Here is a 57,671-nt window from a genome sequence, read left to right on the forward strand (position 1 = left end):
GCAGCAGCGCGTCTTCGCCGTTATTGCGCACGACAAAGGTGGCCGGATCTTCGTAACCGCGTTCAACCGTCGCGACATCAGAGAGCTTGAGTGTGCGCCCCTGAACAGAGACCGGTGTGTCGCGAATTTTCTGCACCTTGTCGAAAGCACCGTCGAGACGCAGAAACACCTGCGGCCCATTGGTTTCGATGGACCCGGCGGGCGTCAGCACGTTCTGACTGTTCAGCGCGGCGAAGATGTCTTGTGGTGACAAGCCGAGAGTCGCCAAGCGGTCATGGGAAAACGAGACGTAGATACGCTCGGCTTGCTCACCGATGATATTGACCTTCTTCACCCCCGGCACATGCAGCAGACGCTGGCGCATGGCTTCGGCATCACGCACCAGCAAGCGCTGCGGCTCGCCTTTGGCTTTCAAGGCGAACAGCGCGAAGGTCACGTCGGAAAACTCATCGTTGACCATCGGCCCGATCACACCGGCCGGCAGCCTGATGGCTTCATCGTCGAGTTTCTTGCGTGCTTGATAGAACTCTTCCTGCACTTGCGAGGGCGGCGTGCTATCGAGCAACGACACCATCGTGAACGCCAGTCCCGGACGGGTGTAGGTTTCCGAGCGGTCGTACCACTTGAGTTCTTGCAGGCGCTTTTCAAGGGGTTCAGCGACCTGATCCTGCATCTCCTGCGCCGTCGCGCCCGGCCACGCGGTAATCACGGTCAACTGCTTGACCGTAAACGGTGGATCCTCCGCACGCCCCAATTGAAAGAACGACAACGTCCCGGCAACGGCAATCAGGAAAATCAGGAACACCGTGATCGCCCGCTCGCGAACGGCGATGGCGGACAGGTTGAATCGCCCCTGGCTCATGGGCGACTCCCGGCAACGCTGGCTTCGCTCTGTTGCGGTAATCGCACCTCTTCGCCATCGCGCAGCAGATGGGCGCCCAACGCCACCACCTGCTCACCGGCAGTGAGGTCGCCGGCGATGCGCGCCGAATCATCGCTCAATCCCAACACCTGAACCGCGCGCCAGGTCACTGTTGCCGGTGTTCCGGCGATGACCCACACCCCGGGGCCTTTGCCCGGATCGTAAATCGCTGCGATGGGGACTTGTAATGCCTGTGTCTGGGTGGCGCCTTCGGCAATGCTGAGGGTCACGGTCGCACCGATCGGCGCATTGGCCAATGGCCCCTCGAGCACATACCGCGCTTCGAATGTGCGCGTCGTGCGGTCTGCGGAGTCCGAAAGCAGCCGCAGCTTTGCCGTAACCGCCGCTGAATTGACCCCGTAGAGGCTGGCTTGCGCGGAGGAGCCGGCGGTCGGACGTAGCGTTTCGGGCAAATGCACGATGGCTTCGCGTTGCCCTGCGCGGGCCAATCGCACCACCGGTTGTCCCGGACTGACGACTTGTCCGGGTTCGGCGAGTGTTTCCACCACCACGCCGTCTGCATCAGCGACCAGCAGCGCATAACCTGAAGCATTACGCGCCACGTCCGCTTGCGCTTGCGCGGCGTTGAGCTGCGCTTTTGCCGTCTCCGCGGCGGCTCTGAACTGATCGTAGGCTGATGCCGAAATGGCGCCAACGCCGACCAGTTTGCGATAGCGAGCCTCATCGTCGGCTGTCTGTTTGGCGCTGGCGCGAGCAGCGATGACCGCCGCCTGCTGCGCCCGCGCTTGCAGTCCGAGATCGATCGGGTCGAGACGCATCAGCGGCTGACCCCGCTTGACGGCCTGCCCCGTATCAACCAGACGTTCGAGCACTTTGCCCGATACGCGAAAACCCAGGTCGCCCTGAATGCGCGCCGCGACCACTCCGGTGAAAGAGCGAGCGACATCGGGTGACGCTTGAACCGCAGCGGATCTGACCAGCGGCGCCTGCGTACGGGGATCTGCAACGCTGGAAGATTCGCCACAGGCGCTCAGGGCGAGAGGCAACAAGCATGCGGCAATGGGGAAAGGTCGAAGCCGGCGCATAGATTCCCTTACTGAGGAATAGGATGATCATCATATTCTCAGTCCTGTGACTAATATCGTCAATAGTCACTATTTGAGAAATGACTGCATCCCGACCATCAGCAATATCGGCCTACGAATCGACTCACATGCCCGACTAAAAACGGTAGCTCACCGAAGTCCCCAGCCCGCTCGCACTGTTCTTGTATCTGGCACTGTAGGCACCTCTCGATGCCGAGGTGTCGTTGACCTCGACGCTCTCCTCCCAAAGGTAGGAATAAGCCAGGTCGATCGTGACATTTTCCATGGGCGTCCAGCCTGCCCCGAAGCTGAGCACCTTGCGGTCGCCCGTCGGAATGCGCGGCCCCCGGTTGGTGTTGTTGGCCGGTGACTGATCAACCGAGAAACCGGCACGAAGCACCCATTGGTTATTCAATTGATAGGCCGCACCGATCGCGTGAGCCCAGGTGTCGTGCCAGTTCTGCTCTTCGCTGATCGTCCCCAACTGGCCACTCAGCAACGGCGGCAAGCCACTGTTCTCGATCGTCAGCTCCTTGAAGCGGCTCCAGCGCGTCCAGGTACTGCCCAGATAAAGCGTCCAGTCGTTATTGAATTGATGCGTGACCGAAAAATCCACCGACTCCGGCGTGTCCACGTCCAGCGATGCGTCATAGCTGCGGCCGCTGACGCCCAGCACGCTGAAGATGCCATCGGTGACCTTGGTTTTCGCATCCAGGTGGTAACTGACTTTGGAGTGATAGGTCAGCCCCAGGCGGGTCCGGTCTGTTGCCTGCACCAGCACGCCGGCGTTGAAGCCTAGCGCGGTGTCATCGCCGGTGCTTTTCAGCTTGCCGTCATTACGCCCTGGGCTGAGTGGATTGGGGACCATGCCCGATATCTCGCCGCTGATACGGTTGATGGTCGGACCAAAGCCGATCGAGACTTTTTCGTTAAAGGCGTAGCTGATGGTCGGCTGGAAAGTCAGCGTGGTGACTTCACTCTTGTTGGCGTAATAGCGCCCGGCAAAACCACTGCCGTAGTCGGTGATCAGCCCGAATGGTACATAAAATCCGACGCCGAATGCCCAGTGGTCATCGATGGGTTTGACGTAATACCCCATCGGTACGGTGGTCGTCGGCACCATGTCGCCGTCTTCATTGCCGCCGAACGTACTGCGCGTGCGGCTGATATCAGACTTGGCGAACAGCGTCGCCGCGCCCACGCTCACCTGCTCCCGTTTAAGCCGCGCCATGCCCGCCGGGTTGCCGTAGATCGTACTGGCGTCTTCGGCTGAAGAAGAGCGCCCGGCAAAACCGGAGCCCATCCCGCTGATGCTTTGTTCGTTGAGTGCAAAGCCACCGGCAAACACATTAGAAGACGCAAGCACGAAGGCCAGGCCCACGGGGCTCTTGAGCATTGTTTTTTTCATTATTGGACTCTATGGAGATCACTGGAATAGAACATCGAGCACTACAGCGAAGCCATACTATCCATGTGACCAATTCAGTCAATGGTCACGACAAGCTAAATTCAACGCCCTCCCGGCACTGATGTGCCGGTGGGCAGGAAACGTAATGAGGGGGGATGTCGTCTGACTGGAATCGCCTGAAAACCTTGCTCAGCGATGGGTCAAGGCATGAGGCTGCGCAGGATGAGGTTGGTCGTCAGCGTGGGCGCTTGTTCGATCAGATCCAGATTGTGTTGCAACAGCAGCGGATTGACGAAAGGCCGCAACGCCAGATTGATCGCGTCGACGGTCTCGTCCAGCGGCGTCTTGCGCTCGAACTCCCCCGCTTCTCGCCCTTGACGCACGATATCGAGGATAAAGGCCTTGATCTGCGCTTCATACACCTGGGCACTGTTCCAGCGCTCCGATGCGGAAAACGCCGCGATGTCGTAGAGCTTGCGATCGTTGAAGAACAGGTCCACGCCCGTTGCGATCACGGTTTTCACCAACCTGCGCAAACGCTCGGTGGCTGAAACCTCTTCGGTATTAACCGCTTGTTCGACTGCTGCAGCGATTTGGCCCAGACAGTTGGCGCAAATGGCCTCGCCAATCGCCTGCTTGGAATCGAAGAATTTATAGATGTAGGCCTTGGAAAAACCGATGGCCTTGGCCAGGTCGGAAACCGTGGTTTTACCGTAGCCGTATTGGCTGAAATGCTCGTTGGCCGCGGCGACAATCTGGTCACGAATGTCGTGTTCGGCGGGACCGCGAGTGTTCGGCGAGGAGGTAGAGAGGGATGGCTGATTCATGGGGGCAGCTTACTCACCCTATCAATGGCTGACAACTCGCCGAGCATTGTTGAGCGTGTTACACCACGGCGGCTTCAATCGTTCTCGAGCGCCACGCAACCCCCAACACCATCAGCAACCCCAGGCCCGCCATCGCCGCTCCGGCCAGGGAGATCGCCGGATAACCCAGCCCACTGCTGATCACCGCGCCGCCCAGCGCCGCGCCAATCGCATTGCCGAAGTTGAAGGCGCCGATGTTCACTGCTGAGGCCAGATTGGGCGCGTCCTTGGCCGCTTCCATCACACGCATCTGTAGCGGCGGTACCAGGGCGAAGCTGGCAATACCCCAGATCAGGATGGCCACGGCGGCCGGCAGCGGCCAGCGCATCAGTACGGTGAACGCCAACAAGACGACAATCAGAACGCTCAGCGAGACGATCAGGGTGCGATCGATCGAGCGGTCAGCGGCCTTGCCGCCCCACATGTTGCCCAGCGTCAACCCGACACCGTAAAGCATCAGCATGGCGGTGATGAAGGCGGTGGACGCATGGGTCTCGCTGCTGAGAATCGGCGCGATGTAGGTGAAAACGGTGAACATGGCACTCGAGCCGACGACGGTCAGGGCCAGCGCGGCCAGCACCGGGCCACGCCCCAACACTCGAATTTCTGCCATGACACCGACGCTTTGCGGCGCCCGCACGTTGGGCAAGGCGAACCACAACGCGGCCATCGTCACTACGCCGAGGCCGGTAATCCCCCAGAAAGCCGTGCGCCAGCCGAACAGTTCACCAAACCAGGCGGCCAGCGGTACACCACCGATGGTCGCCAGCGTCAGGCCCATGAACATTGCCGCCACTGCCCCGGCACGTTTTTCCGGGGCGACCAGGGTGGCGGCGACGACGGAGCCAACGCCAAAAAAGGCACCGTGGTTCAGTGAAGTCACCACCCTGGCGACCATGAGACTGTAGTAATCGGTGGCCAGAGCTGACATCAGATTACCCAAGGTGAAAATCGCCATAAGCCCAATCAGCAGATAGCGCCGGGGAATCTTGCCGGTGGTCAGGGTCATCAGCGGTGCGCCGAGCAATACGCCCAGCGCATAAGCACTGACCAGCAAACCGGCAGCGGGAATGGAAACGCCCAGATCCGCAGCGATACCCGGCAACATGCCCATGGGGGCGAATTCTGTAACGCCGATGCCGAAGGCACCGATGGCGAGTGCAACAAGTGGTGGATTGATACGCATGGAAAGCTCCTCATCTATGCTGCCAATGCTACGATCCTGTCTTTTCAGGCGGTAGATAGCATTTTTGGCAATCACCTTTGCGTAGGAGGCACAAGTGGATTTCAACGGCAGGTCAGGTGAAATGAGCGTGTTCACCACCGTGGCGCAGGAAGGCAGCCTGTCGGCCGCCGCGCGTGCATTGGGCCTGACGCCCTCGGCCGTCAGCCGGATCATTGCGCGCACCGAGCAACGGCTTGGCACTCGCCTGCTGTTGCGCACCACCCGCGCGATCACCTTCACGGCCGAGGGCGAAGCGTTCCTGCGCGGCGCCCGGCGGATCCTCGCCGACATGGATGAGGTCGAAGAAGCCATCGCCGATCAAGGCGTGCCCAGAGGGCGATTGCGGGTCAGTGCCGCTCTTGGCCATGGGAGGCTGGCCATCGTGCCATTGGTCGCAGCCTTCAGCGCCCGTTACCCGAACATCGTCGTCGACCTCACCCTCGGCGACGAAGTGGTCGACATCCTTGGCGGACAGGCCGACGTCGCGGTGCGCTTCGGCCATCTGCCCGACAGCCCGCTGACCGCACGCAGGATCGGCACCACCGGCCAGGTCGTGGTGGCATCGCCCGGGTATCTGCAACGTCACGGCATCCCGCAGGAACCGGAAGACTTGCTCCAACACAACTGTCTGCGCTTCAACTTCCGGCGTGCCGAACCCAACTGGCCGTTTATCCGCGATGGCAAAGTGTTTTCCCTGAAGGTCACCGGCAATATCGAATGCAGCAGTGGCGAAGCGTTGGCACAACTCGCGCGAATGGGCGCCGGCATTGCGCGTATCGGTGCGTTCAGCGTGAGTGAGGATCTGCAGCGTGGCGACCTGATTGCGCTGCTGGAAGCGTGGAATCCCGGGGACCAGGAACCGATTCATGCGGTGTTCATCGGCGGCGCAACAATGCCGGCGCGAGTGCGATTGTTTGTGGACTTCCTGGTGGAACATCACCGGATGTCAGCCGAGACCTAAGGTGATATTTGCCGATACCGGTGATGTTGAAGTGGCCATGGCCTTTTTGGACGTTTTACCAATAGGTGTTTGCCCTACAGGAGCAATCGTGAGCACCGACATGGTTGACCGAAAAATTTTAACAAAGTCTTGTGTTATTCACGCAGAACCTTCCGCTCTCTGCATGTGCACGAAACTTTTCTTACATGCCCAATTTTGATGCTCAATTAGTTAACCCTCCAAAAACAAAGCTTCTACGCAGCATTGTTTATTTACCAAAATGGTGCACGAAAAAATAGTTTGACAGCGTGTTTTGAGTTGATCTTAATTGTCCCGTCACTCAACTGCATTGCAAAGCAAGTCCGTTGCTTTGGACGGTAAAAAGCTTTTTATATTGCGCAGTTTAATAAGCCTTTCTGCCCCTCTGCCTTGTTGAGTTGACAAGGCGGTTCTCGCCAACTACTGTGATTTCGAGTTCGTTTTACATGCGACGTCTACAATGGTCTGCGCCGAGAGCTCCCATGTTGAGCCAGTCCGTTTTATGGACTGGAAGCTTCTGAAAGTAAACGTGTTAATCACCCATAAATACGTAGAGGCAAGAATGGAATCTCAAACATACGAAGTTGTCTTTGGCAAAGAACGTCAACTTGATATGCCAATTATTGCGCCGACCAACTGCGAAGTGGTTTTTTCAAGTAAGGACGAGCTGGATAAGTGTATTGTTGCAGTGATGGAGTCTGACGAACGACTGGGAGCTCGACCGGTTGAGGCCGTTTTCTACGACTGGCAACTGGCTACGGTGATAAGGGGGCTGACCATGTTCTTCGGCGTAAGATGGTATGATCGAGAGTATTTTGATAAAAACCGAGATATTTATAAGAATAAAATGCACAACCACCTCTTTTCGAAGTTTGGCGTGAGTGCAGAAAGCTTCAAAGTTAATCATTTTGTAGCCGGCTGATTCGTATAAAGGGTTCGCAATGGCGTGGAGCTGTTGCGAACTTCATACGAAGCAAGGAAATTATCAATTGAGTATATTTCGAAAGTATCTTTGCCTGGACTTGTTACTTTGGATCTACCTCGGCTGTTGGAATACGACGCTACCTCTGATTATCGTGCAGCGAGGAAGCCTGCTGGAGCTGGCTGCCTACGAATCAGCGCTCGCGCTCGCGGCGATCATTTCAATGTTGTGTCTGGCGCCGCGTGTTGAGTCAATGCGCCGCAGCACGGCGCTCAAGGTAGGCTGCTTTGCGATCTTGATGGCCAGCGTATTGCGCTACTTTTTTGCCGCAAACTGGTATTCCCTTGATGCGCTGATAGTGATCGATGTGATCGCGGCATCAGCATTTGGAATGATCCAGCCTCTCTTGAGTATCTATCCTGCGGAAACCGTTGATAAACATCGGACGGACGCTGCATTTCGCCTCCGGCGCATCGTTGTTACTGTCGGCCGGGTTGCTGGGCCTTTACTGGCGGGTATGGTGATTACGGTTTCCTCACTGGAAGTCTCGCTGCTATTTGTGTCGATAGTGGGATTTCTCATTGTGGTTTTAGCCATGGCGTTACCGGTGAGTGCAGCCCCTGCCCTGCAACCCAGAAAATCATCAGCCGATCTTATTAATGACATGCTTTTGGGGCTTAAACTCAAATGCGTTCTACCGCCAGAACAATTTTTGACTTTTTCAGGGTTGCTACTGGGTTTGGCCGTAACCGCCACCGTACCGATGCTGGTTCCAGCGCTTATACACGCGCGCGGCCTCGTTGAAGGTAGCGTTGGCCTGTTCAATGCGTTGTTCGCGGGTGGAACCGTTGCAGGTTTGTTCTTCTTAAGCCCGCTGATTAGCAAAAAGGAAAATCAGCGCAACAAGTATCTTGGATCTTGGGCCCTATTAACGTTTGCACTCTGTGCAGCGACACAAGCCGGCGAAATCTGGCAGTTGAGTACTTGCCTGTTTTTCGCCGGGGCGGCGAGTGCTTGCATTACGATGGTCGGAATGGACAAGAGGGTCATGTCGATCCCCTCCGGCGTACGCGTGCGACTGATGGCATCGACATTAGTGATCAGTCAGCTAGGCGGCTCGGTGTCATTCATGATGACGGGCGCCATCATGTCCAGATCCGGTGCAACCAGTTTGATGTGGCTTTATCTCGGGGTATTTCTGGTTCTCGTCATATATTCCATGCGATCAAAAAAGATATGGCACTTCCTGGAGGATGACGCTGAGTCAGAGCTGTATTACGCAAAAAACCATCCGAAACTGGCGGCAGTCATGACTCCATGAAATGTCTCCTGAAAATGTGCCCGACATGCCGGGACGACGCGATCATCCATGTTCCGCTGCCAACACTGACCTGAACTGAGAAATGCTCTCCGGAGATAACCCGGCACCTTCAAACACTGCGCAGGTGAAGCTAACGGGGGCGTTGCCTGGAGCAGTAATGATGCGGTCTGCTATCACCGCTATCGAGCTGCTTCGGTAGTTACAGCCAATCCACCCTGCGAACGAAACTGCCCCGTAGTGGGAGCAAAAAACCTGACGTCGATCCCATAAAACGGGGACGCCGTACCAGCAATGAAAGCATATCCCCAGTCCGCAAAACCGGGGGGCAGTATCAAACCCACGCGTGCCATCAGTCAGATCCTCCATGAGTGCCCGTAACCTATGACGACAACAAACAGACATCAAGGGCAGCTTCGGGGTCCAAAGCAGTCAAAAACAGACGTCTGAATAACCGTGCTTGTATATTCCCGGCAGGCTGATCTTCACTCCCCCTGCGCGGAATCAGAGAGGTACATTCATGGATCAGAAAAATGGCCAACGTGCCAACGCCGACTGGGTCATCCGCAGTGTTCAACCCGGAGGCATCGAGCGTATCGAAGCGTGGTTCGGCAGCCACGGCTACGATCCTCATCGACACGACACCTACTCGATCGGCCGTACGTTGGCGGGCGTTCAGAGCTTTCACTACGCAGGCTCGCTGCGCCACGGTGTTCCCGGCAACACGCTCGTGCTTCACCCCGACGAACTCCACGATGGTATGGCCGGCACCGACGCAGGCTTTCGTTATCGAATGGCCTACGTTGATCCGTCATTGATTCAGAACGTCCTGGGTGGGGAACCCTTGCCCTTTATCGCAGGGGGACTGTCGAGCGATCCGCGTCTGTTCCATGCCAGTGAAGCATTCGTGCAAGCGGTGGATTATCCACTGGAAACACTGGAGGAACAGGACGCGCTGTATGACCTGGCGATGGCGTTGCGTGCCGTCGCGGGCAAGCCGCGTGGGCGCAAGCGTCTGGATTACCGCGCAGCCGAGCGCGCCAGAGCATTCATCCTGGAACATCTGCACACCTGCATTTCGCTGGAGATGCTGGAACATGCCAGTGGGCGCGAACGCTGGAGCCTGTCACGCGACTTCAGAACACTTTACGGTACGAGCCCTTACCGATTTGTCACCCTGCGCCGTCTGGATCGGTTCCGCGCATTGGTGCTTGAAGGTTTCACCTTGGTGGATGCGGCCCTTGTCGCGGGTTTTCACGATCAAAGTCATATGACGCGACACTTCACCCGCTGCTACGGAGTTCCGCCCATGCGCTGGCTGGAACGATTGCGGGCCGCACGCTGACTTGCAGGATCGTACAAGAGCGCCCTGCTCCATGCTCTATAGGATGACGACTTCGACCACAGAGGATCTGTCATGTCAAAGCTCCGTCATCAACAATCATCAGTTCCTGTAAACCTGGCACGTAAAGCTTCGCTCATCGAACAGCAATGGAGCCCCAGGGTTGTTGCAGAGATGAATGACTACCAGTTCAAGGTTGTGCGAATCGAAGGCGAATTCATCTGGCACTCACATCCTGAGACCGACGAAGCATTTCTTGTCCTGGAAGGCACCTTGCGCATCGACCTGCCGGATAGCTGCGTCTATGTGAATCCGGGTGAACTGTATGTAGTTCCCCGTGGTGTTGAACATCGGACGGCTGCTGAAGGTGAAACAAAACTGATGATGATCGAGCCACGAGGTATTTTGAATACCGGGCATGAAGATGGCGAAAGAACGGCTTTGAACGACGTCTGGATATAATCCAGCGTCATCCTGTGTAATGTCTGAGCTGAGTTGGAAATAGTTGACCTTGACCGGTAGCTATCGGCCAATAGCAGACGTTCGTGAACGACCAGTTTCGACCCAAAACGGACATTCATTGCAGGCAACTATCGGCCGATGATTGTCTATCACGAAGTATTTACTTATGGCGTCATGAGCCAACTAAGGTTTAGATTTAACAGTTGCATTTTAAACTTATTGAGGTGCGACAATCTCACATCCCCGCAGAGAACTCAGGTGGATATTTGATTGCAGTTCGTATCGTACGCAAGGCGTCATCGTATTGGCAAAGAACATGCAAAGCCCAATCGGCACGTGCGCGGATGCGAACATCATTTTCATCTGAAGGGCATTCACTGTTAAGCATTGATTCAACGTTTCTTATAATCAGTTGCTCAGGCAAATACAGGATCCGGCTATTTTTATAGCTCGAAGCACGTAACTCTGTAATTGGATAGGCTCCCCCAAGTCCAGCCGAAACGCCAACCAGAAGCGCGGGCTTATGTCCTAGTTCGCTGAGCCCTGCGTACAAAAAGAAGTTCTTCAGGGCCGGGCAAGCCATGCCATTCCACTCAGGGCTAATCACGATCAATGCTGTTGCTTTTTTGAGGATGGATTGCTGGACACTCCAGGCTTTCTGAGTGTCTTCTTCTGGCCACAGCGGTAGCGGGCTCGACGCCAGATCTATTAGTTCGCTTGAGTCACAAAGCTCAAGTGCTTCTAACCGCTCGCGCAGATAATGGGCAACTTTGATTGATTGACTGTTGAATCTATTCGATCCAGACAGCAGAACGATATGACGACTCATTGTGCGATCTTCTGTTTAGCTTTACTTACCTTGGGTGCGGTGCGATGGGAGCGAACGATTGGCCAGAACAATTCTTCTTTCCAGGTTATCGGTGACAAGTGTTCGATACCGTATGCTGGCGGACGTCTACGGGTAATTTTGGCTGTTCCGAACAACACATCCCATAAGAACAACAGGTTACCGAAATTACCTTTGTAGTGAGTCACGCCGTCCTCTGCAGTCAAACCGTGATGCGCAGAATGAGTGGATGGAGTGGAGATGGTTCGCTCCAGAACCCAAATGATCGGCCGTAAAGCACGAATGCGATAAAGTTTTTCGTCCCATGCAACATTGCTGTGCGCCGCGAAAATCACAGTCATTTTTATAACCAAATAAACATAATAAACGGGTGCGAGCCCCAGATAAATCAACACGCCAGATAGCCAGATACCTGGCATCAAGAGATAGTAGAAACTATTGTTGCGATAGACGATGCGAATACTCATATAGGGCGCGGAATGATGTGCGCGATGCAATGCATAAAGAGCGGGAATCCGATGAGTCAGACGATGCCACCAATATTGGGTCATGTCATCCAGCAGTAGAAACAACGCAAATCCTGCGATCCATGGAATAGAGGACAGCGCGCCCTTCATTTCCGGGATGGCATGATTCAATATCATGCCACTTAGCCACATGACTAAAGGGAATGTGACCATCACTAATATTCCGGAACCGATGACTTCAATGAGTACGTCACGTTTACTACCTGACGACTGACGAAGCGACGAACAAGCGAGTTCCAGTAAAATGAAGGAGAGGAAAATCCCGGCTACTATCACAGCGGGGTTATTGACGAGCATTGTTGTATTCATGGCACTCTCGATTTAGGCCCTTCCGGGCAATGCCCTTTCATTAGAAACCTGCGAGCAAGTCCTCCCAATGCGCGAAATGGACAAAATTGAGCTAGAACCGGCCAACCGCCCGCCCCAACGCTTTCATCGCGGCAGGTTGGGCCAGGTATTGGAGCGCTTCCTTGATAGCCAGGTTGCCCGGAAAAGTACGGATTACAACCTGATCGAACTGGATCAACTGTGGCGCGAAGCGGCACGTATCGATCCGGCGATCGGATTAAAATTGTTCGCGCTATTCACACCCCAGGACTGGCATGTCCTGGCTTATCTTTGCCTGTACAGTCCAGATATTTTGTCAGCCATGCACCTTTGGGCCCGGTACGCACCTCTTGCCTCGGACACAGACAATGTAAGGTTGGTTAATGACGAAAACGGCGTCGGAGTCGAATTGAACGTTGATGCGCCAGGAGAGTTGGCGCGGTATGTCGTCGAACACTACGGGGTGATGTCCATAGCGCAGTTACGACGAGGTACAGGACACAATGTGCAGCCGATTTTGGCAAAGTTCACTCATTCGCGTCCGTCGTATTACAAGCAGTACACCCAATGGTTTGGTGATCGAGTCGAGTTTGATTGCTCGATCAACTGCTTCTATTTTCATCCTCGAAGCTTAAGCCTGCCAATGCAAACCCGTCATCACGGGATGTTGGAGTTATTAACGCAGGAGCTGGATCGACGGATTGCCGCGCATCGGAATTTCAGTGGTTGGTCAGCCAAGGTTGCTGAAGGAGCGCGACGATCTCTAGCGAGACGTGAAATTCCCAATCTGGACAATCTGGCGAAGTCGCTCCACCAGACACCAAGGACCTTGCGCAGACGGCTGGAAGAGCAAGGTACAACCTTCAGACAATTGCTCGATCAGATTCGCGCAGAATTGGAAATGCATCTTGAATTGCAAGGAGAGTCATCAACGGAGATTGCAGCGCAACTAGGTTACAGCGATTTGACGGCGTATCTCCACGCCCGAAGCCGATGGCGTGACATGAAATAAGGTGGCGGCCCGATTTTTTCGTAACCGCAGCGCCATCTCAAAAATTCGCCTCATCCGCGCGGTTGATTGCGCTCGTGCAGTTTCAACCCCCTTCACCTCTCAACATCGCCATGATTCAAACCAGAGATTCCAGTTTGTCGTCACAGACGGCAGAACGCCTGAGCTCCAGGATCGTGCGTTCATGCACTGCGCCCCACTCTCGCATCGCACTCACCAATGGCGCGAGTGAGTTACCTAACGCTGTAAGCGAATACTCCACTTTGGGTGGCACCTCGCGATAGATTTCGCGATGAATCACCCCGTCAGTCTCCAGTTCTCTCAGCTGGAGTGTCAGCATCCTCTGCGTGATATCTGGAATCAGCCGACGTAGCTCGTTAAAGCGCTTCGTGCCTGACATCAGGTGAAAAAGTATGAGCGATTTCCACTTTCCACCAATGACATCGACAGTGAACGCGACGGGACACGCGAAAGCCTCAATCTCATCCTGAGGGTTACATTTTTTCACTGTTATCACCTTGGTATAAAAAGTGTGCCTACCGCACAAAATTGTGCGTACTTACGTCAATGTGCTGCAAAAGTTAGCATGGATTCCATATTCACAACTATGGAATCGGACAGATGAGTTTGTTGTTATCACCCTATGAAATTAAGGGCCTCACCCTGAAAAACCGCGTCGTCATGTCCCCTATGTGTATGCATATGGCAGCGGATGATGGATTCGTCACTGACTGGCACCGCGTTCATTACGGCGCTCGTGCTCTGGGTCAGGCAGCGCTGATTTTTCCCGAAACGCTGGCCATTCAGGCTGACGGTCGTATTGGAGCCGGTGACCTTGGCATCTGGAGCGATGAGCACGTTGTCGGCTTGAAGGCGCTAACAGAATTGCTTCACGGTTTTGGTGCAAAAGCGGGCGCTCAAATCGGCCATGCCGGGCGCAATGCTGACCTGCCCGGTCTGATTCACATCGCGCCATCGGCGATTCCATTTACGGAAACCAGCCCTGTTCCTCGCGAACTTGCGGCTGATGAGATTCCGGGTCTGGTTAAACTTTTTGGCGATGCCGCACGGCGTGCCAGCGACGCTGGGTTCGATGTGCTGGAAATCCATGCCGCGCACGGCTACTTATTGAGTGAGTTCCTTTCGCCGCTGGCCAACAACCGTGACGATGAATATGGCGGTGATGCCAAGCGTCGCTATCGCTTCCTGCGCGAGGTGCTGGAAGAGGTCAAAACTCATTGGGGAGATCGCCCTCTGTTCGTGCGCATCTCCAGTTCTGATTACGCCGAAGGCGGAAACACGCCCGAGTCGTTTCTCGAATATGGTCGCTGGATGAAAGAACAGGGGGTTGACTTGATCGACTGCAGCTCCGGTGGGATCAAAATGGTCAAGGTCGAGACCTACCCGGGTTACCAAGTACCGGCCGCTGAATTACTCCGTAAGGAGTTGCATATAGCAACAGGCGCTGTGGGTGTGATTCAGAGTGGACGTCAGGCTGAAGAAATCTTGCAGAACGGCCGAGCTGATCTGGTGTTTGTCGGGCGGCAAATGCTCCGAGATCCATTCTGGGTTCGCAGCGCTGCAGATGATCTTAAAGAAATCATTGAGATTCCTGCCGCCTACACACGTTATGGATCTGTCTGGCTTGACACCAGAGCCTGATGCCTTTTTTGCACTAATCCTATGAAGCAGGAGCAAGCACATGAGCAAACCGACTTACGTGGAAGAATACCAAGCCATCACCGAGGTGCTTAACCAGTACATTGAGGGCTGCAAGCAGGCCAAAAGCAGCATCATGAAGCCGGCTTTCAGTGAACAAGCGACCATGTTCAGCGTCGATGGCGACGGTAAGCTGGCGGGCGGCGCAATTTCAATCCTGTTCGACGGGATCGACAAGGGTTTCCGCCCTTCTCCTGATGCACCGGCGGCTATCGTTCGCGTCGAAGTCGTCGGTACGGCGGCGAGCGCTCGCATCGACGCCAACGACATGTCAGGCATCTCTTTCACTGACTTTTTTCATCTGCTGAAAGTTGATGGAAAGTGGATTGTGATCAGCAAGATTTTTCAAACGCATGCAGCACCTTGATGACTAGTGCCGTCCGGCGGCTTGGTGTTCGATTCTCTCTGCTCACGCGTTGACATTAGAATCTGCGGGCAAATCTGCTGCGATGGGCGAGAAAAAAGGCGCCGAAATTGGCTAATGCCAGTCAGTTAAGCTGACTGGCATTTTTATTTTTGATCGGATACTTCGGTGATTTCAGCCGAATCGCCCGAGGATAAACGCGCTCCTCGCGTCGATGCGGCAGCACGTAGTGCAGCGCTGAAGCATGCAGTTCGGCCAAATACTTGGGGATGTTCCCGGAACGGTCGGCCGAGACGCTGTTGATAAACCCGAGAATCGCCCAGGTACACGCGGTGAAGCTCATTTCGCTCGGGTAAATACCAGGACAGTGGCGACTCATTTCCACCATCTGATAGCGCAACAAGTTGTAGCCCAACAACACCCCCCACAACTCTTGTTCGATCATCTCGGGCGTCTTGCTACGCAACGTATAACTGCTGTTGAGCAGTGTCTGTTTCATTTCCCTGAACCCTAATTCGATTTCCCAGCGATGGCTGTACAGGTCGACGATTTCATCGGATGGGAAACGCAGCGGATCGGCCATCGAGGTCAAAATCTGACAGACCTTGCCCTTGACGGTTTTGCTCAGGAGTCTTGCGGTCAGGTGCTCCGGCAACCCAGGCCATTGCTTGCGGGCCTGCGGCGAAGTGCTCAGCAAAACAATCGCATCCTGGCGCCCCAAACGCTGAATGACTTCGTACTGCGCCCCTTTGCGTATCGGCATCAGCCAATGCCGCTCGGTGCCGGCCTGCTGCCATTGGTGCAACAGCCCCAACGAGTAGAAACCGCGATCGAATAGCGTCAGCGAGTGATCCGGCGTGGTGTCGATCAGTTGTTCTGCCAGCTTCATTTCGTTGCTGCGATAACCATCAAATGCGCTACCGATCAACATGTGGCTCGTCAATTCCATCTGGCAGACCATGCGTACCTGAGGAAAACCGGTGTCGCCGTGCTGGTTGCTGGCCGAGTCGTAGCGCGCTCGATTTTCGGGTGTGTCAGGTGTTCGCCAGACGACACCGTCGACGCCCAGCAAGCGCAAACCGGCCCAGGTCGGATGCCCCGCCGCTTCATGCCAGCTTTTCTGAGTCAGATCGAAGACTTGTCGTACAGCTTCGCTACCCAATCTCTGACGGGCTTGAACTACAGCGCTGGGCGCGACCAGAGGACGTGGCCCTGGCAGCATGATGTTCATGCGGCTGACTACGTCCCACGCCGACATACGCCGAAAGAACGCCATGGAAATCACGCACCACAGCATCATTTCCAAGGGCAGGCGCCGCTTGCGCAGGGTCGCTACGCCGGCCTGTTCCAGTGCCTGCTCGACCAGTGAAGGGTCGAGCAAAGAATCCAACCCCTCAATGGCGATAGGGGTAGAGGCGATGTTGTGGGTCAGTTCCAGTGCCCGAGCGAGACGCATAAAAAAATCCGATGCCAGTACAGGCATCGGATTTTGATTTCTTGCGGCCAAAGGTCAAGCGAGAAGGCTTAACTGATCGGCATTAGCCGAAATTGGCGCCTTTACGTTATTAAGCGACTTTGATCACAACCTTCCCAAATGCTCCCCTCGCGAGATGCTCGTAAGCTTTTCGTGCTTTCTCGAACGGATAAACCTGATCAATCACGGGACGGATCTTGTGCTCGTTGAGCCCTGGCATTTTTCGGTAAAAGCTCAGGATCGGTCCTTTGTGCCTGACGCCGGCATCACCGTCACCGAGTCGAATGCGTACGTTCAGTGTGGCGTGTCGGGCTTCGGAATAATTCAGGCGCCCGGGATCGCCGTGGCCAAGCATTTGGAAAGTCGCGGTTTGGTGGAAATTCTAAAACCCTATCGGCCAGCCCCTCGTCCCGTGTCATTGCTATACCCGAGCCGGACTCATCTTGCGCCCCAGGTTCAAGTTTTTATTGAGTGGCTGCAAGTGCGTTTTCCGCAGCTTCATTCTGACTGGCTGGAACTATAGCGATTGAGCTGTGTGAACGGTGGTTATGGGCAGAACCGATCCTCCCTGAACGTCCCTTCTTCCCCTATTCACACAACACCCCTTATGTAACCCAAAAACACGCCGATACCGTCCAGCAGCACGGAAGCACCGCAGCAGCACTGACTCCCTAGAAGGAAGGAACCCAAACAATGTTGGAACACCTCTGGCGCAGCATCCACTCCCCGGACTACTTGCCCAACGTACTGGACTGGATGCTCCATATTCTCCTCAGCCCGTTCATGGTGATCATGTGCCTGATGGTCGGCGCGCTGGCCGGCAAATGGTGGAGAGCACTGCCCTACGGCAGTCTGACTTGTTATGTGGTCTTTCTCAGCCGGTCTTCTTTCTATCGCTGGGAAAGCATTTTCCCCATAGCCGGCCTTCCTGCTCTGGCGATAGATGGCGCACTGCTTGCGCTCATCGGCTTTTATTTGAATGGCGCACTCAGAACCCGCGCAGAAGCAAAACCCGAAGGCCATTGGCTGCGCAGGCTTTATCAAGGCCTTAAGGCCGTCATGCTGACAATCATGGTGATTTTCTGGGGAGTCGTCGTGCTGTTTGTCGTGGTCTTCACTGTCTCGGTCGCGACCCAACCGTCATTGGTGCACTGAGCAGCCTTCCGCTGGCCAGGGTCTGTACGAAAAAGTGCCCGGTGGTTAGCGTTCAAATCGTCCAGACGCTGGATGCATTCTTTTACTCGCAGCCCCTACAGAGTGATGCCATTCGCGCCAATGCGAACGCTGAACGCCTCGTATTTGCCTAAGGCCTGTCGCCTGAGTAGAATGCGATTAATTATCAATCATGTACTTTCCGGGAATTCGATGCGCAGCGATGAAACGCTAGGTACTGCAGATCTGGGGCTGCTCTATCGCACCCACCATTCCTGGTTGCACGGCTGGCTGATCCGACGCATTGGATGTCGCGATAACGCCGCAGATTTGGCGCAGGACACCTTCGTACGTCTGCTCAAATCCCGTCAGTCCAGCCCCTTGCGCGAACCCCGTGCCTATTTGAGCAGTATCGCCCGCGGACTGATGATTGATCAGTATCGTCGTCGCGAACTCGAGCGTGCCTACCTGGAAAGCGTCACATTGCTGCCTCAACACGAGGTTCCCTCGGAAGAAAGCCGGCTGCTGATTCTTGATGCGTTGGAGCGCATAGACCGCATGCTCAGCATGCTTAAACCAAGGGTTCGCCAGGCGTTTTTATTCGCCCGACTCGACGGTCTGACGTGCGCGCAAATAGCCGAAAAGCTCGGTGTTTCCCGGGCGACGATTGAGCGCGACCTGGCCACGGCCCTGCAACACTGCTATCACTTGCGTTATGTCGAGGCCTGAGCCGCAGGCGCTGGATCCGGCCATTGTTGAACAGGCGATTCAATGGCTGGTGCGCCTGCGCTTCAATCAAGCCGATGAACAAACACAGCACTCTTTTGAGCACTGGCTGCAGCAGCGCCCAGAGCATGTATTGGCGTGGCAGCGTGTGGAAACGCTTGGGGATGAATTTGCCGGCGTACCCGCTCAACTGGCGCGACAAACCCTCAATGGCAGCCATCAGGGAATGCGGCGGCGGGACGGCCTGAAGCTACTGGGCATATTGGCGACCGTTGGCACGGCAGCCTGGCTTGGCCGGGATTACACACCCGTACCCGCCATGCTTGCGCAGCAGCGCAGCAGCACCGGCGAGCAACGTCGCTTCCAACTCGATGATGGCAGCCTTATCCAGCTCAATAGCGATAGCGCCGTCGACAGCGATTTCGACGCCCAGCGACGCCTGATCATCCTGCGACGGGGTGAAATCATCGTGAATGTCGGCCCGGACCAACACTCGCCGCAAGCGCGACCGTTCTGGGTGCAATCACGTGACGGGATCATGCGCGCCCAGAGTTCCCGCTTTCTGGCACGCGAACGTGACGATGGCACGCTGGTCGCGGCTCAGGAAGGATCAGTCACGGTGTTCCCCGGCTCCAGTCAAAGTCCTGCGAGCCGCAGCGTTCAGGCAGGCAATCAACTGCTGTTCACCTCAAGTAGCGCCCGAACGTTCAGCGACAACGGCCTCGATCTGTGGAGCTGGGGTGACGGCGTGATCAGTGCGCGCAATATGCGCCTCAAGGATTTCATCGTGGAGTTGTCGCGTTACCGCCCCGGGGTATTGCGTTGCGCCGAAGAGGTCGCGGATCGCCGCGTTTCCGGCACCTTCCAGCTCGGCGACAACGATCAGGTTCTGGCACTGATCGCGCAATCACTGCGCTTGCACATCGATTACCGAACCCGTTACTGGGTAACCGTGACCGCTGCTACCTGAGCCCATCAAAATCACCTGAAAAATAATGAGGTGGTTTCTCATTATCGTTCGACCTCTAAGGAAGGCCGGAATACAGGCCAGTCTGTCGATGTCCTTTCTTGGAGCGAGAAAATGAGTTCGTCCCCGGTTTCACAGCGCCATCCATTGAATCGTGCCCTGCAGGGTGCGATGTTGGGTTTGATCGTCAGCAGCTACGCATTGCCATCGCTGGCGCAAACGTCGAGCGCTGACCACAGCAATCAAGTCAAGCAGTGGAATATTGCTGCCGGCCCACTGGCGCCGGCGCTTGACCAGTTTGCGCGCGAAGCTGGCATCAGTCTTTCCTTCGACGCGTCGAGTGTTGCGAACCGCACCACCGCTGGCGTGAATGGCTCGCTCGATACGTCGGCAGCGCTGTCATCGTTGCTGCAGGGGAGCCAATTGCAGATCGAACAGCAAGGCCCGAATGCCTACCTGTTGATCCCTCAAGCAAAGACCGCCGGCCCGCTGGAACTCGACGCTACGGATGTCGAGGACTACCGCCTTGCCCCCCTCATCATCAATGCCAAGGTCAGGGTCAGTGCCGACGACGATGCCAACTCGGTGGTCGCCAAGGAACTCTGGGTTGGCGGCAAGGTGGCCACCAGCATTCTCAACACACCGGCATCGGTATCAGTTGTTACCAACAAGGAAATGGAGCAACGCAGCGTCAGCACCACGGAAGAGGCGCTGCAATACACGCCCGGCGTGATCACTGACTTCTATGGTACGGATGACCGCAACGACTATTTCCAGATCCGCGGCTTCCAGGCCACCACCTACCGTGACGGCTTGACCCTGAGTTCGATGCGCGGCGTACGTGAAGATCCATTCGCTTATGAGCGCATCGAGATTCTGCGTGGCGCCAACTCCACCCTGTTTGGCCCGGCGGACCCTGGCGGCTCGGTAAACTTCGTGACCAAACAGCCGCGCTTCGAGCAGTTTGGCCAAGGCTATGTGACCTACGGTTCGTTTGACCATGTCGAGACAGGCATCGATGTCGGCGATGCACTGAACGACGAGAAAACCCTAGCTGGCCGCTTTACTGCCAAAGGCCAAAACAGCGACCGCGAATACGATCACTCGCAAGACGACAACCAGCTGTTTATGGGTGGCCTCACCTGGGCACCGACGGATTACACGTCGGCGACGATGATTCTGGACTATCTGAAAACCGAAAGTTCGCCCAACAGTGGCGGTTATCCGCTGGACAAGGAATACGACCGCAGCAAGTTTTATGGCGAGCCCAGCTACAACTTTCACGATGTCGAGCGCACCAGCCTCAGCGGTAACATCACCCATGACTTCGACAACGGCTTCGTACTGCGCAGCAATCTGCGTTACAGCAAGTTGACCGATGATTTTGGCTACGTTTACCTCAGCGACAGCGCCGCACGTGTCGGTACCACCGTTGACCGCTATCAGTTTGGAACGGACACCGAAGCCGACCAGTTCAACGGCAATCTGATGCTGCAATACGATGCCCGCTTCGAGAACATCGACAGCAGCAGCCTGGTGGGTGTGGAGTACCTTGATTCGACCACCAAGGAAAGCTCGGTCTACGCCCCGACGACCTCGATTGACATTGCAAACCCGGTGTTTACTGGCGTCTCACGCTCAATCGCGCCGTATGCCGTCAACAAGCGAGACGCGACCACCAAGGCCGTATTTCTTCAGCAGAACCTGTCGTTCTACGAGCGTTTCATCGTCACCGGCGGTGTGCGCAACGACTCGATGGACCTGACCAGCAAAGGCTTGCAATCCACTGAGAAAGACACCTTCTCCGAAACCTCGTACCGAGGTGCGTTGACCTATATCGTCAACGACGAGGTGTCCACTTATATCAGCATGGTGGAATCGGTCTCGCCGCCGCAGGTTGGCGTCACACCGCAGACGGGCCGGCAGTACGAAGTGGGCGTGAAGTATGCGCCGATGGGGATGGACGCCCTGTTCTCCGCAGCCGTTTATGACCTGACTCAGGAAAACGTCACCATCGCTGTGGTGCTGCCGAGCGGCATCATTGAGCAACAGACCGTGGGCGAGTCGCGGGCGCGTGGCCTCGACCTGGAGGCGAAAGCGCAGGTGACGCAGAACCTCAGCCTGATCGGTGGTTATTCCTATATGGAGTCCGAAGTACTGCGCGGTTCGTTATACGACGGCAGTTCGCTGAAGGGTAATGAGTTCTCCACGGCACCCAAGCATTCCGCTTCACTCTGGAGTTATTACGACGTGCCCGCGACTGATGTCAGCGTTGGCTTGGGTGCGCGCTACGTCGGTTCTTATTACTTCGATGCCGCCAACTCCGGCAAAAGCGATGGCACCACGCTGTTCGACGCCGCCTTCAACTACAAGATCGCCAAGGGCACCGACCTTGCGGTGAACCTCAGCAACCTGTTCGATGAGCAGCACGTGGTCGGTTCCGGCACGGCGAACTTCTACAACCCGGGTCGCGAGGTTACCGCCAAAGTGAGTTACAAGTGGTAAACAGGCATGTAGGCCTTTTTCCCATATAGAAAGCAGTGCCCGCTTAACCGCGGGCACCGTCAATTCTCGCGATCGAAGACTCGGTCAAGTCTGGCTTTATTGGGTCAACGAACTGCGCCAGTACAGATGCTGAAAACTGACGTTCTACACTCGCCCAATTTCAGATGGGCATCAAACTCCCGCTGGCGCATTCGCCTCGACAAGATGAACCTCCGTGGCATTGCGCCCCGCCAGCCAGGCCAGCACTGACGCGACAACCAAGACAGCGGCGCTAAGCTCGAACGTAGCTTTATAACCACTCAAATCAAAAGCCAGGCCACCAATGATCGCGCCACCGGCGATCGCCAGTTGGACAATGGCGACGAGCAAGCCGCCTCCGGCCTCCGCATCATCCGGCAGCGTCTGCGCCAGCCATGTCCACCAGCCGACCGGCGCGGCCGTGGCGACCAGTCCCCAGAGGCCGAGCAACATGGCGGTCAGCACCGGTGATTTGCCGAAGCTAACCAACGCCAGTGCGATGGCCGCCATGATCAGCGGGATGACGGTCAACGTGCGGTAGAGGCCGCGGCCCATAAACCGTTCGATCAGAAAGGTGCCGATAAAACCGGCCAGTCCCAACCCCAGCAGCATCAAGGACAACGTTGAGACACTGACGCCCGTCACGCCTTCAAGAAACGGTCGCAGATAGGTGAACAGCATGAACTGGCCCATGAAAAACACGCTGACGGCGACCATGCCCAAGGCCACTGGCAATTGCTTCATCAACCGCAGAACGTTGCCGCTTCCGGCCTGGCGCTCGGCCTTGAAGGACGGCAGGCTGATCAGCAGCCACACGGCGGCCAGCACTGCGACCGGAACCACACAGAAGAACGCCCCGCGCCAGCCGATCAGCGAGCCCAGAAAACTCCCCGCCGGAGCGGCGATGACCGTGGCCAGCGCGTTACCGCCATTGACGATGGCCAGCGCTCGCGAAACCTGTTCAGGCTTCACCAGGCGCATTGCGGTCGCCGCCGACAGTGACCAGAAACCACCGATCGCGATCCCGATCAGTGCACGTCCAAACATGAATGACGGGTAACCCGGCGCGACCGCGACGATCGTACCGGAGACGATCATCAGCAAGGTCAGGCCCAGCAACAATTTCTTGCGTTCGACGCGCGCAGCGACCGAGGCAATCAACAGGCTGGTGATCAAGGCAAAGGCACCGGAAACGGAAATCCCCTGCCCGGCCTGGCCTTCGGTGATGTGCAGGTCTGCGGCAATCGGCGTCAGCAGGCTGACGGGCATAAACTCTGAAGCGACCAGGGCGAATGCGGCCAGCGACATGGCTAGCACAGCGCTCCAGCCGCCTGTTCTTTTAGAAGGATCTGTAGAAGGAAACGTCATGGAAACTACCTGTGGTGCGAAAAACCTGTGGATGTGATGCGCAGGGGCAAGCAGTTTGTCGTCCCTTCCGGACACTGCCCCTGTAACAGATAGACACATTCTCCCGGTCAATCCGGCCCTTCCCTAGCGCATTCCTCTTGAATGCTTGCCTGATCCTCTGGCGATGCAGGGTGATGGATAGGAAACGTCTCGCGCGCGCATTAGAGTTCGGTCAACAGGAGACCCGACATGATCCCTACCCCTCTGCCTCAGCAATCGCCTTTGGCATTGCACATTGACCCGCGCGTGAGCGCACCGGGTGACTTCGCCACGGCCATACCCGGCTTGTCGCTGTTTCGTCGCGACCAACCGGCGCCACCTGTTGTGTGCATGATCGAACCGAGCCTGATTCTCGTCGGTCGCGGCGAAAAGCGCTTGTGGGTCGGTGGTGAGGGTTACAGCTATGACCCGTCACGGTTTCTGGTGACCTCTCTGGATCTGCCCGCCAACTCCGAAGTCATGCTTGCCAGTCCCCAGCAGCCCTGTGTCGGCCTCGTGCTGAAGCTGGATGTGAGCATGCTCGCCGAGGTCATCACCAAGAGCGGCTTGCCGGCCAAGCGGCAGCCAGCGACAGGCACGGGCGCCGCGATTGGCAGCTTATCGTCTGCCTTGGAGGGCGCGCTTGATCGCCTGCTGGCATTGCTCGACGAACCCGAGGCGATCCCGGTGCTGGCGCCGCTGATTCTGCGCGAAATCCACTATCGGCTGCTGCACACCGACCAAGGCGCACGGCTGCGGCAGATCACGGCCGTCGATGGTCAGGGTTATCGCATCGCCAAAGCGATTGACTGGCTCAAGCTCAACTACGCAGATGCCCTGCGCATCGACGATCTGGCCGCGCGGGTGCAGATGAGCGCGCCGACCTTTCACCATCATTTCCGTCAGCTCACCGGCATGAGTCCGCTGCAGTACCAGAAATGGCTGCGGCTTAACGAAGCGCGGCGGTTGATGCTGGTCGAGCGCCTTGACGTTTCGCGGGCGGCATTTGCGGTCGGCTATGAAAGCCCTTCGCAGTTCAGCCGCGAATATGGCCGCCTGTTCGGCACCGCGCCGAGCCGTGACATCGCCCTTCTGCGCGGGCAGCCATTTGAAGCAGAAGCCCTCGGCACAATAGCGAATTGAACGAAAAACGGTGATGCGCCTCGCCGCGTGTCACCGCTCATAACAATGCACGTCAACCGATGATCAGCGGGTGAATCATGGAACTACGAATCAACCAGAAGACCTATCAGGTCGATGCCGACGCCGATACGCCCTTGCTGTGGGTGATCCGAGATGATCTGGGCATGACCGGGACCAAGTACGGCTGCGGGCTGGCGCAATGCGGCGCCTGTTCGGTGCTGGTGGACGGCAATGTGGTGCGCTCGTGCGTCACGCCGGTGGCGGGTGTCGTCGGCCGCGAGGTCACCACGATTGAGGCCATCGAAAGCGATGACGTGGGCAAACGGGTGGTCTCGACTTGGGTCGATCTGCAAGTCGCGCAGTGCGGTTACTGCCAGTCCGGGCAAGTGATGGCCGCCACCGCGTTGCTCAAGCAAAACCCCAAGCCGAGTGATGCGCAGATCGAGGCGGCGATGGTCAATCTGTGCCGCTGCGGCACTTACAACGCCATTCATGCCGCCATGCATGAGCTGGCCGGCAAGGGAGACGCGTGATGACCGTTCGAATCGACCCTTCACTGCAAGCCTCAGCACTGGACCTGCGCGAACCGATCAATGTATCGCGCAGGCGTTTTCTGACCGGAACTGCCGTCGGCGCGCTGGTCCTCGGCTTCGGCCTGCCGCTCGGTACAACGCGCGTGCAAGCTGCCGTTGCAGCGGCGACGGCCGAACGCGGCACGCAGGTGCCGGCGTTTCTCGAAATCCGCCCGGACAACCGCGTGCGTCTGCTCTGCCCGTTTATGGAAGGCGGACAAGGCACGTTCACCGCGATGGCACAAATCGTCGGTGAAGAACTGGATGCCGATCCGTCGACCTTTCTGGTCGAAGCCGCACCGCCCGGCGAAGCCTATGTGGTGTTGGAAAACGGCATGCGCATCACCGGCGGCAGCATGTCGGTGCGCATGAGCTACCCGGTCATGCGCCGCCTCGGCGCCCTCGCCCGCGCCATGTTATTGCAGGCGGGCGCGCAGCAACTTGGCGTGCCGGTGAGTGAATTGACCACCGAGCCTGGCAAAGTCGTGCATGCCAAGTCGGGCCGCTCGCTGGCTTACGGTGAACTGGCCGAGCGTGCGATGGATCTGCCGGTTCCTGATCCGGCCTCTGTGACGCTGCGTGATCCGAGCCAGTTCCGCTGGATCGGCAAACCGGTGAAGCGCCTCGATGCCTATGACAAGTCCACCGGCAAGGCGCTGTACAGCATCGATCTGAAGGTTGACGACATGCTCCATGCGGCCGTGCAACACGCCCCGCGTCTGGGCATGACCGTGGGCAACCTGCGCAACGAAGAGCAGGTCAAGGCAATGAAAGGCGTGCATTCCGTGCATCGTCTGCCGGGCGCTGTGGCGGTGGTCGCCGAGCGCTGGTGGCACGCTAAACGTGCGGTCGAGGCGATCCAGGTCGACTGGCAAGAGCCAACGGCCGACAGCAAAGTGCGGCCGATGCCCGCCGACTTTTCCAGCGATGCCTGGTTCAAGCGCCTCGCTGAAGACAAAGGCCCGGCCAAAGATGATGAACATGAAGGTGACGTGGCGTCGATTCTCAAGGACACCAAGACCCGGATCGACGCCACTTACCACAACCAATACCTGAACCACGGACAGTTGGAGCCGCCGTCAGCCTTGGCCCGATTCAACCCGGACGGTTCGCTGGAAGTCTGGTTGCCGAATCAGGCGCCGGACATGTTCCGCGCGGATATCGCCAAGCGTACGGGCCTCGATATTTCGCGCATCACCTTGCATTCGCCGCTGCTGGGCGGGTTCTTCGGCCGGCATTTTCTCTACGACTCGGCCAGTCCCTATCCGCAGGCGATTGCGCTGTCCAAGGCCGTTGGCCGTCCGGTCAAACTGATCTGGAGCCGCGAAGAAGAGTTCCTGCGTGACGTGCTGCGCCCCGTTGCCGCGGTGAATTTCCGCGCGGCGCTGGACAGCGATGGCTGGCCGCTGGCAATCGAAGCGATCAGTGCCACCGAAGGGCCGACCGAAGCCCTCGCCGGCAAGCAAGGTGAAAAGCTCGACCCGACGGCGCTTGAAGGCTTGTCGGGCAAGTCCTACGCGATCCCCAACAAACGCATCGCGCAGATCTACGTCAAAGGCCCGGCGATGCTCGGTTACTGGCGTTCGGTGGGCAATTCGCTCAATGACTTCTTCTATGAATCGTTCCTTGATGAACTGGCCGACAAGGGCGGCAAAGACCCGTTCGACCTGCGCCTGCATTTGCTGCGTGACAACAAACGCCTGACCACGCTGCTGCAAGCGGTGGGTGAACTGTCGGGTGGCTGGAAGCGCGGGCCGTTTACCGCCGAGGACGGCAGCAAACGTGCGCGCGGCGTGGCCATGGCTTCGCCGTTCGGTACGGAGACGGCGGTGATCGCCGAGGTGTCCATCGAGAACGGCCAAGTCAAGGTGCACGACATCTGGCAGGCGATTGACCCGGGCAGCATCGTCAACCCGGCGATTGTCGAAGCTCAGGTCAATGGCGCCGTGGCGTTGGGACTGTCGCAAACCCTGGTGGAAGAAGCTGTGTGGATTGATGGCAAACCCCGGGCGCGTAACTACGACTTGTATCCGATCCTGCCGCCTGCGCGGATGGCTCGGGTTCACGTGCGGGTGGTCGAGAGCGGGGAAAAAATGGGTGGCATCGGTGAACCGCCGTTGCCTGCGGTCGCGCCTGCCGTCGCCAACGCAGTGGCAAGGCTAACCGGTCAGCGGGTGCGCAGCCTGCCCATGAGCCGACACACCTTCACTTGATCAGCGCCGGAGCGTCCATGAATAACAGCCGATTCGCAAGAACCGCTGGCTGGCTGGCAGTGCCGTGCCTGGTCGCGGCAGGCCTGCTGGCCTGGTATGTCACCCGCGAGCCTGTCTCGCGCCTTGAAACCCATCAGATCGCCGTGGCCGACATCGACCCGGCACTGGTCGCGCGGGGCGAATATGTCGCCCGGCTCAGCGATTGCGTGGCCTGTCACAGTGTGCCGGGGGGCGCGCCATTCGCTGGTGGCCTGGAAATGGCCACACCGCTGGGCTCGATCCATGCGACCAATATCACCCCGGACACGGAAACCGGCATCGGCCACTACAGCCTGGCGGATTTTGACCGGGCGGTGCGCCACGGCGTGGCGCCCGACAGTCGCCGTCTGTATCCGGCGATGCCCTACCCGTCCTACGCCAAGCTCAGTGACGATGATGTGCGCGCGCTGTATGCGTTCTTCATGAAAGGCGTGGCGCCGGTCAAGCAGGCAAACATCCCCAGCGCGATTCCCTTTCCGTTGAACCTGCGCTGGCCGATTGCACTGTGGAACGGTGTGTTTGTCGACGACGAGCCCTACGCGGCCAAACCGTCGCAGGATGAACAGTGGAACCGTGGCGCTTACCTCGTTCAAGGCGCCGGGCATTGCGGCAGTTGCCATACGCCGCGTGGCTTGGCGTTCAACGAGAAGGCACTGGATGAGGCCGGCAAGCCGTACCTCGCTGGTGCTTTGCTCGATGGCTGGTACGCACCGAGCCTGCGCGATGATCACAACACCGGCCTGGGCCGATGGAGCGAGCCAGAGATCGTGCAGTTCCTCAAGACCGGTCGCAACCAACATGCGGTGGTCTATGGCTCGATGACTGAGGCGTTCAACAACTCCACGCAGTTCATGAGCGATGATGATTTGACCGCGATTGCCCACTACCTGAAGTCACTTCCCGGGGATCGCGAACGGGATGGCGCGCCGTGGCAGTATCAAGCGGTTTCGGCAGCGCAACGTCTGGACTCGCCCGGTGCTCATACCTACGTGACGCGCTGTGCTTCCTGCCATGGCCTCGACGGCAAGGGGCAACCTGAATGGATGCCGCCGCTGGCCGGCGCCACCTCGGCACTGGCCAAGGAAAGCGCCTCGGCGATCAACATCACCCTCAATGGTTCGCAGCGTGTCGTCGCGGCTGGTGTGCCGGATGCCTATCGCATGCCGGCCTTCCGTGAGCAGTTGTCGGATCAGCAGATCGCCGAAGTGCTGACCTTCATGCGCAGCACTTGGGGCAATCAGAGCACAGCGGTCGATGCGCAGGCGGTGGGCAAACTGCGTGAACACACCGATCCGGCCAGCAGCAGCCCGATCATCCTGCAGATGCGCTAAGAGGAGACACTGATGGAAAGCATCGACTTGCTGGTCCTGCGCACGGCGCGGGACTGGCTCGCCGCTGGCGAGCGAGTGTTGCTCGCCACGGTGGCGCGCACTTGGGGTTCGTCACCACGGCCGACGGGATCGATGATGGCTTTGCGTGACGATGGTCGCGTGGTGGGCAGCGTGTCCGGCGGCTGCATTGAGGATGATCTGATCCATCGCTTCACCACGGCTCATGGCGGCAACGCTTTTAGCGACAGCGCACCGCAAGTGGTGCGCTATGGCGTCAGTGCCGATGAGGCGCATCGCTTCGGCCTGCCCTGCGGTGGCACGCTGGAACTGATCCTTGAGTTCAACCCGGCGTGGCAGTCGCTTGACGCGTTGCTGGGGCAACTGGACGCCGGGCAACTGGTTCGTCGCCGTCTGGCGTTGGAGTCCGGAGAGGTGATGCTCGAACCGACCGCGACGCCGGAACAGTTCAGCTTCGATGGCGCGCAGATGCTCAACACTCTAGGGCCGGGCTATCGAATGCTGATGATCGGTGCCGGCGCGCTGGCCGAATATCTGGCCACCATGGCGCTGTTCAACGGTTTCAAAGTGGCGGTGTGCGATCCGCGTCCCGAGTACATCGAGACCTGGGCGGTGGATGGTGTGGAGCGGATTGTCGGCATGCCGGACGACGTGGTTCGCGACTTCGCGGTCGATCTGCGCACCTGCATCGTCGCCTTGAGCCATGACCCCAAACTCGACGATCTGGCCCTGCTCGAAGCCCTCCACGGCCCGGCGTTTTACATCGGCGCCATCGGCTCGCGGCGCAACAGCCAACTGCGCCGCGAACGCCTGATCGAGCATTTTGGTGAAACCGAGGCGTCGCTTGAGCGCCTGCACGGGCCGATCGGCCTGTATATCGGCAGCAAGACCCCTGCGGAAATCGCCGTTAGCGTGATGGCGGAGATTCTTGCGGCGAAGAATGGTGCCAGCCTGCCGAAAGCGTTTTCAATTGCCAGGGCCAAAGCGGTTAACCTCGTTACCACCTCATCCGGCTAACCCCCAGCAAACACTGACATAGCGCCTCTGATCAATAGCAAATGCGCAAACAAAGAGGGCGCCTTGTCAGGCGCCCTCTTTGTTTATATTGCGTGCGGCAGGTAGAGCGGATCAGTGTGATTTCTTGGCTGTCGACGTTCCGGCTTTGCTCAACCCTTTTGAGTTGTGATCCCCTGGTGTCGTGTCGGAGATCGCCGTCGCTTTGGTCACGCCGCGCGTATCTTTGGAATGGGCGACGCCTGAAGTCGTTGAGCCGTGACCGCTGTTCCCATTGCGATCACTGCCGTAGTGGTTACCGCTTTCGCCATGGTCGCGAGTGGCCTTGCCCGCATGATCACTACTGAGCCCATTGCCACGGCCGTTGCTATTGGCACTTCCGTGATCTGAGCCGCTATGACCGCCGCCCGTACCGCCGCCATGGCCACCGCCGTTACCACCACCATTGCCGCCGCCGTTGCCACCACCACCACCACCACCACCACCACCACCACCGTCCTTCGCGTAGGCAGAGTTCATGACAGAGAGGTCAGCAGGGAGTAATGGGGCGGCTGCGAGCATCATGGCGCAGGACATGACAGCAAGGAGACTCTTATTCTTCAAAAGCATGATTGCTTCCATTGGGTTGATTTCGCAAAAGTTAAGACGCAATCGGCCCTTTATGGTTCAAGTCCTGCGACAGACGGAAGTCGCTGTACAAGGCCCGATTCTGGGGCAGCCAATATGACTTGAGCCGTGGTCGCAGGACGTTTTCGATCACCAGGCTCCTACAGTCTTTCTCTGTTCATAGAACCCCTCCCGGCAAGAAGGGTCTGCTCTGGTATGACCTCTCAGGAATACGTCCCATGTCCGCGCAAAGCAACCTTGTTATCCTCGCTCGGGGAGGCTACGCCGCCCGAGGAATGCTGTATCTGATCATCGGTATCTTTGCGTTACTGGCCGCCCAGGATTCAACCAAGCCGAAGGACAGTCACAAGAGTCTGGAAGCCTTGCTGGGCCAGCCATTCGGCTATTTTCTGGTTGGACTTGTCGTGGCGGGACTGCTCGCATTTGCCGCCTGGCGCGTCCTGCAGGCAACGCGTGATGTCGATCATCACGGCAAACAACTCAAAGGTCTGGTGATTCGCACAGGGCTGTTTGTCGGAGGTTTGGTCAACGCTGCTCTGGCGTTCTTTGCATTGGGTCTGCTTATAAGCGGGATTAAAAGCTCGGGCGATTCCGCAGGACAGACCAAAGACTGGCTGGCGCATCTGCTGTCCTGGGAACACTCGAACTGGCTGGTGTACCTGATCGCCCTCATTCCGCTGGGGGTCGGCATTGCTCACATCTTCAAGGGCTGGAAAGCGACGTTCGAGAAGTATTTCGAGGCCGACGAGGATGTCATGCGCTACGTCCGCCCGGTCTCGCGGTTTGGTCTGATAGCGCGCGGCGTGGTGTTTATCGAGATTGCATTGCTGCTGGCCGTCAGCGGTTCTACCTACCAAGCCATGGATCCACCGGGTATGAAGGAAGCGCTCGATGCACTGCAGAATCTACCCGCTGGCTGGCTGATTTTGATGGTGATGGCCTTGGGGCTGATTGCCTTCTCGGTCTACAGTCTGGCGGAAGCTTTCTGGCGCAAGATCAATATGGATGTGCCGGGAGTCGCGAGACCGTAGAGTGTAATCCAGTCCCCATGGCGCTCGTCATCCAGTCAGCGGGGACGCCACCGTTTATTCACACCCGATAGTACTCGCGATACCAGCGTACAAACTGCTCCACGCCGGCTTCAACCTCCACCTGCGGCGAAAACCCGATCCAGTCTGCCAGTGCCGAAACATCCGCCCAGGTCTTGATCACATCGCCTGCCTGCATCGGCAACAAATTGCGCTGAGCATTTATGCCCAATGCCGTCTCCAGGCAGTCGACAAAATCCAGCAGCGCGATCGGCCTGCCCCGCCCCAGGTTGAAAATCCGGTGGCTGCCCTCGTCTTCCTTGTTCGGCACCGGCGGCTTCGGGCACAGGCGGACGATGCTTTCGACAACGTCATCGACGTAGGTAAAGTCCCGCGCCATCTGGCCCTGGTTATAAATATCGATCGGCCGCCCATTGAGGATCGCCTCGGTGAACTTGAACAGCGCCATGTCCGGTCGACCCCATGGCCCATAAACGGTAAAAAACCGTAGCCCACTGGCCTTCAGGCCGTAGAGATGGCAGTAGCTGTCGGCAAGCAATTCATTGGCGCGTTTGGTGGCGGCATACAGGGACACCGGATGCTCGACCGCGTCATCGACACTGTATGGCAGCTTGCTGTTGGCCCCATACACCGAACTGCTCGACGCGTAGATCAGATGCGCAGGTGGATAGTGGCGGCAGGCTTCCAGCACATTGAGAAAGCCCAGCAGATTCGATTGTGCATAAGCATCCGGGTTGTCGAGCGAATAACGGACACCCGCTTGAGCGGCCAAATGCACGACTTCGGTGAACCCCTGCTCTTCGAAAAGTGCCATCAAGGCTGGCTTATCGACAATGTCCATGGTCTGGAAACGGAAACCTTTTAGCTCGCTCAACTGCTTGAGGCGCGCCTGTTTGAGTTCCACGCTGTAATAATCGTTAAGATTGTCGATGCCGATTACTTGATGGCCTTGCAATATCAATCGTCTGACCGTGTGATATCCGATAAAGCCTGTAGCACCTGTAACAAGAACGGACATATTTGTCTCTCCAGCCAAGTCGCCAGGCGATTAGTTATAGCGTTGGTCGAGTTGCGCAGTCCAGACTTTATAACTTCCCCAACTATGGGGTTTAACGTCTGATCTAAATGGCGAGCGACGACTCTGAAGTGACAGTAAAGTTTCTTGCCTTCCGACAAAAGGATGACGCCTTAAAAAACAATAACCTGCGCGCGAGTGCCATCACTAGCGGATAAATGGCGTGTTTTTTGACTGGGAACGTTTGACAGACCGCAAAGACTGGCCGATAACTACCAAGGTTCATTTTTACAGGGCGCGAGCAATCTTCTACTCGCGCCCTGTCGTTTCAGAGACAACTATTTAGTTACCTATCGTTAAAGCTGCATGAGCAGACCGTGCGGTAGCTTTGTCTTCTGAAAAGTTAAGCCGCGGCTTATTGCCTATGCGCCGCACACTATAGCGTCACGCCGCAGTTCGACGCACCTTAATGAAACGCTGTGTGATTCAAGTTTGAAACACTTCAGTGTTAATAAAATAAGAATAGACTTTCACCCTTTGCCCTTACTTAGCCCTCGATAGAGCTTCTGCCTGCATAAACTTTCGATCATTACAGAGTTTACCAGCATGCCAGTTATCAGCTCCGAACGTCCCTTTTGGTACCTTTTGCAATGCAAGCCACGTCAGGATGAGCGCGCTCACCTCAACCTGCTCCAACAGGATTACGTGGTATTCCATCCGCAACTCCTCAGTGAGCGAATCATCCGTGGGAAACGACAGCGAGTGCGCGAGTCGCTATTCCCCGGGTATTTGTTTATCCAGCTCAGTCGTAACGACAATTGGGGGCCCTTGCGTTCTACACGCGGGGTCAGTCGTATCGTCGAATTCAATCACGGTCCTGCGACGGTGGCAGAGCACGTCATCGAGCACCTGCGTGCGCGCTGTATCGAGTCATCGCTGGCGGAACCGGATCAGGCGCTGAAACCGGGGCAGAATCTGCAGATCGTCAGCGGCCCGCTGGCTCCCTTGGAGGGCGTGTTTCTCGGCTTGCACGGCAACGACCGGGTGATGATCCTCCTGCAGTTTCTGAATCGCGAACAATCGGTTTGCTTGCCACTCAGCGTGATCGAACGTCAACAACCCAACGTTCAGAACTATCACTAACCCCTTGCCTTATAAGCCTTTGCTCAGGAGCTATAACATGGCTTTGAAGTCACGATGCCCTGTCGCACTGCTGATGGCCTCTCTCTATCCTGGAATGGCCTGGAGTATCGATCCGCAAGCCATTAATGTTTACGGATTCGATTTCACGCCATCCTTTTTGTTTTCAGAAAGTTATGACGATAACTTTCGCGAAGTGGAAAACAGTAAACAGTCATCGATGGTCACCAAACTGGCGCCGACCTTCGAGCTCAAGGCGGAAGATCGCAACAGCGCGACTCGACTGATCTGGCAGCCCACGCGTTATATCTATCACGACGATTCCGATGCCTCGAACACCGCCCAGCGCGTGCGTGCCGACAGCATCATGGAGTTCACCGACCGCCATCGTCTCAAGCTCGACGCCGAGTACCGTAAATGGGAGCGCACCGAGTCGACGGCGGTCGAGGGCATCAACGACAAGCTCAACAATAAACGCGTGGGCGGTCTCTACACCTTCGGCGCTAAAAGTGCCGACAACCAAATCGATGTCGGCGCCAGTTACGCGCAACTGCGCTATGACAATGCCGACGGCATCAACGACGACAAGGAACGCAATACCACCGCCCTCACCAGCACCTGGTACCACCGCATCGGCAGTAATACCCGCGGCCTGCTCGAATATGACCACACCGACTTTGATTACCAGCAAGCCAACAGCCCGCGCAGCAGTAAATCCGATGCGGTACTGGCCGGTGCCGTGTGGGACTTCACCGCACGTACCACCGGCAAAGTGCGCCTCGGTTATGAGCGCAAAAACTTCGACAACAGCGAATCCAAAGACCTCAACAACCCGACCTGGCAAGTCGATTTGCAATGGAAACCGCGAACCTATTCGACGTTTACCTTTGTCGCTCGCCAAGCCCTCGCCGAAGGTGACGATGGCGCTGATGCCGTGAAGTCGACGTTCACTCAGGTCGGTTGGCGCCACGGCTGGACCGAACGCATCACCACGGTGGCACAAGCCGGTTTTGGCCGTTATGTCTACGAAGGTCAAAGCCGTACCGACGATCTCCAGGACTACAACCTGGCCGTGGTGTACGCGATGCGCCGCTGGCTGGATATCGAGTTGGGTTATCGGTACCGCGACAACGATTCCGATGCCGACAATGAAAGCTTCACCCGCAACGTGTTCCAGATCAGTTTCAACGTCAGCCTTTAAGAGGGTTTCGACATGAACACACGCACACTCGTCTTGTTGTTCGCCCTGTGTTTTGTACCTCATACCTTTGCCGCAGACCCCAGCACGCAATACAAACTGGCCGCAGGCGATGTGTTGCGGATCATCGTCTTCGGTGAGCCGGAGTTGAGCCTGAAAAAGATCCGCCTCAGTGATGCCGGCACTTTTTCCTACCCTTTTCTGGGCGAGATTTCCGCCAAGGGGCTGACCCCCGGCCAAGTCGAAAAAATCATCGTCGACGGGCTGAAACAGGGTTACCTGATCGACCCGAAAGTCAGCCTCAGCCAGATTGAATATCGCTCTTTCTACATCAATGGCGAAGTCAAGAAACCCGGCAGCTACCCGTTCGTGCCCGGCCTGACTCTGGAGAAAGCCATCGCCTTGGGCGGTGGCCTGACCGAGCGTGCCTCGATCAAGCGCGTGACCATTTTGCGCGGCGATGGTGGCGCGACCCTCACCGATGACGTGACGCGCAACACCACGATTGCCCCCGGCGACACCATTTCCATTGCACAAGGCTTTTTCTAATCATGGACAACAGCCCTAGCACCTACGTCGAACGTCCTCTGCAAGCGCATCTGCATCAGCAGTACAGCGAAGACAAGGACACCCTTGACCTGTTAAAGCTCTGGAGAGTGATCTGGCGCGCCAAATGGAGCATCGCCTGGCTGGTGCTGGCGAGCGCTGCGCTGGCCGCGATTGTGGTCTCGAACATCACGCCGCAATACATCGGCAGCACCACCCTGCTGTTCAACGATAAAACCCCGCCGCTGATGTCATTCCAGCAAGTCAAGGATTCCGGCGGCAACGCCACGGATTACTTGCAGACCCAGCAGGCGCTCCTGCAATCGCGCGATCTTGCCGAACGCGCAGTGAAAAAACTCGGCCTGACCACGCATCCGGTCACCGACCCGCGCCAGCAAGCAAAGCCCTGGTTTACACCGCGCCAGTGGCTGGCTGATCTCGACCTTGATCAATGGATCCCGGGCCTGAGCCGCTTGATGCCGCTGAGCAATAAAGAGGAGCCAACTGAAGAAGACGTCTTCAATCAGGTCACGCAGAACCTCATGCTGCACACCAGCGTCAAGTTCGTCGGCAAGAGCCAGTTGCTCGAGATCGAGGTCGAGTTGCCCGATCCGGTTCTCGCAGCCGCGGCGGCCAATGCGTTGGCGCAAGGCTTCACCGATAGCCAGCTCGATACCAGCGAGAAGTCCTCGCAAACCACCACCGCCTGGATGAACACACGGCTGGTCAAACTGCGCGACAATTTGCGCGTCGCCGAGAAAAAGCTCCAGGGCTACCGCGAAGAGCAAGGTCTGGTGGACGTCGGCGGCGTAGCCACCATCAGTGCCAACGAACTGGAAATGACCGGTAATCGCATGGTCGACGCCCGGCGCAACCGCGCTGAAGCCGAGAGCGAATACCGCCAGGCGAAGGCCTTGGGCAACGGTGATCTGAGCCGGCTCTCCAGCGTGCCTGCGGTGCTGAGCAATCCTTTGGTGCAGAAGTTCCAGGCCGACCGCGCTGTGGCGCAAGCCAAGGTGGATGAACTGGCGGGCCGTTATGGGCCAAAACACCCGAGCCTGCTTTCTGCGCAGACCGAATTGCGCACCGCCACCACCAGCCTGCAATTGCAGGTGCAGCAAGTGGTCGCCGGTATCGAGCGGCAATACCAGCTCGCCACTGCCAGTGAAGCCTCGCTGCGTCAGTCGTTCAACAGCAACAAGGCGCAAATCCAGGACATTGCGCGCAAAGAGTTTCAGTTGCGCGAGTTCCAGCGTGAGGTCGACAGCTCCCGCGCGCTGTATGAAACCTTCGTCACACGCTTGAAAGAAACCACCGCCACCGCGGACATGGACTCGACCAAGGTGCGCATCGTCGACCCGGCCATTGTCCCGGTCGACGCGAGCAAACCGCGTAAAACCCTGATTGTCGCGATCGTCGGGTTGATCGCTGCGGTGATCGGCGTTGCCTTGGCGCTGCTGTTCGAGAGCCTGAGCAATACCTTCAAAACCGATGAGTCGATCGAAAACGCGCTGAACATTCCGTTGCTCAGCGTCGTGCCACTGGTGACGAAGAAAACCCGTCGGCAACTGGCGCGCTTGTTCGAAGATAACGACAACCCGCGTTTTTCCGAGACCATTCGCAACCTGCGCACCTGGTTGATGCTGCAAAGCAGTGAAATGCCCTCGCAGGTGGTGCTGGTGACATCGACGGTTGCCGGTGAGGGTAAAAGCACCATTGCCAACAATCTGGCCAGTTCGCTGACGTCACTCGAGCGAGTGCTGTTGATCGATGCCGACATGCGTCAGCCAACCTTGTCGCTGAACTTCGATTTCCCACCGGACAGCCCGGGGCTGGCGAATGTCATTGCCGGCACCGCCCGGCTTGAAGACTGCATTGTCTCGGTGGGCAATCTGGACATGTTGCCGGCCGGCAAGGTTCTGCCGGCACCACTGGACATGTTCGCCGCCCCGCGCCTGCCGTCGCCGGCCGATTCGCTCAATCCGTTGCAGCCACCGCCGCAGGATCTGCTGAGCTCACCGCGCATGGCGCGCATGCTTGAAGCGCTGAGGTCGCGTTACCGCCACATCATTATCGACTCTCCCCCTGCCGAGATGATCAGCGACGCGCTGTTGCTGGCGCGGCATTCGGATGCCGTGATCTATGTGGTCAAGGCCGACAGCACGCCAATCAGCCAGGTACAGCGAGGGCTCGCCGCGTTGCAGCAGAGCCATGTCCCGGTGTTCGGCACCGTGCTCAACCAGGTCGACCTGCGCAAGGCGCGCAAGTACGGCCATCACCACTCCCGGGCGTTCTATAACTACGATTTCGCGCCCAGGTAACACCAGGCGAATACGCCAGCCGCTACACCCCCTTCTGCCATCGCACAACCCGCTTCACCTCTGCCGAGCTACGGAATAGCCATCGGGCGACCCGTCCTGTCCGTTCGATTAGCGCTGATGCATGACTGCTGCCTCGAGGTTAAGCCCATGACGCCGCTCTATACTGCTCACCTGACGCACCGCCGAGGCCTGACCTTCTGGGGCCAGTGGCTGTGCGCACTGTCGCTGACCACCGTGTTGCTGATGTTGCTCGTGCATTGGCGCGTCGGCAGTCTGAACAGCGAATACCGCATCCTGATCATTCTCGCCGTGCTCGGCTCGGTGCCGATTTACAGCGTGATGCAGGTCTACCACAAGCGCCATGGTCTGTTGGTCGGCCTCGGCCGATTGCTGGCCGGCTGGCTGATTCTACTGGCCGTGCTCGCGGCCATTGCCTTCATCACCCAGACCAGCGCGATCTATTCACGCCAAGTGATTATCGTCTGGGCGGTACTCGGGTTCGTCGTGCAGGCGGCGAGTTTTCTGCCCCTGCATTACTTCGCCCGATTGCACTCGCGCAGGGTTTGCAAAGAGCGCCGTTCGGTCATCATCGGCACCTGCCCGACGGCCCATGAGCTGGCGAAAAAACTCTCGCGACCGAACCGCGCGCTGGTGCTCGGTTTCATCGCTGCCGCCGACAATGCCGGCCCGGCCCCAAGCATTCTGCCGCTGCTCGGCAACGTAGCTGCGATCCGCGAGATCATCACGCGTCTGGAAGTGCGCCGCGTCTATATCGTGCTGACCATGGCGCATGCCGCGACCATCGAAGCGCTGTACATCGACCTCTTGGACATGAATGTCGACGTGGTGTGGATTCCGGATTTCGGCAGCATGGTGTTGCTCAACCATTCGATCTCGGAAATCGAGCGGATGCCGGCGATCTACCTCAATGAAAGCCTGATCAGCTCGCACCCGGCGAGTCTGTTTTGCAAGGACCTGTTTGAACGCAGCCTGGCCGGCGCGGCCATTATTCTGCTCAGTCCCTTGCTGCTGGCGGTGGCTGTCGCCGTCAAGCTCACCTCTGCCGGCCCAGTGCTGTTCAAGCAGGCCCGCCACGGTTGCAACGGTGAAGTGATCAAGGTCTGGAAGTTTCGTTCGATGCACGTCCACGACGATCGCGAGGTGCGCCAGGCCACCCGTGACGATGCCCGTCTGACCCCGATCGGCGGCTTCCTGCGCCGCAGTTCCATCGACGAATTGCCGCAGTTGTTCAATGTCGTGTCCGGGCAGATGGCCCTGGTCGGCCCGCGCCCGCATGCCGTCACTCACAACATTTATTACACCGGCAAGGTGCGCGCCTACATGGCCCGCCATCGCCTCAAGCCGGGCATCACCGGCCTCGCCCAGATCACCGGCCATCGCGGCGAAACCGAGACCGTGGAAAAGATGCAGCTGCGCGTCGCCCAGGACCTCAACTACATCAACCAATGGTCGCTGTGGCTCGACATCAAAATCCTTATCAAGACGCCCTTCACGCTGTTCTCGAAAAACATCTACTGACCCCTGCCCGACCGCTTCAGCCCCGCCCTGCCCCTGCATTGACAACCTTCACCACGATCTGAGGTTTGACCATGAATGTGAGCGTATTCGGTATTGGTTACGTGGGCCTGGTCCAAGGCGCCGCACTGGCCGAGGTCGGGCACAACGTGCTCTGCGTCGATGTCGACGCGGCCCGGGTCGAGGCGCTGAAACAAGGCACGCTGCCGATCTACGAGCCGGGCCTGAAAAGCCTTGTGCGTGACAATTATCAAAGTGGTCGCCTGCGCTTCGGCACCGATCTGGCCGAGGCTGTTCAGCATGGTGATGTGCTGTTGATCGCCGTCGGCACACCGCCCGACGAAGACGGTTCAGCCGATCTGCAATACGTGTTGAGCGTGGCGCAATCCATCGCGCTGAACATGGATCGGCATCAAATCATCGTCGGCAAATCCACGGTGCCGGTCGGCACTGGCGATCAGGTGCGTGCGTGTATCGAGCAGGTGCTGGCCGACAGCGATCGCAGTCACCTGACGTTCGATGTGGTGTCGAACCCGGAATTTCTCAAGGAAGGCTGCGCGGTCGAAGACTGCATGCGCCCGGACCGGATCATCATCGGCACCGACAGCGCGCATGCCGAAGCGGTGATGCGCGAGCTGTATGAACCGTTCAATCGCAGCCGCGACAAAATCATTGTCATGGACCTTCGCAGCGCTGAGCTGAGCAAGTACGCCGCCAACTGCATGCTGGCGACCAAGATCAGCTTCATGAACGAGATGGCCTGCCTCGCCGAAAAGCTCGGCGCCGACATCGAAAAAGTCCGCCACGGCATCGGCGCCGACCCGCGCATCGGTTACCAGTTTATCTACCCGGGCGTGGGTTACGGCGGTTCGTGCTTTCCCAAAGACGTCAAGGCGCTGATCCACGCCGCAACAAGTGTCGATATCGACGCCCGACTGCTCAAGGCCGTGGAGGCGCGCAACCAGGACCAGAAAACCAGTCTGTACAGCAAGATTTTCAATCACTTCGACGGTCATCTGCGCGGCAAAACGTTTGCCCTGTGGGGCTTGAGTTTCAAACCCAATACCGACGACATGCGCGAAGCCCCCAGCCGCGTATTGATGGAGGCCTTGTGGCACGCCGGCGCCAACGTTCAGGCGTTTGATCCGAAAGCCATGGAAGAAGCCCAGCGCCTGTATGGCGCACGCGATGAGCTGACGCTGGCGGGCACCAAGGAAGCGGCGCTGAAAAATGCCGACGCGTTGATCATCGTCACCGAGTGGCAAGCGTTTCGCGCGCCGGACTTCGACTTGCTCAGCCGCCAGCTGAAACAACCGTTGATTTTCGACGGGCGCAATCTGTTCGATCCGCAGCGTTTGAGCAAACGCGGCTTCACCTACATTTCCGTGGGGCGGCCAACCCCTTCAGTCATTTGAAGGAGTCGCGCCATGTTGCAGCTGGAACTGGTCGGGCATTACTCGGCGAAATTACTGGAGGCCAACCAGGCCTATTCCTTTATCAACTTTGCCTCCATTGGCAGCGTTTTCCAGCAGACTCCGGGCAGCGTCGCCTATTTCTGCGACGGCATGTTGATGTCGACCTTCATGTCGCGGGTGACCGGCAGGACGATTGGCCGGGTCAGCTTTGACTTCACCTCGATCGCCGACCTTGTCCTCGGCAGCGCCGAGCAACTGGGTAAGCGCGTGTACTTCGTCGGTGCCCGGCAAGCCGAACTGGAGCTGTTTATCGTCAAGATCGGGGCGCTTTATCCGCGGCTGACCATCGCCGGTTATCACAACGGCTATTTCGACGCCGCCGAGGCTGAAGACATTCAAGCGGACATCTGTCGCAGCGCCGCCGACATCCTGATTGTTGGCCTGGGCGCCGGGTTGCAAGAGCAGTTCGAACAGGATGCCCTGCGCGCAGGCTTTCGCGGTGTTGCCTTCACCTGTGGCGGGTTCATCCGCCAGGAAGCGCTGGCCACGCGGCAATACTACCCGGCGCTGATCAATCGCCTGCACCTGCGCGCGTTCTATCGAATGTACCGCGAGCCGCACACGATCAAACGCTACCTCATCGATTACCCCAGCAACTTTTTGCACCTGCTGACAATGCTCGCCCGGCACAAAGTCGCCATCAGTGTGGGGGAATGACCATGCACATCCTGTTTATTCTCAAGGATTTCAAGCTGGGCGGCGGCGTCGAGCGCGTTCAGCAACGGCTGTCCGAGCAGTTCCTCAAGGACGGTCGCCGGGTGAGTTTTTTCGTCATCAACGCAGACGTGCCCGATACCCCGGGTGTGCAGCGCTTCAACGGCGGCGGCAGCGGTCTCGTCGGTTTGCTCAAGTCCATCGTCCTGTTGCGCCGGCTCATACAGCGTGAACGCATCACCCACCTGATTGCCGCCAAGGAGCAGGCCAACCTCTGCACCTGGTTCGCCACCTTGGGTCGTTTGTGCAAAGTCATCTATTGCCGCCACGCGACCCTCGATTGCAGTGAACAGAACACCGGCCCCGCCAGCCTGCGCGTGCTCTACAGCTTGTACCTGTGTGGCAGCGGCAAGGTCGTCACCGTCTCCAATGCCTTGCGCCAGACACTCATCGAATTACTGCCCTGGGGTCAGCAGCGCATCCGGTATTGCCCCAATGCGGTTGTCACCGAGCAACTGTTTCAATCCTCGCAGGCGCCGCTACCCGACGGAATGCCCAGTGCTTACTGGCTTGGCCTGGGCCGTTTGGTCGAGCCGAAAGGTTTTCAGCTGTTGCTCGATGCCTACGCACTGGCGTTGCGCAGTGCAGCGCTGCCGGATCTGGTGATCGTCGGCGATGGCCCGTTGCGCGAGGCACTGACCGCTCAGGCCCGTCGTCTGGGCATCGCTCCGCGAGTGCATTTCACCGGGTTCCTGAGCAACCCCTATCCGCTGCTCCGGCATGCGCAACTGTTCATTTTGAGTTCCGTGCAGGAAGGCATGCCGACGGTGTTGATCGAGGCGCTGGCACTGGGCACGCCGGTGTTGGCCAGCGATTGCGAAACCGGCCCCCGAGAACTGCTCGACAACGGCCGACTGGGCCAACTGGTGAAGGTCAACGACGTACCGGCGCTGGCCGACGGCATGCTGCGCAGCCTGGCCCCACGCGATGACGTCGCCTTCAACGAAAGCAGACTTACTGACACCCTGCGTCAGTACACCAGCCAGCAAGCGGCGCAGGCGTATTACCAGGTATGGAATCAATGAAAAAACTGCTGATCATCCTGCATGACCTCAGCGCCGGCGGGGCTGAAAAAATGATGGCGCGTCTGGCTGGAGCGCTGGTGGACGCGGGCAATGACGTGACCTTGCTGATGCTCACCGGCGGCGGCATTCACGCCGCGCACCTCGATCCGCGGGTGAAAAAGGTTGAGTTGAATAGTCCGCGCAGCGTCCGTGCAGTGCCGGCACTCACACGTTTTTTGCGGGCCAATCGCTTTGACGCACAACTGGCAGCCCTCACCCACGTCAACGTGGTGGCGATTGCGGCGGCGACGCTGTCCGGCACGCTGGCACGCCTGCACGTCAGCGAGCGCAATGCCTTTTCCCATGACAAACACGTCAACCCCGATTTCATGGTGCGCGTCGCGTACCTGCTGGCGCCGCTGTTGTATCGGCTGATTCCCAACCCGGTGATCTGTGTCTCGCGGGGTGTCGCCCAGGACCTGGTCGCCACCACCGTGGCCCGCCGCCAGGACGTGACCATTGCCGACAACCCGGTGCTCGACAACGACTTTCGCCAGAAAGCCCCGGGGCTGCCCAGCCACCGCTGGCTGCTGGAAAAGTCCGGCCCGGTGATTGTCGCCGTGGGTCGACTGGCGCCGCAAAAAGGCTTCGACACCTTGATCAGCGCGTTCGCCGCATTAGCGGACAGCAATGCCCGCCTGATCATTTTTGGCGAGGGTGCACTCAGGCCGAATCTGCTGGAACAGGCGCGCGCACTGGGCGTGGCGGACCGCTTCGATCTGCCGGGCTATGCCAATGCCCCGTTGGCAGAGGTCGCCGCCGCCGATTGCTTCGTGCTGTCGTCGCGCTTCGAGGGCAGTCCGAACGCGTTGGTAGAGGCGTTATCCACGGGCACGCCAGTGGTGGCTACTCGTTGCCCCCATGGCCCGCAAGACATTCTCGTCGGCGGTGTGGTCGCGCCACTGGTCGACGTCGACGATCCGCGCGCCCTGGCACAGGCGATTGCCCTGCAACTCACCACACCGCGCAATCTGCAACGTGAATTGCGCCTGGAGGCCGCGGCCCGATTCATCAATGCCAGCGCGGTGCAGACCTACCTCAAAGCGTTGATCGGGAGCCCGTCATCATGAGCACACTGGCGATCAGGTATTCGACGTTACGCGACGGCTTCACCTTGTTCGGCGTGCTGTTTTACATCCAGGTGATTACCTTTGTCCTCAGCCTGGGCGGGGCCGCCAGCTTCGGCGATATCAACAAAGACCTCGAAGGCAACGTGGCCAATCAGATCTGCGGGCTGATCACGCTGTTGGTGCCGTTGTTTTTCTTCATCCGCAACAAGGTGTTCCTCAGCAAGACCTTTTATCGCAGCAACTTTTTCATGCTGCTGTTCTTGCTCTGTGTCATCGCGTCGATCGGCTGGTCCCACGACCCGATGCTGAGTTTCAAGCGCTTTATCGCGATGCTCAGCATGGTGTTTTTCGCCGGTTTCATTGCCTACAACTATTCGCTGGAAAAAATCACCTTCATGCTCGGCTGCGCCATCGGCGGTGCGGCGTTGATCGGCTTGATCCTCGCGGTGGTCATGCCTGACGTTGCGTTCCTCTCCGGTGGGATTCGCGACGGCGCCTTCAAGGGGATTTTTGCCGAAAAGAATGCCGGTGCGCGGCTCAACGCGATCGCCATTCTGTTGTTGCTACCGATGATTCGCCGACGCAATCACTGGGCGCTGTTCTGTGCGTTTTTCTCGCTGGTCGCGATCCTGCTCGCGCAGTCGGCGACCGGGGTGGCGCTGATTGTTTCCGGCGCGATCAGCTATTGGTACTTCCTGACCCTGATCCGTTTGCGCATCAACCATTCGCCGCTGATGTTCCTCGGCTGCACCCTCCTCTACCTGCTGGTGTGCCTGTTCCTCTACAGCAATTTTGCGGTGCTGCTGGAAATGGCCGGTCGCGACCCGTCACTGACCGACCGCACCCTGATCTGGGAACTGCTCGGGCCGTTTATCGACGGGCAGTTCCTCAAGGGTTACGGCTTCGGCGCCTTCTGGTCCAGCCCCGATGCCGACGGTTTCATTACCCGTTGGGGTTATATCGGTAACGCCCACAGCGGCTACGTCGAAACCCTGCTCAACGGCGGGGTCATCCAACTGACGGCGCTGGCGCTGATGTTTGGCGAAGCCCTGCTCAAGCAATACCGCGCCGTGACCGCGAATAAAACGGCGCAGTTTCGCGCCAGTGCGCTGGTGATCATCGGTTTGTTCGCCGTCACCAATTATGTGGCGTACGTGATCCCCAACTATCGCTCCGCCGAGTTTCTGGTGTTCTGCACCCTCGCCCTGTCTTTCCGCCATCACCTCGCGACCTACCCCGCAACCTCACCGGCTGCGCAGCGTCAGCGTGTGTCTGGCAGAGCAGTGCCGCGCGATTCAGCCAACGCGTAACCCAAGGAGAACCACCCGTGCCCAATCAAGCCCCCCCTTCCGTGGATTCAGTGTGCGTCGTTATCCCGATGTACAACGGCGCCGACAGCATCGAGCAGACATTGACGTCGCTGGTCGGGCAAACCCGCCTGCCGGATCACGTCATCGTCATTGACGATGGCTCCACCGATGACGGCCCACAACGGGTCAGAGACTTTGTCGCGCCGTTTCGCCTGACGCTGCTGCAGCAAGCCAACGAAGGCCAGGCCAGCGCGCGTAATCACGGCATGCGGCACTCGCAAGAGACGTTTGTGGCGATGCTCGATGCCGATGACCAGTGGCACCCGCAAAAGCTTGAGCTGCAACTGGCCCTGTACGAAGAACTCAGTCGTCAGGGCCGGCCGGTGGGGTTGATCGACTGCTACGCGCAGGTCAATTACAGCGACGGCCGGCGGCAGCTGGACAACCGCCGCAAAAGCGGCAGGCACTTCTACGACTTCATCCACGCCAACGTCGTCAATGGCGTTTCCACTGCGCTGGTCAGGCGCGAGGTGATCATGCAGCTCGGCGGCTTCGATGCCAGCCTGCGCTACTCCGAAGACCGCTACATGTGGACGCGGATCGCCGAACACTGGGAGGTCCACACGGTGCCGCAGGTACTGCTGGAGCGCACGGTCAACGGCGGCAACATGACCGCGCAACCGAAAAAGTACTACCAGAACAAGATCCATTTTATTGAGGTGTACCTCGCCCGCTACGGGGAGATGCTCAGCCAGCAACAACGGATCAATTTCGTCCTGAGCAACCACACCGATTTTCTCGAAGCGTTTTCCCGGCGCGGCGAGCATGACCAAGTGCTCGGCGTGTACCGGCGAATGCTCAAGTGTTCCTGGCAAGCGCTGATCTTCGCCAACGGCAAACCGACCTTGCGCTATCTCTATGCCCGCGCCAGAACGTGGCGCAAGGCAACGGCGTCAACCCCAGCTCACTGAACTGGTACCCGCCATGGCCAATCACCGTCTGGTGACATTGAGCTGGATCTTCACCGAGAAATTCGGCCTGATCCTGCTGTCGATGATCACCTTTGTCGTCTACGCGAAGCTGCTGTCGCCGGCCGAGCTAGGTGTGGGCACGATCATCATTGCCATCGTCGAGCTGATTGGTCTGGTGTACTCATCGGTGCTGGAAGATCCGCTGGTACGCCTTGAACGGCTGGAAGACAAACACATTTCCACAGCTTTCTGGGCCGGGGTGCTCGTCAGCCTTGTGTCGATTGTCATCATCTCGCTCGCGGCATTCCTGTACACGCCCGACCCGCTACTGCAATGGCTGACGGCAGTGGCCTCGGTGAAAATCCTGTTCACCATGATGGCGCGGGTCTATGTGGCGCAAATGCGCCGTAGCGGTAACTTCAAGATGCTCGCGTCGCGCACGTTACTGGGCAAAGTCGCGGGCGGCGTCGGCGGCATCGTAGTGGCGCTGTACGGTTGGGGTGCGTGGGCAGTGATTGCCCAGGCGCTGATCATGGAATGGGTGTCGATCATTGTTCTGATGCGTGCAGACCGGCGACGCATTGCCTTTGCTATCGACCGGACGGTCTTGCGCGAACTGTTGAAGGCCGGCGCACCGGTTGCCATCAATTCACTGAGTTCACAAACCTTGCAGCGCGGCGTCAACGTGGTGCTGGGGATGACGGCCGGGGCGAACGCAGTCGGCATGTTCAACATGGCGATGCGCATCATCGAACTGCCGCGCACGGCGATTTATAACGGCCTGCTGAGTTATGCGCTGCCGGCGTTCGCCCGCCGCAGTGCAGAACCCAAGCGCCTGCTCGGGATCATTGGCGACTCGACCGCCGTCAGCGGCTTTGTGTTGACGCCGCTGTTCATCGGCCTCGCGCTCACAGCCAACGACCTCATCCTGTTGATCTTCGGCGCCAAGTGGGCTGACGCCATTCCGCTGTTGCAAGTGCTGGCTTGCACGGCGGCCATCGGCAACACCGCCATGTACGCCACCACCGCACTGGTGGCGGTCAACCGCAGCCACCTGACGATCAAGGCGGAAGTGCTCACCACGGTTCTGGCTCTGGCGCTGGTCTACAGCCTCGGCAACGTTTATGGCGGCATGGCCGCAGCTGCCGCTCTGCTCACGCGCATGTTGCTGATCACGCCACTGCAAATTCGCGGCCTCAACCTGGCCATCGGTTACAGCTGGCGGCGGTTTGTCGAGGCCAATTACCGCAGCGTGATTGCCTCGCTGGTCATGGCCGCGACCGTATTGCTGGTGTCACCGCAACTGGGCCTTCAAGGCTACTTGCACCTGATCGGCAACATCGCGCTGGGCGCGCTGAGCTACGCCGTGGCGTACAGCCTCATCCACCCGCACTGGCCGCAGGAATTCAAATCGGTTTTCACCGCCCGCTGATTCAGTCCCTGAGACAGGAAGACCTCACCATGCGCAAAACCACGTTGATTACTGGCGGGGCCGGTTACATCGGCTCGCATACCGCTTTGGCGCTTATCAATGCCGGGCACCGGGTGCTGGTGCTCGATAACCTGTGCAACAGCTGTCAGGAGTGCATCGCGCGCCTTGAGCAACTGACCTTGACCCGGGTCGATTTCATCAAGGGCGACATCCGTGATTCCGACCTGCTGGACGACATTTTCAGGCGCTATGACATCGATGCCGTGGTGCATTTTGCCAGCCTCAAATCCGTCGCCGAAAGCGTGCGCAAGCCACTCGATTACTACGCCAACAATGTCGCCGGCACGCTGGACCTGTGCCGGGCCATGGCGCGCAACAACGTCTTCCGTCTGGTGTTCAGCTCATCGGCCACGGTGTACGGCGAGCCGACCCGTACGCCGATTGCCGAAGACTTCGGCACCGGTAAACCGGTCAATCCCTATGGTCGCACCAAGCTGATGATCGAAGAGCTGCTGACGGATTTGTGCGATTCCGATCCGCGCTGGAGCATTGGCCTGTTGCGCTACTTCAATCCGATTGGCGCCCACGAAAGCGGGATGATCGGTGAAGACCCGCGCGGCCGACCCAACAACCTGCTGCCGTGCCTGACCCAGGTCGCCATTGGCCGGATACCGGAACTCACGGTGTACGGCAGCGACTATCCCACCGTCGACGGCACCTGCGTGCGCGACTACATCCACGTGGTCGACCTCGCCATTGGCCACCTCAAGGCACTGCTGGTGTTGCAGCACAACCACGGCATCCATTTCTGGAACCTCGGCACGGGGGTCGGCTACAGCGTGCTGCAGATCATCCACAGTTTCGAGGACATCACCGGCATCAGCATTCCCTACCGGTTTGCACCGCGCCGTGAAGGTGATATCGCCAAGTGCTGGGCCGACCCCGCCAAGGCCGGACGCGAGCTGGGCTGGACCGCGCAACGCGACCTGCAACAGATGATTGTCGATGCCTGGCGCTGGCAGTCGTGTAATCCGCAGGGGTATCAGTCTTCCTTCGAAATCCCCGCGCTGCTTGCCTTCAAATGATGTTCTTACGATCGCTGCCGGCGCTGCTGCTGTGGGTTGCGCTGACTGGCAGCGCCGCACAAGCGCCTCCTAATGCCGGGCTGGTGCTGTGGCTGGACGCGGCCGATTCGTCCAGCCTGAGCCTGAATGCGCAGAACCGTGTGCAGCGCTGGAGCGATAAATCCGGCCAGTCCCATGACGCGATGGTCGACGAAGGCACCGAGCAGCCGCAACGCCTGGAAAACGCCGTGAATGGCCATGCGGTCGTGCGTTTGAGTGGTACTTCGGCGTTTCTGGGCAAAAACATTCGCAGTGCAAAAGGGCCTGTCACGGTATTGGTCGTGTCACGCCGATTGCCAGAACAGGCCGGCGTCGATCCGTGGCAGCGGTTGTTCAGTTCACGTGCGCAAACCGCTGACAACGATAACGTGTTGCCGAACTTCGCCATCAGCCTAGCGCAAACCACCGCGTATGAACCGACGGTTTCCGTCCTGGAACTGCAGGGTGTGCCGATCGGCCCGTATGCGATCGGGCGCAATGCCATCGGCACGTCGGAAAACTTTCGCGGCGATATCGCCGAGGTGCTGGTTTACGACCGCCCGTTTGCGTCCCTCGCCGAGCGTCAGCAGGCTTTTCAGTACCTTGCGCACAAGTGGTCAGTGGCCGTCCCCAGCCATGCCGATACCTGGACCCGTGTCGGTCCACTCGGCAAAGTTCCGGCGCGTCAGCACGCCTATCTGCCGCTGTCCGACCAGGCCAATGCCGGGCGCTGGGCATTCAACACGACGCTGTCCGACGACTTCAACGGCAGCAGCCTCGACCCCACGCGCTGGCACGTCAACAATGCCATCGGCAATGAATCGCTCGGACGCAAACCGGCGCTGTTCACGCCGCGCAATGCCAGCGTCAGCAACGGCCACCTGAACATTGTCTTTCGCAAGGAACCCTTGCCGCAGAAGTACGTCGAGCTTGGCTTCAAGGATTACACCTCAGCCATGGTCCGTACCCGTGAACGCGGTTTCTACGGCTACTACGAAGCACGCGCCAAACCGATGAACTCCGCAGCGTCGAGCGCATTCTGGCTGGCGTGGACGGGCCTGACGGACAACGCCACGGAAATCGATATCTTTGAAATTGGCGGCAAGACCAAGAACGCCGCCTCGGATCGCTCCTACAACATGAACGCGCATTTATGGGCGACGCCGCACAGTAAAGAACATATCGCCAGCGGCAGCACCTGGATCAGCCCTTGGCGCCTGGCCAGTGACTTTCATGTCTACGGCTTCGACTGGCAGCCCGACACCCTGCGCTGGTACGTCGATGGCGTGCTGGTCAGAGAGTCGATGAACCGCCACTTCTTCTTCCCGATGCAAATCGTCTTTGACAGTGAGGCCATGTGGAAATGGTTCGGCGTGGTCGACGACGCTGACCTGCCGTCCACCTTCGAGGTCGACTACATCCGCATGTGGCAACGCGGTCCTTAACCGTCACACCAAGCCTGGGACAGTCGACGCCCTCCTGCTGCCATAGCTTTCGCCTTGGGTCGAATTTCACTCGGCAGAGTCGTCAGTTCTCGATCAGCGCTAACACCTCCGGAGCGCCCAAACATGAACAACCGACGACTGAAGGAGCTGGATTTGCTGCGCTTCCTGGCTGCGCTCTCCGTGGTGATTTTTCACTACGCCTTTCGCGGGTATGCGCGGGGCGACATGTCGGTCATGCCCTATCCACTGCTGGCCGAGGTGGCCAAGTACGGTTACCTGGGCGTGGAGCTGTTTTTCATGATCAGCGGATTTGTCATCCTGATGACGGCTTCAAGCAACAATCTGCAAGTGTTTTTCATCTCCCGCGTGGTGCGCCTGTGCCCGGCATTCTGGGTCTGCTGCACGCTCACCTTTCTGATCACACTGGCCTTCGGGCAGCCGAGATTCAGCGCTGATCTTTATCAATACCTGATCAACATGACCTTCCTCGGCGACCTGCTCGGCGTCCCGCCCATCGACGGCGTGTACTGGTCGCTGTTTGTCGAAATCAAGTTCTACCTGATGATCTCGATTCTCCTGGCCTTGAAGAAAATAGACAAAATCGAACCCTGCCTCGTGCTCTGGCTACTGGTCTCGGCCACCGCAGAAGTCCTCGCTTTTGAAAAGCTGCGCTCGCTATTGATCACCGATTACGCGGCCTACTTCATCGCCGGTGCGACGTTCTACCTGATCTGGGCGAAGGGTATGACCAAACCGCGCATTGCCTTGGTGGCGGGAGCCTTGGCCTTGGCCACCTTCACCGCCATTACCTGGGCCGAGTCGATCGAAAGCAAGTATGCGACGCAATACGATCCCTCGATCATCGGCAGCGTCATCATCGTTTTCTTCATGACCTTCCTGTTGATCGCAACCAACAAAACAGCCGCCATCGGGCGATTGAACTGGACAACATTAGGCGCACTCACTTACCCGCTGTACCTGCTCCATCAAATGATCGGTTTCATCATCTTCAACATGGCCTATCCGGCGGTGAATGCGCATCTGCTGCTGTGGGGCACCGTGGCTTTGATGATCGCGGCGTCCTATGTCATTCACGAAAAGATCGAAACGCCGATGGCCAGACTGATGAAAAGGTCCCTGTCATTTTCCTTCAATCGTCTCCGGGCCGACTAGCCCGAGCCGACGAAAGCTGAAGCGATTTAGCGAACCTTTCCCGCGAAAACAGCGTCCGAGCTAAGGCGTTAACGCTTACCGCTCACCACGAGGTTTCCGTTTGAAAGCAGCCATCGTCAGAAAATACCGTTTGATCATCAAGACTCTGGGCTATGTCGGCTGGGCGTTGTTCTGGCTGCTGCTCTGGGACATCGCCGTCACCGTCGATTTCATGCTGTTCCTCAACGCCAAACTGAATCTGCCATTGATGCCCCTGACGTTATTGGGTTCGGCATTGATCGTGCTGATCAGTTTCCGCAACAGCAGCGCTTACAACCGCTGGTGGGAAGCACGCACGCTGTGGGGGTCGATGATCAACAATTCGCGCAGCTTCGCCCGGCAGGTGCTGACTTTGCTGGATGATCCCGACGGCGAGGTCAATCCGGTCAAGTCGACCCTGTTGCGCCGCCACGTCGCCTATGTGAATTGCCTCGCGGCGCATCTGCAAGGCCAGCCTTGCCCTGAGGAAGTCCGCGCGTTTATTCCCGCCAATGAGTTTGCTCGCAGTGGCACGACCAATAACTTTGCCAACGATATCCTCACCGGTTCGGCGACTTTGCTCGCGCGGGAATACAAGGCCGGGCGCCTGGACAGCATTCGCTTGGCGCGGCTGGAGTCGACATTGGTGGACCTGTCCAACAGCCAGGGTGGCATGGAGCGGATTGCGAATACGCCGCTGCCCTACCCTTATGTGTATTTCCCACGGCTGTTTATTTCGCTGTTCTGCCTGATCGTCCCGGTCGGTCTGGTGGAATCGCTAGGCTGGTTCACACCGCTGGCCTCGACCGTGGTGGGCTTTATGCTGCTGGCCATCGAACGCATCGGCACCGATCTGCAAAGCCCGTTTCGCCACAGCGAACACCAGATTCAGATGGAAGCGCTGTGCGAAACCATCGAGAAAAACCTGCAGTCAATGCAGCGTGACTCTTTGGGTGACGTGCGCCGGATTGAAGAGAACGCTTAAGGGGCGGGAACCGTCAGGGCTTCTGACGGTTCCCGAGTCAATCAGAACGCCGGCACAACATCACCGTGATAACGCTCAAGAATGAACTGCTTCACCTGCGGTGAATTGAGCAGCGCGCCGAGCTTCTGCACCGCCGGCGCATTGGCCTTGTCGCGACGCACGTACAGGTAATTGGCGTACGGCGACTCCGAACTTTCGATAAACAGCGCGTCTTGGTGCGGCACCAGTTTGGCTTCCAGCGCGTAGTTGGCGTTGATCAATGCCATGTCGACCTGATTCAACACCCGCGGCAGCATGGCCGCTTCGAGCTCCTGGAACTTCAGATGCTTGGGATTGCTGACGATGTCCAGGCGCGTGGCCATGATGTTGTCAGGATCCTTCAGGGTGATCAGGCCTTGTTTGGCGATCAGCAGCAGCGCCCGCCCGGAGTTGGTCGGGTCGTTGGGAATGGCGATCGTCGCGCCATCCTTGAGTTCGCTGATGGATTTGATTTTCTTCGAGTAGGCGCCAAACGGCTCGACGTGCACCGCTACGATCGGTACTTGATCGCTGCTCGGCCGGTCTTTTTTGTAGGCATCGTAATACGGTTTGCTCTGGAAGTAATTGGCGTCGAGCAAGCCTTCATCGGTCTGCCGGTCTGGCTGGATGTAGTCAGAGAAGACTTTGACGTCCAGCGTCACCCCTTCCTTGGCCAGTTCCGGTTTCAAGAACTCAAGAATCTCGGCATGGGGCACAGGCACCACGGCGATTTTCAGGGTTTCGGCATAGGCATTGCCCATGGCGGCGACCAGCAGTGCTACGGAGAGCGCGACGCGTTTCACGATAGTTTTCCTTCGAAGCGTTTCAGGGAGAAAGAGGACAGATCCAGGTCGCTCGAGCCGCGCATGCACCATTGCGCAAATGCTTCGCCGAGCGCTGCGGAGTGCTTGAAGCCGTGCCCGGAGCACGCCGACACGAAAAGGGTGTGCTGCAGCGACGGATGCTCGTCGATGATGAAATGACGGTCTGGCGTCACGGTGTAGGCGCAAACCGCAGACTTGAGCACTTTAGAGGTCACGCCGGCGATGCGGTTGTGCACCTGATGCTCGTACATGTCCTGCGCTTCGGCCGCTGAAACCGTGCGGTCAATGGCCTGAGGTGACGTTGCGGTGTGGTACTGCGCGGTGGCGATTTTCATGCTGCTTTCGCCGGGTAGCGCGGGAAAGCCGTAGTTGATTTTGTCGTCGCCGCGGCCGTGGGTGAAGATGAAGGTCGGTGAGTGACCGACCAGTTCGGCATTCTCTTCCAGTTCGAACCAGAACAGCTTTTGTCGGTAAATACTCAGCAGGTTCTCATACGGTGCACCGAGCAGTTCGCCGTTCCAGTTGCCCGCGCTGATCACCAGTTTGTCGGCCCGTAACGTGCGCTGGTTGGTCGTGACCGTAACCCCCTCTTCGTTCGAGCTGATAGCGGTAACGGTCTCGCCTTTATAAAGCGTCGCACCGTGTTGCTCGGCCAGTTTGAGCTGCACATCGATACAGCGTTCCGGGCGCACGAAGCCGCCGCCCGGTTCGAAATAGCCCATGGCCGAGTCGTGCACGTTGGCGAATTGCGGGAAGCGCTGGCGAATCTGTTCGGCGGACAAGACTTCGTGCTCGATGCCGTAAGTTCGCGCCAGGCCGATGGTGCGCTGGGTGAAGTCGGTCTGATCTTCAGGATCGAATTCGGCGCTCGACGTCAGCACCAACAGGCCCGACTGCTCGAACAAAGACTCTCCCGTCAGTGCCTCCAGCTCACGCCAGATGCGATGAGAATTGCGCACGATGGGCACATATTGCGCGCCCTCGCCCACCGAAAGCCGAGTAATGCGCGTGTCGCCATGGCTGGAACCGAGGTTGTGCGGCGGGTGATGACGATCAATACCGACAACATTCACTCCCGCTTTTGCCAACTGATAAACCGTGGCGGCGCCCATTGCACCCAAGCCCAGAACCACCACCTCACATCGCTCGGACATAAATAGCCACCTATCAAAAAGGCGCCAGTTGAGCGGTAACCCGTTGCGAATTCCAAGATTAAAAAAGCATATCCATATAGCTCAGTGCATCCATTGACCGCTCTGCATCGGGCTACCTGGCGGTTATTCGTCGCATTTACAACCCGGCGCAAATGATTTACGCCTGAGTGCACGGCAGAAGATATCTGTCACAAATCACAATCAATCTGACAGAACAGCTATTTTTGTGCGCATTTCGACAGACATTTCCACATCTGAGCCCCCAGCAGGCGCGAGTCAAAACCGCGAACTACGCTTCACGTTGAAATTTGTGATTTAACTAGGTAGTTACCTAACTATATAATGCGCGCCTCATTTCAACGGGACACTCAACGTGAAGCAGAGTCAACGCCTCTCGGGCATATCAAAATTCATTCTGATCGGGCTGGGCGTCGTCATCGCCCTGCTCGGCTTGGCGCTGGCTGCGGGCGGCGTGAAGTTGGTCAGCCTGGGAGGCTCGTGGTACTTCCTGGTGGGTGGCTTGGTCATGGCCGTTTCCGGTCTGCTGATCGCGCGCTTCAAGCTGGCCGGTGCGTGGCTGTTCGCCGCGTTCCTGGTGGGCACCGCGATCTGGGCAGTGAGTGATGCCGGGCTGGTGTTCTGGCCGGTGTTCTCGCGCCTGTTCATGTTCAGTGTGATCGGTTTGGTCGTGGCGCTGGTTTATCCGCTGCTCAAGCGTGCCAACGGTGGCGTTGCCGGTCGCGGCGCTTACGCCGTGGCGGCGGTGCTGGCGGTCGGCGTGGTTGTGGCGGCCGGCAATATGTTCGTCGCTCACCCGACCGTTGCCGCCACCGGCACCGGCCCGGGCCTGACCCCGGTCGAGCCGGACAAGGCGCAAAAAGACTGGGCCCACTACGGTAATACCGAAGGTGGCAGTCGCTTCGCTGCGCTGGACCAGATCAACCGCAGCAACGTCGACAAGCTGAAAGTGGCGTGGACCTACCACACCGGTGACATCGCCGAGAGCGATGGCAACGGTGCTGAAGACCAGCTCACCCCGCTGCAGGTTGGCAACAAGGTGTTCATCTGCACCCCGCACAACAACCTGATCGCCCTCGATGCCGACACCGGTAAAGAGCTGTGGAAGAACGCGATCAACGCTCAGTCGAAAGTCTGGCAGCGCTGCCGTGGCATGGCCTATTTCGACGCCACCAAAGCGATTGCTCAGCCAAGCAACTCGTCGATCATCGAAGCCAAGCCTGCGCCGGCCGCCAATTGCCAGCGTCGTCTGCTGACCAACACCATTGATGCCCGCCTGATCGCGGTCGATGCGGACACCGGCGAGTTCTGCCAGGGTTTCGGCAACAACGGCCAGGTTGATCTGAAGGCTGGTCTGGGTAATGTTCCGGACAGCTACTACCAGTTGTCCTCCGCTCCGCTGATGGCCGGCACCACCGTGGTGGTTGGCGGTCGCGTAGCTGATAACGTGCAAACCGACATGCCGGGCGGCGTGATCCGTGGTTTCGATGTGATGACCGGCGCCATGCGTTGGGCGTTCGACCCGGGCAATCCGCAGGATAAAAACGCACCAGCCGACGGCAGCACTTATGTGCGCAGCACGCCGAACAGCTGGGCGCCGATGTCCTATGACCCGGCGACCAACACCGTGTTCCTGCCGATGGGCAGTTCGTCCACCGACATCTATGGTGTCGAGCGCAGCAAACTCGATCACACCTACGGTGCTTCGATCCTCGCGCTGGACGCCACCAGCGGTGACGAGCGTTGGGTGTTCCAGACCGTACACAACGATCTCTGGGACTTCGACCTGCCGATGCAGCCGAGCCTGATCGACTTCACCAAGGACGGCAAAACCGTGCCGGCGCTGGTCATCGGCACCAAGGCCGGGCAGATCTACGTGCTCGACCGCGCCACCGGCAAACCGCTGACCGACGTTAAAGAAGTACCGGTGAAAGCGGCGAACATCCCGAACGAACCGTACTCCCCTACTCAGCCGAAATCGGTAGGCATGCCAGAAATCGGTGCTCAGCACCTGACTGAATCGGACATGTGGGGCGCCACTCCGTACGATCAGCTGCTCTGCCGCATTGACTTCAAAGGCATGCGCTACGACGGCCTGTACACCGCGCCGGGCATGGACAAATCGCTGAGCTTCCCGGGTTCGCTGGGTGGCATGAACTGGGGCAGCATTTCCACTGACCCAGTGCACGGCTTCATCTTCGTCAACGACATGCGTCTGGGTTTGTGGATTCAGATGATCCCGTCGCAGAACAAAGGCCAGGCCGCTGGCGGTGGCGAAGCGCTGAACACTGGCATGGGCGCCGTGCCGCTGAAAGGCACGCCGTACGCCGTGAACAAGAACCGCTTCCTGTCGGTAGCCGGTATTCCGTGCCAGGCACCGCCGTTCGGCACGCTGACGGCGATCGACATGAAGACCCAGAAAATCGCCTGGCAGGTTCCGGTCGGCACCGTTGAAGACACCGGTCCGCTGGGCATCCGTATGCACCTGCCGATCAAGATCGGCCTGCCAACCCTCGGCGGCACCCTGTCGACCCAAGGTGGCCTGATCTTCATCGCCGGCACTCAGGACTTCTACCTGCGCGCCTTCAACAGCGGCAACGGTGAAGAAGTCTGGAAAGCACGTCTGCCGGTCGGCAGCCAGGGCGGCCCGATGACCTATGTTTCGCCGAAAACCGGCAAGCAGTACATCGTCATCACCGCGGGCGGTGCGCGTCAGTCGACCGATCGCGGCGACTACGTGATGGCTTACGCCCTGCCGTAAATCACGGTGTCCACGTAAAGCGCGGCACCTTCGGGTGCCGCGCTGCTTTCCCCCCTATTGCTCAAGTTTTCTGCAGGAAGATTTACATGCTATCGGCTGTTGGTTTTTCCCGTTCCGACCTGTTCAAAGGCCTGTTGCTGGGCGTCGCATGCACCACCACCCTCCCCGCGCTGGCCGACAACGATTCCGATTTGTTGACCCGCAGCACCCTCACCGGTGACTGGGGTGGCTTGCGTCACCAGATGGATGAACAAGGCGTCAAGTTCACCGGCGATTACAGCGGTGAAATGGCATACAACGCCGACGGCGGCCTGCATCGCTCGGCGCGTTACTCGCAGAACATCAAGCTCGGCGTGCAGTTCGACCTCAGCAAACTTTACGGCGTCGACAATGCCGGCAAGGTCCAACTGACAATCAACGACCGTCGCGGCAACAGCGCCTCGGAAGATCTGGTCGGCAACCGTTTGCCGATCCAGGAAAACTACGGTGGCCTGTACACGCGCCTGACCGAACTGAGTTACGAGCGCAGCCTGTTTACCCCGGCGCTCAATGTGAAACTCGGTTACATGGCCATGGGCAACGACCTCGGCGGCCTCGACAGCGGCATTCTGTGCAACTTCATGAACGCCGGTTTCTGTGGCCATCCGTTGAACATGTCCGGCGGCAGTGGCTGGACCAACTACCCCAATGCCCATTTGGGCGTGCGGGTGAAATACGACCTGTCGTCCTCGTGGCAACTGCGCGTGGCCGCGTTCAACGTCGATCCGGAAAGCAACGGCAACTCCAGCCGCGCCTGGCATCTTGGCCCGAAACACACCACCGGCACCGTGGTGCCAATCGAGTTGGTGTACAAGCACGCGGGT

At 58.3% G+C, this 57,671-nt stretch carries 50 protein-coding genes and 3 pseudogenes (2 of these 53 running past the window's edge); 37 read left to right on the forward strand and 16 right to left on the reverse strand.

Annotated elements, in window-relative coordinates:
- The 5 genes from CKW17_RS04740 to CKW17_RS04760 all read right to left on the reverse strand — a co-directional run.
- On the reverse strand, window positions 1–862 hold the 5' portion of the coding sequence (locus CKW17_RS04740) for an efflux RND transporter permease subunit (RefSeq protein WP_095118926.1). Its footprint begins 2,228 nt before the window's first position; the window shows 862 of its 3,090 coding nt (coding positions 1–862); its start codon is at window positions 860–862; its stop codon lies beyond the left edge, outside the window.
- Window positions 859–1,968 carry an efflux RND transporter periplasmic adaptor subunit gene (locus CKW17_RS04745; protein ID WP_095118927.1) on the reverse strand — a complete coding sequence of 370 codons (1,110 nt, stop codon included), beginning with the start codon at window positions 1,966–1,968 and terminating at the stop codon, window positions 859–861. The genes CKW17_RS04740 and CKW17_RS04745 overlap by 4 nt, the downstream gene beginning before the upstream one ends.
- 136 nt (window positions 1,969–2,104) lie before the next feature.
- Window positions 2,105–3,376: an OmpP1/FadL family transporter gene (locus CKW17_RS04750; protein WP_095118928.1), complete on the reverse strand. Its 1,272-nt coding sequence runs from the start codon at window positions 3,374–3,376 to the stop codon at window positions 2,105–2,107.
- Window positions 3,377–3,576: 200 nt separating this feature from the next.
- Window positions 3,577–4,203 carry a TetR/AcrR family transcriptional regulator gene (locus CKW17_RS04755; protein ID WP_095118929.1) on the reverse strand — a complete coding sequence of 209 codons (627 nt, stop codon included), beginning with the start codon at window positions 4,201–4,203 and terminating at the stop codon, window positions 3,577–3,579.
- Window positions 4,204–4,261: 58 nt separating this feature from the next.
- Window positions 4,262–5,428, reverse strand: a complete 1,167-nt coding sequence (locus CKW17_RS04760) for an MFS transporter (protein WP_095118930.1) — start codon at window positions 5,426–5,428, stop codon at window positions 4,262–4,264.
- Window positions 5,429–5,522: 94 nt separating this feature from the next.
- Here CKW17_RS04760 and CKW17_RS04765 point away from each other — a divergent pair, with 94 nt between their 5' ends.
- The 3 genes from CKW17_RS04765 to CKW17_RS04775 all read left to right on the forward strand — a co-directional run bounded on the left by CKW17_RS04765 (window position 5,523) and on the right by CKW17_RS04775 (window position 8,689).
- On the forward strand, window positions 5,523–6,428 hold the full coding sequence (locus tag CKW17_RS04765; RefSeq protein ID WP_095118931.1) for a LysR family transcriptional regulator: 906 nt from the start codon (window positions 5,523–5,525) through the stop codon (window positions 6,426–6,428).
- A gap of 580 nt (window positions 6,429–7,008) precedes the next feature.
- On the forward strand, window positions 7,009–7,368 hold the full coding sequence (locus CKW17_RS04770) for a hypothetical protein (protein ID WP_141234552.1): 360 nt from the start codon (window positions 7,009–7,011) through the stop codon (window positions 7,366–7,368).
- A 67-nt stretch (window positions 7,369–7,435) separates the two neighbouring features.
- The gene (locus tag CKW17_RS04775; protein WP_095118933.1) at window positions 7,436–8,689 is read left to right on the forward strand and encodes an MFS transporter; all 1,254 of its coding nucleotides are present in this window, start codon (window positions 7,436–7,438) and stop codon (window positions 8,687–8,689) included.
- 42 nt (window positions 8,690–8,731) lie between these two features.
- Here CKW17_RS04775 and CKW17_RS30525 read toward each other — a convergent pair.
- Window positions 8,732–9,039, reverse strand: a pseudogene (locus tag CKW17_RS30525) (hypothetical protein).
- Window positions 9,040–9,206: 167 nt separating this feature from the next.
- On the opposite strand from CKW17_RS30525, the gene CKW17_RS04785 reads away from it, so the two are divergent.
- Together CKW17_RS04785 and CKW17_RS04790 are read left to right on the forward strand one after the other, a co-directional pair.
- Entirely contained in the window at window positions 9,207–10,031 is an 825-nt protein-coding gene (locus CKW17_RS04785) for an AraC family transcriptional regulator (RefSeq protein ID WP_095118934.1), read from the forward strand.
- A gap of 72 nt (window positions 10,032–10,103) precedes the next feature.
- Window positions 10,104–10,490 (forward strand): cupin domain-containing protein, encoded by a 387-nt coding sequence (locus CKW17_RS04790; RefSeq protein WP_095118935.1) that lies wholly within the window; start codon window positions 10,104–10,106, stop codon window positions 10,488–10,490.
- Window positions 10,491–10,725: 235 nt separating this feature from the next.
- Here the strand turns inward: CKW17_RS04790 and CKW17_RS04795 are convergent, their stop codons facing one another.
- Both CKW17_RS04795 and CKW17_RS04800 read right to left on the reverse strand, forming a co-directional pair.
- Complete coding sequence (locus tag CKW17_RS04795; RefSeq protein WP_095118936.1) at window positions 10,726–11,319, reverse strand: NADPH-dependent FMN reductase; 594 nt, start codon at window positions 11,317–11,319, stop codon at window positions 10,726–10,728.
- The gene (locus CKW17_RS04800) at window positions 11,316–12,173 is read right to left on the reverse strand and encodes a sterol desaturase family protein (RefSeq protein WP_095118937.1); all 858 of its coding nucleotides are present in this window, start codon (window positions 12,171–12,173) and stop codon (window positions 11,316–11,318) included. Before CKW17_RS04800 ends, CKW17_RS04795 begins: the two co-directional genes overlap by 4 nt.
- A 67-nt stretch (window positions 12,174–12,240) precedes the next feature.
- Between CKW17_RS04800 and CKW17_RS04805 the strand changes: the two genes are divergently transcribed.
- Complete coding sequence (locus tag CKW17_RS04805; RefSeq protein WP_034154100.1) at window positions 12,241–13,203, forward strand: AraC family transcriptional regulator ligand-binding domain-containing protein; 963 nt, start codon at window positions 12,241–12,243, stop codon at window positions 13,201–13,203.
- Window positions 13,204–13,318: 115 nt separating this feature from the next.
- On the opposite strand, the gene CKW17_RS04810 is transcribed toward CKW17_RS04805, so the two are convergent.
- A complete protein-coding gene (locus tag CKW17_RS04810) occupies window positions 13,319–13,708 on the reverse strand; it encodes a helix-turn-helix domain-containing protein (protein ID WP_095118938.1) in 390 nt (129 codons plus the stop codon).
- Window positions 13,709–13,821: 113 nt separating this feature from the next.
- Between CKW17_RS04810 and namA the strand changes: the two genes are divergently transcribed.
- Together namA and CKW17_RS04820 are read left to right on the forward strand one after the other, a co-directional pair.
- A complete protein-coding gene (namA, locus tag CKW17_RS04815; RefSeq protein ID WP_095118939.1) occupies window positions 13,822–14,862 on the forward strand; it encodes an NADPH dehydrogenase NamA in 1,041 nt (346 codons plus the stop codon).
- Window positions 14,863–14,902: 40 nt separating this feature from the next.
- On the forward strand, window positions 14,903–15,286 hold the full coding sequence (locus tag CKW17_RS04820) for a nuclear transport factor 2 family protein (RefSeq protein ID WP_095118940.1): 384 nt from the start codon (window positions 14,903–14,905) through the stop codon (window positions 15,284–15,286).
- 121 nt (window positions 15,287–15,407) lie between these two features.
- Here the strand turns inward: CKW17_RS04820 and CKW17_RS04825 are convergent, their stop codons facing one another.
- Both CKW17_RS04825 and CKW17_RS04830 read right to left on the reverse strand, forming a co-directional pair.
- On the reverse strand, window positions 15,408–16,739 hold the full coding sequence (locus tag CKW17_RS04825; RefSeq protein WP_095118941.1) for an IS4 family transposase: 1,332 nt from the start codon (window positions 16,737–16,739) through the stop codon (window positions 15,408–15,410).
- A 109-nt stretch (window positions 16,740–16,848) separates the two neighbouring features.
- Window positions 16,849–17,001: pseudogene (locus CKW17_RS04830) on the reverse strand (zinc-binding dehydrogenase); the annotation flags it as partial.
- On the opposite strand from CKW17_RS04830, the pseudogene CKW17_RS04835 reads away from it, so the two are divergent.
- The 5 genes and pseudogenes from CKW17_RS04835 to CKW17_RS04855 all read left to right on the forward strand — a co-directional run.
- Window positions 16,969–17,280 (forward strand): annotated as a pseudogene (locus CKW17_RS04835) (LysR substrate-binding domain-containing protein); the annotation flags it as partial. The pseudogenes CKW17_RS04830 and CKW17_RS04835 overlap by 33 nt on opposite strands.
- 170 nt (window positions 17,281–17,450) lie before the next feature.
- Complete coding sequence (locus CKW17_RS04840; protein WP_095118942.1) at window positions 17,451–17,912, forward strand: hypothetical protein; 462 nt, start codon at window positions 17,451–17,453, stop codon at window positions 17,910–17,912.
- A 210-nt stretch (window positions 17,913–18,122) separates the two neighbouring features.
- Entirely contained in the window at window positions 18,123–18,638 is a 516-nt protein-coding gene (locus CKW17_RS04845) for a sigma-70 family RNA polymerase sigma factor (protein WP_095118943.1), read from the forward strand.
- On the forward strand, window positions 18,625–19,605 hold the full coding sequence (locus CKW17_RS04850; protein ID WP_095118944.1) for a FecR domain-containing protein: 981 nt from the start codon (window positions 18,625–18,627) through the stop codon (window positions 19,603–19,605). Before CKW17_RS04845 ends, CKW17_RS04850 begins: the two co-directional genes overlap by 14 nt.
- 111 nt (window positions 19,606–19,716) lie before the next feature.
- On the forward strand, window positions 19,717–22,107 hold the full coding sequence (locus CKW17_RS04855; RefSeq protein ID WP_095118945.1) for a TonB-dependent siderophore receptor: 2,391 nt from the start codon (window positions 19,717–19,719) through the stop codon (window positions 22,105–22,107).
- A 171-nt stretch (window positions 22,108–22,278) separates the two neighbouring features.
- Here the strand turns inward: CKW17_RS04855 and CKW17_RS04860 are convergent, their stop codons facing one another.
- Complete coding sequence (locus tag CKW17_RS04860) at window positions 22,279–23,493, reverse strand: MFS transporter (RefSeq protein WP_095118946.1); 1,215 nt, start codon at window positions 23,491–23,493, stop codon at window positions 22,279–22,281.
- Window positions 23,494–23,721: 228 nt separating this feature from the next.
- Here CKW17_RS04860 and CKW17_RS04865 point away from each other — a divergent pair, with 228 nt between their 5' ends.
- From CKW17_RS04865 to CKW17_RS04885, 5 genes are all read left to right on the forward strand, one after another.
- A complete protein-coding gene (locus CKW17_RS04865; RefSeq protein WP_095118947.1) occupies window positions 23,722–24,654 on the forward strand; it encodes an AraC family transcriptional regulator in 933 nt (310 codons plus the stop codon).
- 77 nt (window positions 24,655–24,731) lie between these two features.
- Window positions 24,732–25,187 (forward strand): (2Fe-2S)-binding protein, encoded by a 456-nt coding sequence (locus CKW17_RS04870; protein WP_038361490.1) that lies wholly within the window; start codon window positions 24,732–24,734, stop codon window positions 25,185–25,187.
- The gene (locus CKW17_RS04875; RefSeq protein WP_095118948.1) at window positions 25,187–27,439 is read left to right on the forward strand and encodes a molybdopterin cofactor-binding domain-containing protein; all 2,253 of its coding nucleotides are present in this window, start codon (window positions 25,187–25,189) and stop codon (window positions 27,437–27,439) included. The genes CKW17_RS04870 and CKW17_RS04875 overlap by 1 nt, the downstream gene beginning before the upstream one ends.
- Window positions 27,440–27,456: 17 nt before the next feature.
- Entirely contained in the window at window positions 27,457–28,809 is a 1,353-nt protein-coding gene (locus CKW17_RS04880; RefSeq protein ID WP_095118949.1) for a cytochrome c, read from the forward strand.
- A gap of 12 nt (window positions 28,810–28,821) precedes the next feature.
- Complete coding sequence (locus tag CKW17_RS04885) at window positions 28,822–29,844, forward strand: XdhC family protein (RefSeq protein WP_095118950.1); 1,023 nt, start codon at window positions 28,822–28,824, stop codon at window positions 29,842–29,844.
- A 111-nt stretch (window positions 29,845–29,955) separates the two neighbouring features.
- Here the strand turns inward: CKW17_RS04885 and CKW17_RS30315 are convergent, their stop codons facing one another.
- The gene (locus tag CKW17_RS30315; protein ID WP_176470041.1) at window positions 29,956–30,450 is read right to left on the reverse strand and encodes a hypothetical protein; all 495 of its coding nucleotides are present in this window, start codon (window positions 30,448–30,450) and stop codon (window positions 29,956–29,958) included.
- Between the two features lie 236 nt (window positions 30,451–30,686).
- Between CKW17_RS30315 and CKW17_RS04900 the strand changes: the two genes are divergently transcribed.
- Complete coding sequence (locus tag CKW17_RS04900; protein ID WP_095118952.1) at window positions 30,687–31,499, forward strand: DUF1206 domain-containing protein; 813 nt, start codon at window positions 30,687–30,689, stop codon at window positions 31,497–31,499.
- A gap of 58 nt (window positions 31,500–31,557) precedes the next feature.
- Here the strand turns inward: CKW17_RS04900 and CKW17_RS04905 are convergent, their stop codons facing one another.
- Window positions 31,558–32,535 (reverse strand): NAD-dependent epimerase/dehydratase family protein, encoded by a 978-nt coding sequence (locus CKW17_RS04905; RefSeq protein ID WP_095118953.1) that lies wholly within the window; start codon window positions 32,533–32,535, stop codon window positions 31,558–31,560.
- Window positions 32,536–33,138: 603 nt separating this feature from the next.
- Between CKW17_RS04905 and rfaH the strand changes: the two genes are divergently transcribed.
- From rfaH to CKW17_RS04985, 16 genes are all read left to right on the forward strand, one after another.
- Complete coding sequence (rfaH, locus tag CKW17_RS04910) at window positions 33,139–33,675, forward strand: transcription/translation regulatory transformer protein RfaH (RefSeq protein WP_095118954.1); 537 nt, start codon at window positions 33,139–33,141, stop codon at window positions 33,673–33,675.
- A gap of 94 nt (window positions 33,676–33,769) precedes the next feature.
- Complete coding sequence (locus tag CKW17_RS04915; protein ID WP_240049761.1) at window positions 33,770–34,873, forward strand: outer membrane beta-barrel protein; 1,104 nt, start codon at window positions 33,770–33,772, stop codon at window positions 34,871–34,873.
- Window positions 34,874–34,885: 12 nt separating this feature from the next.
- A complete protein-coding gene (locus CKW17_RS04920; protein WP_095118956.1) occupies window positions 34,886–35,419 on the forward strand; it encodes a polysaccharide biosynthesis/export family protein in 534 nt (177 codons plus the stop codon).
- A gap of 2 nt (window positions 35,420–35,421) precedes the next feature.
- Window positions 35,422–37,737, forward strand: a complete 2,316-nt coding sequence (locus tag CKW17_RS04925; protein WP_095118957.1) for a GNVR domain-containing protein — start codon at window positions 35,422–35,424, stop codon at window positions 37,735–37,737.
- A gap of 147 nt (window positions 37,738–37,884) precedes the next feature.
- Window positions 37,885–39,276 carry an undecaprenyl-phosphate glucose phosphotransferase gene (locus tag CKW17_RS04930; protein ID WP_095118958.1) on the forward strand — a complete coding sequence of 464 codons (1,392 nt, stop codon included), beginning with the start codon at window positions 37,885–37,887 and terminating at the stop codon, window positions 39,274–39,276.
- A 71-nt stretch (window positions 39,277–39,347) separates the two neighbouring features.
- Entirely contained in the window at window positions 39,348–40,688 is a 1,341-nt protein-coding gene (locus CKW17_RS04935; protein ID WP_095118959.1) for a UDP-glucose/GDP-mannose dehydrogenase family protein, read from the forward strand.
- A 12-nt stretch (window positions 40,689–40,700) separates the two neighbouring features.
- Window positions 40,701–41,405, forward strand: a complete 705-nt coding sequence (locus CKW17_RS04940; protein WP_095118960.1) for a WecB/TagA/CpsF family glycosyltransferase — start codon at window positions 40,701–40,703, stop codon at window positions 41,403–41,405.
- A gap of 2 nt (window positions 41,406–41,407) precedes the next feature.
- Window positions 41,408–42,487 carry a glycosyltransferase gene (locus CKW17_RS04945; protein WP_095118961.1) on the forward strand — a complete coding sequence of 360 codons (1,080 nt, stop codon included), beginning with the start codon at window positions 41,408–41,410 and terminating at the stop codon, window positions 42,485–42,487.
- Window positions 42,484–43,596, forward strand: a complete 1,113-nt coding sequence (locus CKW17_RS04950; RefSeq protein ID WP_095118962.1) for a glycosyltransferase — start codon at window positions 42,484–42,486, stop codon at window positions 43,594–43,596. Before CKW17_RS04945 ends, CKW17_RS04950 begins: the two co-directional genes overlap by 4 nt.
- Window positions 43,593–44,906, forward strand: coding sequence for an O-antigen ligase (locus CKW17_RS04955; RefSeq protein ID WP_095118963.1), 1,314 nt, complete (start codon window positions 43,593–43,595; stop codon window positions 44,904–44,906). The genes CKW17_RS04950 and CKW17_RS04955 overlap by 4 nt, the downstream gene beginning before the upstream one ends.
- 17 nt (window positions 44,907–44,923) lie before the next feature.
- A complete protein-coding gene (locus CKW17_RS04960) occupies window positions 44,924–45,877 on the forward strand; it encodes a glycosyltransferase family A protein (protein ID WP_095118964.1) in 954 nt (317 codons plus the stop codon).
- 13 nt (window positions 45,878–45,890) lie between these two features.
- Window positions 45,891–47,309: an oligosaccharide flippase family protein gene (locus CKW17_RS04965; protein ID WP_095118965.1), complete on the forward strand. Its 1,419-nt coding sequence runs from the start codon at window positions 45,891–45,893 to the stop codon at window positions 47,307–47,309.
- 29 nt (window positions 47,310–47,338) lie between these two features.
- On the forward strand, window positions 47,339–48,394 hold the full coding sequence (gene galE, locus CKW17_RS04970; RefSeq protein WP_095118966.1) for a UDP-glucose 4-epimerase GalE: 1,056 nt from the start codon (window positions 47,339–47,341) through the stop codon (window positions 48,392–48,394).
- A complete protein-coding gene (locus tag CKW17_RS04975; protein ID WP_256586189.1) occupies window positions 48,391–49,857 on the forward strand; it encodes a family 16 glycosylhydrolase in 1,467 nt (488 codons plus the stop codon). The genes galE and CKW17_RS04975 overlap by 4 nt, the downstream gene beginning before the upstream one ends.
- Window positions 49,858–49,980: 123 nt before the next feature.
- A complete protein-coding gene (locus tag CKW17_RS04980; RefSeq protein ID WP_095118967.1) occupies window positions 49,981–51,030 on the forward strand; it encodes an acyltransferase in 1,050 nt (349 codons plus the stop codon).
- A gap of 100 nt (window positions 51,031–51,130) precedes the next feature.
- Window positions 51,131–52,033 carry a bestrophin family protein gene (locus CKW17_RS04985; protein WP_095118968.1) on the forward strand — a complete coding sequence of 301 codons (903 nt, stop codon included), beginning with the start codon at window positions 51,131–51,133 and terminating at the stop codon, window positions 52,031–52,033.
- 41 nt (window positions 52,034–52,074) lie between these two features.
- Here CKW17_RS04985 and CKW17_RS04990 read toward each other — a convergent pair whose 3' ends face one another.
- Complete coding sequence (locus CKW17_RS04990) at window positions 52,075–52,854, reverse strand: MetQ/NlpA family ABC transporter substrate-binding protein (RefSeq protein WP_095118969.1); 780 nt, start codon at window positions 52,852–52,854, stop codon at window positions 52,075–52,077.
- On the reverse strand, window positions 52,851–54,029 hold the full coding sequence (gene solA / locus CKW17_RS04995) for an N-methyl-L-tryptophan oxidase (RefSeq protein WP_095118970.1): 1,179 nt from the start codon (window positions 54,027–54,029) through the stop codon (window positions 52,851–52,853). Before solA ends, CKW17_RS04990 begins: the two co-directional genes overlap by 4 nt.
- 373 nt (window positions 54,030–54,402) lie before the next feature.
- Between solA and CKW17_RS05000 the strand changes: the two genes are divergently transcribed.
- Together CKW17_RS05000 and CKW17_RS05005 are read left to right on the forward strand one after the other, a co-directional pair.
- Window positions 54,403–56,808: a glucose/quinate/shikimate family membrane-bound PQQ-dependent dehydrogenase gene (locus tag CKW17_RS05000; protein ID WP_095118971.1), complete on the forward strand. Its 2,406-nt coding sequence runs from the start codon at window positions 54,403–54,405 to the stop codon at window positions 56,806–56,808.
- 86 nt (window positions 56,809–56,894) lie between these two features.
- A protein-coding gene (locus tag CKW17_RS05005; RefSeq protein ID WP_095118972.1) for a carbohydrate porin crosses the window boundary here: on the forward strand, window positions 56,895–57,671 show its 5' portion. Its footprint extends 522 nt past the window's final position; 777 of the gene's 1,299 nt are visible here — the first part of the coding sequence; the start codon lies at window positions 56,895–56,897; its stop codon lies off the right edge, out of view.

Origin of the sequence: Pseudomonas sp. Irchel s3f10, assembly GCF_900187515.1 — a bacterium.
Taxonomy (GTDB): Bacteria; Pseudomonadota; Gammaproteobacteria; order Pseudomonadales; family Pseudomonadaceae; genus Aquipseudomonas; species Aquipseudomonas tensinigenes.

What these genes read in the sequence shown, in the direction of transcription:
- CKW17_RS04745 (WP_095118927.1), bottom strand. Translation starts at nt 1,968, where the DNA reads ATGCGCCGGCTTCGACCTTTCCCCATTGCCGCATGCTTGTTGCCTCTC.
- CKW17_RS04750 (WP_095118928.1), bottom strand. Translation starts at nt 3,376, where the DNA reads ATGAAAAAAACAATGCTCAAGAGCCCCGTGGGCCTGGCCTTCGTGCTT.
- CKW17_RS04755 (WP_095118929.1), bottom strand. Translation starts at nt 4,203, where the DNA reads ATGAATCAGCCATCCCTCTCTACCTCCTCGCCGAACACTCGCGGTCCC.
- CKW17_RS04760 (WP_095118930.1), bottom strand. Translation starts at nt 5,428, where the DNA reads ATGCGTATCAATCCACCACTTGTTGCACTCGCCATCGGTGCCTTCGGC.
- CKW17_RS04770 (WP_141234552.1), top strand. Translation starts at nt 7,009, where the DNA reads ATGGAATCTCAAACATACGAAGTTGTCTTTGGCAAAGAACGTCAACTT.
- CKW17_RS04785 (WP_095118934.1), top strand. Translation starts at nt 9,207, where the DNA reads ATGGATCAGAAAAATGGCCAACGTGCCAACGCCGACTGGGTCATCCGC.
- CKW17_RS04790 (WP_095118935.1), top strand. Translation starts at nt 10,104, where the DNA reads ATGTCAAAGCTCCGTCATCAACAATCATCAGTTCCTGTAAACCTGGCA.
- CKW17_RS04795 (WP_095118936.1), bottom strand. Translation starts at nt 11,319, where the DNA reads ATGAGTCGTCATATCGTTCTGCTGTCTGGATCGAATAGATTCAACAGT.
- CKW17_RS04800 (WP_095118937.1), bottom strand. Translation starts at nt 12,173, where the DNA reads ATGAATACAACAATGCTCGTCAATAACCCCGCTGTGATAGTAGCCGGG.
- CKW17_RS04805 (WP_034154100.1), top strand. Translation starts at nt 12,241, where the DNA reads ATGCGCGAAATGGACAAAATTGAGCTAGAACCGGCCAACCGCCCGCCC.
- namA (WP_095118939.1), top strand. Translation starts at nt 13,822, where the DNA reads ATGAGTTTGTTGTTATCACCCTATGAAATTAAGGGCCTCACCCTGAAA.
- CKW17_RS04820 (WP_095118940.1), top strand. Translation starts at nt 14,903, where the DNA reads ATGAGCAAACCGACTTACGTGGAAGAATACCAAGCCATCACCGAGGTG.
- CKW17_RS04825 (WP_095118941.1), bottom strand. Translation starts at nt 16,739, where the DNA reads ATGCGTCTCGCTCGGGCACTGGAACTGACCCACAACATCGCCTCTACC.
- CKW17_RS04840 (WP_095118942.1), top strand. Translation starts at nt 17,451, where the DNA reads ATGTTGGAACACCTCTGGCGCAGCATCCACTCCCCGGACTACTTGCCC.
- CKW17_RS04845 (WP_095118943.1), top strand. Translation starts at nt 18,123, where the DNA reads ATGCGCAGCGATGAAACGCTAGGTACTGCAGATCTGGGGCTGCTCTAT.
- CKW17_RS04850 (WP_095118944.1), top strand. Translation starts at nt 18,625, where the DNA reads ATGTCGAGGCCTGAGCCGCAGGCGCTGGATCCGGCCATTGTTGAACAG.
- CKW17_RS04855 (WP_095118945.1), top strand. Translation starts at nt 19,717, where the DNA reads ATGAGTTCGTCCCCGGTTTCACAGCGCCATCCATTGAATCGTGCCCTG.
- CKW17_RS04860 (WP_095118946.1), bottom strand. Translation starts at nt 23,493, where the DNA reads ATGACGTTTCCTTCTACAGATCCTTCTAAAAGAACAGGCGGCTGGAGC.
- CKW17_RS04865 (WP_095118947.1), top strand. Translation starts at nt 23,722, where the DNA reads ATGATCCCTACCCCTCTGCCTCAGCAATCGCCTTTGGCATTGCACATT.
- CKW17_RS04870 (WP_038361490.1), top strand. Translation starts at nt 24,732, where the DNA reads ATGGAACTACGAATCAACCAGAAGACCTATCAGGTCGATGCCGACGCC.
- CKW17_RS04875 (WP_095118948.1), top strand. Translation starts at nt 25,187, where the DNA reads ATGACCGTTCGAATCGACCCTTCACTGCAAGCCTCAGCACTGGACCTG.
- CKW17_RS04880 (WP_095118949.1), top strand. Translation starts at nt 27,457, where the DNA reads ATGAATAACAGCCGATTCGCAAGAACCGCTGGCTGGCTGGCAGTGCCG.
- CKW17_RS04885 (WP_095118950.1), top strand. Translation starts at nt 28,822, where the DNA reads ATGGAAAGCATCGACTTGCTGGTCCTGCGCACGGCGCGGGACTGGCTC.
- CKW17_RS30315 (WP_176470041.1), bottom strand. Translation starts at nt 30,450, where the DNA reads ATGCTTTTGAAGAATAAGAGTCTCCTTGCTGTCATGTCCTGCGCCATG.
- CKW17_RS04900 (WP_095118952.1), top strand. Translation starts at nt 30,687, where the DNA reads ATGTCCGCGCAAAGCAACCTTGTTATCCTCGCTCGGGGAGGCTACGCC.
- CKW17_RS04905 (WP_095118953.1), bottom strand. Translation starts at nt 32,535, where the DNA reads ATGTCCGTTCTTGTTACAGGTGCTACAGGCTTTATCGGATATCACACG.
- rfaH (WP_095118954.1), top strand. Translation starts at nt 33,139, where the DNA reads ATGCCAGTTATCAGCTCCGAACGTCCCTTTTGGTACCTTTTGCAATGC.
- CKW17_RS04915 (WP_240049761.1), top strand. Translation starts at nt 33,770, where the DNA reads ATGGCCTGGAGTATCGATCCGCAAGCCATTAATGTTTACGGATTCGAT.
- CKW17_RS04920 (WP_095118956.1), top strand. Translation starts at nt 34,886, where the DNA reads ATGAACACACGCACACTCGTCTTGTTGTTCGCCCTGTGTTTTGTACCT.
- CKW17_RS04925 (WP_095118957.1), top strand. Translation starts at nt 35,422, where the DNA reads ATGGACAACAGCCCTAGCACCTACGTCGAACGTCCTCTGCAAGCGCAT.
- CKW17_RS04930 (WP_095118958.1), top strand. Translation starts at nt 37,885, where the DNA reads ATGACGCCGCTCTATACTGCTCACCTGACGCACCGCCGAGGCCTGACC.
- CKW17_RS04935 (WP_095118959.1), top strand. Translation starts at nt 39,348, where the DNA reads ATGAATGTGAGCGTATTCGGTATTGGTTACGTGGGCCTGGTCCAAGGC.
- CKW17_RS04940 (WP_095118960.1), top strand. Translation starts at nt 40,701, where the DNA reads ATGTTGCAGCTGGAACTGGTCGGGCATTACTCGGCGAAATTACTGGAG.
- CKW17_RS04945 (WP_095118961.1), top strand. Translation starts at nt 41,408, where the DNA reads ATGCACATCCTGTTTATTCTCAAGGATTTCAAGCTGGGCGGCGGCGTC.
- CKW17_RS04950 (WP_095118962.1), top strand. Translation starts at nt 42,484, where the DNA reads ATGAAAAAACTGCTGATCATCCTGCATGACCTCAGCGCCGGCGGGGCT.
- CKW17_RS04955 (WP_095118963.1), top strand. Translation starts at nt 43,593, where the DNA reads ATGAGCACACTGGCGATCAGGTATTCGACGTTACGCGACGGCTTCACC.
- CKW17_RS04965 (WP_095118965.1), top strand. Translation starts at nt 45,891, where the DNA reads ATGGCCAATCACCGTCTGGTGACATTGAGCTGGATCTTCACCGAGAAA.
- galE (WP_095118966.1), top strand. Translation starts at nt 47,339, where the DNA reads ATGCGCAAAACCACGTTGATTACTGGCGGGGCCGGTTACATCGGCTCG.
- CKW17_RS04975 (WP_256586189.1), top strand. Translation starts at nt 48,391, where the DNA reads ATGATGTTCTTACGATCGCTGCCGGCGCTGCTGCTGTGGGTTGCGCTG.
- CKW17_RS04980 (WP_095118967.1), top strand. Translation starts at nt 49,981, where the DNA reads ATGAACAACCGACGACTGAAGGAGCTGGATTTGCTGCGCTTCCTGGCT.
- solA (WP_095118970.1), bottom strand. Translation starts at nt 54,029, where the DNA reads ATGTCCGAGCGATGTGAGGTGGTGGTTCTGGGCTTGGGTGCAATGGGC.